A 53,603-nucleotide genomic window follows, 5' to 3' on the forward strand; every position below is an offset into this window, starting at 1 on the left:
GGTCAAGAGGGTGTCTAACTCGGTCGTCACAACCCGATGTTGGACACCCTCCCTGCGTCCGTGAACCCCGCAATCGGAACTACTCGTCTAGGGCTTACGGCGTGCGAAGAGAACCGCCCCTGGAACGCTTTCGTCGAGGTCGAGGAGCATGTGGGCCTCGACCGTGAAGCCAGCATCGTGTAGCCAGGTCGTCACTTGGTCAGGCTGACGGCGGTGGACGTAAACGTTCATCGGGTGACCACCGTAGCCCTGCGTCTTCAGCCTCGACTCATCACCGACGTGGAAGCCGAGCAGCAGTGGTCCGCCAGGGCGTAGCACCCGGTAGAAGTGGCTGAAGACCGTGGGTACGGCATCGTCGGGGACGTGTATCAACGACCAGAAGGCGAGCAGGCCGGCGAGCGAAGCGTCGGCGAGGTGAAGGTCCGTCATCGAGCCGACTTCGAACCGCAGGTTGGGGTTGTCGCGCCGAGCGATGTCGATCATCGCGGGTGAAAGATCGATGCCGAACGCATCCACGCCCAGCTCGTGCAGGTGAGTGGTGACGTGTCCAGGTCCGCAGCCCACGTCTGCCACCGGCCCGCCGCCGGTGGCGTGCACCAACTCGGCGAACAACGCCAGAGCTGCTCGAAGGTAGGGCTCCCCGGCCAGAGCCTCGCGCAGCTGGTCGGCATAGCTGACCGCGACCGTGTCGTAGGACGCGCGGGTGTCTGCTAACCACTGGTCCGTGTTCATGCCTCGACACAGTAGCCCCAGTGATCAGGATGTCGTGCAGAGTCGGCGTGACGGATGATCACCGCTGACGAACCTGAACAACTCCGTGAGGTTCTTTCGTCCCTGACGCCGGACAGGTAGCGCCTCGACCTCGACCACGTGGTGTTTCACCGTGCATGAGAGGGGGTGTGTCGCAGAAGTCTGCGCATGATGAGTGGAGGCCACCACTCTGGCGTGCCTGGTGCAGCCGACGCCACCCGCATCAGTTGACGTTCCTGTTCGTCCATCCGTTCATTGATCCTTTCCGCGACCAGTGTGATTTCGCTTGTGAACCATGGGATCTGCGGTCGTTCTCAGCCGTCGTTCGGGAGGCAACCGCCGCTCGAACTCTCGGTGAAAGAGCTGAACATCGCGGGGGCTGCCGAGAGCTCGGTGGCGCCAGACCGGAGATGTGTAGATCCCCAGGACTTCGACGAGGTCTGGCAGGAGAGCGGCCTCGCGCATCGCGTAACTGCGGCGAGCAAGGGGCTCGTCGGGAGCGATGAGGTCGAGAAGACGTTCGGTCCTGTTGACGGCATATCCGTGCTTGGCCAGCTCGCGCCAGAAGTCGACGCATTCCTGGTAGGCAGCCAGAACCCTTCGGGGTGTCCGCCGCCGAAAGAGCCGACGGAGCCTCCGCTGCGCATGGACCGATCTCAGGGGCCCGGTTGAGGCTGAACTGTCCGTCGATGGGGCCGGCGAAGTTGGCCATGTAGTGCCCGTGGTGGGTGCCCGTCCATCGGCGGTGTTTGACACAGAGGTGATGGTGTCCATTGATGACCCAAATTTCGACTTTCCAGTCGTCCCGTCCGGTGCGGGCCGCAACGCAGGGATGGCAGGCCCAGCTGCGGGCGAGACCTTCGTACCGCTCGTGGGGCCAGGGGCCTGGAGTGGCCAGCTCGGGCAATTTCCGCATCAGCAGAAGAGGGGCCTGCCCGCTGCGCGATGCTAGGAGTTTCACGTTGTCCAGGGGCGATTCCGCTGTGTAGAAGCGGCGGAGTATGCGTTCGGGCGGAAGCCTGTTGAGCAGGGCGAGCCGTGCAATGGAGGACCGCAGGGTCTCGTTCGGGAAGGGGGTGGTGGTGAGGGGGAGCGGCCAGACTGGTCCGTAGAGGTCCGCGGAGGGGGTCACGCCGATGTCCTGTAGGCGCTCTCACTGGCGTGGTCGACGTGAATGGTGTGCAGCTGGCGGTGGGTGATCCGCTCACTGCCGTCGAGGACTGCCGAGATGGCGGCGGCCCGGATCAGGTGAGAGAGGCTGCCGATCATGCCACCGGTGCGTTGGTGGAGGTAGGCGTGCAGCTTGGTCAGGGTTCCTGGAGTGTGGTGATGCAGGCGGAGGGTGTCCTCCATCGTCGCCACCAGCCCTTCCCATTCGGCTCCGGGCGGGAAAGGGCCGGTGTGCAGGAGTGTGCAACGGCCAGCGATAGATCTCCATCACCTCGCCCGGCCGGGCGGCCGTCAGCTGTCCGAACGTCCGCTTCGGCTGCTTGCCCAGCGAGCGGCGGGTGCGGGCCGACCCCAGCAGATGCCGTCCCGTCGAAACCGCCTCCAGTAGCCGGTAGAACGCGGCCCGCGACGGCATCGCCACCGCTCCGGCACCGTGCTCGGCCGCCAGGAGCCGTTCGACCTTGCGCCGCAGCACCTGCGCCGACACCGTCGCCTCGTCGGTCCGGCTGTTCACGACCTGCTCGATCGCGGCCACCACCCGCGGATCCGCCCGGCTCGTGCCGGTAGAGGGCTTGACCAGCCGCCGGTCCACCAGCCCCGCCACCCCCTCGCGCTCGAAACGGGTCCGCAGCCGCTGCAGGGTGCTCAAAGACACCTCCTCACCGGCCTCGCGCAGCTCGGCCAGCTTGGCCAACTCCCGCTGGCGCACCGAGCGCACCTCCGGGTCGTACTCCCGCCTCACAGCCGTGCCAGGAGTCGCGTCCGGGCGGCCCGTCATCAGCTCGGTCAGGTGCCGCTGCCACCACCGGGCCCGCTCCGCCGCCTCCTCAGGCAGCCCGTCCAGCACTCCCTCCTCGGGCAGCGGCGGGCGGGCCGGGCCGGCGCTGAGCACCGCGAAGCCCTCCGAAGCCAGCAGATGCCCGAGCAGCACGACGCTCGCCGCCTGGGTGTCATCGACCAGGCGAACCGATGTGCCGTGCAGGGCGGCGACGGTGTGCTCACGCCCGTCGTAGTGGACCCGGTCACCCCGCGACAGCAGCCGCGGACGCGTCGGCATCCCAGCCCACCTCCTTCACGGCCGCAGGCACCAGCCGCACCAGCGACGCCGCTGACAAGCGCTCCGTCCGCAGTTCCGTCGTCAGCTCGTGATGCCAGAGCAGGTGGTAGAGCACCGGCAGCACCGCGAGAGGATCACCGACCGCCCGAGCCCCCGCCAGCAGCCCCAGTGGCTCGCTGAACACCGCCAGCAGAGCGTCCGCCACCGGTTCCCGCCGAACTCTGGGATGCCGGTAGCCCGACAGCCACCGCAGGTTCGCCACCGACACCGGATCAAGCACTCCGACCCGTTCATAGCCCCAGCCGACCCGGGTGCAGGCAGCAGCCGTCGCTGCGAACTTCACCGCGTCCTCGGGCTCGATGCGCTCGTCCGGACGCACGTCCAGCACCACGGCCGTGCCGTCCCGCCGACGTACGAAGTAGTCCGGCGTGTGCTTGATCCGCCGGGCCCGGCCGCCGTACCGCCACGACAGCCGGAACGGTTGCGAGGCCACTGCCGCCACGTCCGGTTCGGCATCCAGTCGCATCAGGTGCCCGAGTTCCACCCAGGACTCGTAACCCACCAGCTCAGAGCAGGTCGCAGCCCAGTACCAGCCGGAGAAGTTCCGCTGCCCGCGGTGCGACGGGAACGCACGCACCTGCCCGGCCGCCTCGAACCGGGTCGGCCACATCACCTCAACCGGCCCGCCATGCACCTCGGGCGTCGGTGTACTCCAGCCAGAAGTCCTCCGCTTCCACCAGCCACCCCCACTCGGCGCTGACCAGGTGGAACGACCGTAGGGGGCGGAAGGAGCCAGCACCTCAGATTGATCGAGACGTCACACCAGATGCCCGAGATTGAGCGAGACGTGCGGGCGGATGCCTCACGAGGACCGGGACTGCCTCAACTTCGCAGAGACAGGTCACAGAGGCAGGACAACCCGGGTCGCCCAGCCTGTTTCACGTGGCATGGCGCACTTTTGCAAGCAGGTGCTTGCAATAGTTAGCGAGCGTGGTGCAAGGTGGAGGCATGGCATCGCTCAACGTCGGCAATCTCGGCGAGTACCTGCGTGAGCAGCGGCGCAACGCGCAGCTGTCACTGCGGCAACTCGCCGATGCCGCCGGGGTGTCCAATCCGTACCTGAGTCAGATCGAGCGCGGGCTGCGCAAGCCGAGCGCGGAGGTGTTGCAGCAGGTCGCCAAGGCGCTGCGGATCTCCGCCGAGACGCTGTACGTGCGGGCCGGCATCCTCGACGCCGAGCGGGACCGTGACGAGGTGGAGACGCGCGCCGTCATCCTCGCCGATCCCACGCTCAACGAGCGGCAGAAGCAGGTACTGCTCCAGATCTACGAATCCTTCCGCAAGGAGAACGGGTTCGGGATATCCCCCGAGGCGGGGGAGACGGCCGAGTCGGTCGACCTGGCCGAGGCCGTCGGCTCGGGCTTGGGCGCTCATCACGGCGACGGCCACCGTGACGGCCACCGCGACGGCGCGGCGGTCCTCGACGGCAGTGACGCGGGCGACGAGAGTGACTTCGGCGACACCGCCGTACGTCGCGGCCGTACGACCCGCACGAACAGCACGGCCGACGGCGGCCGCAAGTCCGCCGAGCGCCGTACCCGCACCACCCGCACCACCCGCACGACCCGTACGTCCGACGGCACCGACGCCGACCCGGAGAACCCGAACGACCCGCGGCAGTAAGACGGTTGACCACGCGCTGCCCGACGCACGCCACGACCCGGCACGCGTCGGCGATCAGCCGTACGGCCGTCCGGCCCGCCGCGGCATCCAAAACCCTCACCTCGAAGCAACCCGGGAGGACCATCACCATGGCCATCACCGACGACCTGCGTAAGACCTTCAGCGACCCGACCCCGCTCTACTTCGCCGCCGGCACCGCCGACCTGGCCCTCCAGCAGGCCAAGAAGGTGCCCGGCCTGGTGGAGCAGCTGCGCACCGAGGCGCCGGCCCGCTTCGAGGCCGTGCGCAACACGGACCCGAAGGCCGTCCAGGAGAAGGCCACCGCCCGCGCCAAGGAAGCAGGAGCCAAGGCCAAGGAGGCGCAGGAGACCATCCAGACCAAGGTCACCGAGTTCATCGGCAGCCTCGACGCCGACGTCAAGAAGCTCGGCAGCAATCTCGACGCCGACCTGAGGAAGCTCGGCGAGACCGCCCAGGACCTCGCGCTGCGCGGTGTGGGTGTCGCCGCGGAGTACGCCGTCAAGGCCCGTGAGACCTACGAGAAGGTCGCCGAGCACGGTGAGCAGGCCGTGCGGACCTGGCGTGGCGAGGCGGCCGAGGAGATCGAGGAGCTCGCGATCGCCGTCGAGCCGAAGGCTGAGCCGGTCGAGGTCAAGCAGGACAAGGCCGAGGCCAAGCCGGCCGAGCCGAAGCCCGCCGTCGAGGCCGTCGAGGCCGTCGAGGCCGCCAAGAAGGCCCCCGCCAAGAAGGCCCCGGCACGCAAGCCCACCGCCAAGAAGACGACGCCGCCCGCCAAGTAACACGGACGGGTGAGAAGCGGCCGTCGGACCCGGGCCGGGCACTTACGAAGTGCTCGGCCCGTTGTTCGGGTAGCGGTCCCCCCAGTGCGGGTACGGTGACCGCGTAGGTACGAGCCGATAGAGCCGATACGGGTGGTGGACGTTGTGCTGATGGAGGGCTTCCAGGGATTCCTGTGGCTGCTGAGCATGGCCCTGATCGTTTTCAGCGGATTCGCGCTGATCGACGCGGCCATCCGCCGTGAGGACGCCTATCGCGCCGCCGACAAGAAGACCAAGCCGTTCTGGCTGATCATCCTCGGGCTCGCCTTCGTGGTGAACCTGATCTTCAACATCCTGTCGTTCCTGCCGATCATCGGCCTCATCGCGACGATCGTCTACATGGTCGACGTCCGCCCCGCGCTCAAGGGCCTCCCGGGCGGAGGCCGCAGCAGAAGGGGCTCCAGCAGCGACGGCCCGTACGGCCCGTGGAACGGCGGCCGCTGATCAGGCGGAGGACCGCCGCCGCCGGGCACGCCCCGTAGGGGGTGCGGGGCTCCGTCGGCGGGCCCCGCTCACACGCCGCGGTCGAGCAGCAGCACCGCCACGTCGTCCGTCAGCTCGCCCCCGTTGAGGTCGCGCACCTCGTTCACAGCGGCCCGCAGCAACGCCTCACCGCGCAGCCCCTCACCCAGCTGCCGGCGCACCATCTCCACCATGCCGTCCTGCCCGAGCCGCTCGCGGCCGTCGCCGACGCGCCCCTCGATCAGCCCGTCGGTGTAGAGCATCAGGCTCCACTCGGCGCCCAGCTCCACCTGCATCCGAGGCCACCGGGCGCCGGGCAGCAGCCCGAGCGCCGGCCCGTTGTTGTCGTACGGCAGCAGCCGCGCCGCCCGACCCGGCCGGGCCAGCAGCGGCGAGGGGTGACCAGCGAGGCACAGCCCCGCCCGTCGGCCGTCCGGCGATATGTCCACCGTGCAGAGCGTCGCGAAGATCTCGTCGTCGGACCGCTCATGCTCCAGCACCTGCTGCAGCGTCCCGAGCAGCGCGTCCCCGCACAGCCCCGCCAGCGTCAGCGCCCGCCAGGCGATCCGCAGCTCCACGCCGAGCGCGGCTTCGTCGGGTCCATGGCCGCAGACGTCGCCGATCATGGCGTGCACGGTGCCGTCGGCGGTGCGCACGACGTCGTAGAAGTCACCGCCGAGCAGCGCGCGCGAGCGCCCCGGGCGGTAGCGTGCCGCGAACCGCAGCGAGGAGCCCTCCAGCAGAGGCGTCGGCAGCAGACCGCGCTCCAGACGGCGGTTCTCCTGGGCCCGCATCCGGCCCTCGGCCAGCCGTCGCTCGGCGGTGTCGGAACGTTTCCGTTCCACCGCGTACCGGATGGCCCGGCTCAGCAGCCGTCCGTCCAGCTCGTCCCGGAAGAGATAGTCCTGAGCACCGACGCGCACGGCCTCCGCGCCGCGCTCGGCGTCTCCGGAGGCGGTGAGGGCGAGGACGGCGTGCCGGGGCGCGAGCTCCAGGACATGGCGGAGCACGGCCAGCTCGTCGTCGGTGGCAGGCCCGGGCGCCTTGAGGGCGAGGTCCAGCAGGATGCAGTGGACGTCGTCGGTGAGCAGCCGCTCGGCCTCGGTGAGGTTGCGGGCGGTGCGCACGCGGATCGGCTTGCCGGCCGAGTCGAGGAGTTCGGGCACGATCGGCGAGCCGCCGGGATCGTCCTCGATCAGCAGCAGCGTCAGGTTGGTGTGAGCGGTGTTCTCTACCGTTTCTTCCTTACGCGGGGCCTCTTCCGTGGAGGTGCCGCCTGGGGATGCGGCCTGCGCCTGACCACTCTCCACGGCCGGGATCGCTCTCTGCCGCGGTATGGGTACGGGCATCGTCTTGAGTTCCTTCCCTCCCCCCGAGGGCACGGTGGGAACGAGGGACCTCGATCCACCGACGGGGACCATAGCGGTAGTCGGCGCCGCAACGGAATGGCGTGAGCCACGCCGCGTTGAGGCGCGCCCCTGTCATATGCCGCGTTCCCTACCGCAGTTGGACAGGGTGGAAGTGCCTCCGGGATGACGAACGTCACGTCGGCGCCCGGTTTTGGAGCGATGTGACGTGGGGTGGGTCACGTGGCAGGCGTCACGAGGCGCCCGTCACAAGACCCCCTGAATCCTCATGCATCCGGGCGAACCACCCCGAGGATCGGCATCGAGCCGGCCCCCGCGACGGTCACCGTCCGCCCCGGGCGCGGGGCGTGGATGATGGCGCCGTCGCCGATGTACATGGCCACATGGCTGGCGTCGGCGTTGTAGATGATGAGGTCGCCGGGGCGCATGTCCGCGATGTCGATGCGCTTCAGCTGCCTCCACTGCTCCTGGGAGGTCCGGGGGATGCCGCGCCCGGCGCTCACCCAGGCCTGTGACGTCAGCCCGGAGCAGTCGTACGTCTCCGGGCCCTCCGCGCCCCATTCGTACCGTTTGCCGAGTTGTTCGGAGGCGTACTCGACCGCCTTGCGGCCCTGCTTCGACGCCTTGCTGTCGAGGTCCTTCAGAACGCCGGAGTCCAGCCAGGCGGTCTGCGCCTTGCGGGCCGCGTCCTCCTCCAACTGGGCGAGGCGTTCCTTCTCCTCCTTCTCCAGCCGGGATTCGAGCTTCTCGGCCTGCGCGATCTGCTTCTCGATCTTCTTCTGGGCGACCGCCTTGGCCTTGCGGCCGGCCTCCAGCTTGTGCCACTGGGCGGAGGCGTCCTTGGCGTACAGCTCCAAGTCCTGCTGGGTGCGGGCCATTTCGGCCAGCAGTCCCTTGGTCGCGCGCTGCCCCTGCAGTACCCGCCCGGCATCGTCGAGGAAGTCGCGCGGGTCGTCGCTGAGCACCAGATGTGCCTCGTCGGGCAGCCCGCCGGAGCGGTACTGAGCCGCGGCGGCGGCGCCGGCGCGCTTCTTCAACTCGGCGAGCTTCTCCTTGCCTTCGACGATCCGCTTGGCCAGCGCGACGATCTGGGCGGACTGCTTCTCGGTCGCCTCCTCGGCGGCGTTGTACTCGTCGGTGGCGACGGACGCGGCGTGGTAGAGCTTTTCGAGCTTCTGGCGGACCGCCTCGAGTTCTTCGTTCGACACGGTCGCCGCGGAGGCGCTGGGGCTGGGATCGGGTGCCGCGAACGCCGTGCCCGGTGCCGCCAGTACGGTGACCGCGCAGACGACGGCCACGGCGGCGAGGGCGCTGCGCCTGCGCACCGCGAGGGTGTGCTTGCCCGGTCCCATACCTCTGCCCCCAAACCTGATTTACCGTCAGTAACATACGGACGCTTGGGGGATCGTGCCATGCCGTGGCGCAAAACGACAGGGGCAGTGACTCTCTCCCCCCGTGCCCTCCGTGGTACGACGATCTCCCCGCCTTTGTGACGAACGACTCACGGAGATCGTTCCATCGGGCCACGAAGTCAGCCCCGTGGAGCCAACGCCTCCCACCGGACCGTCACTTCCCCCTGCCGCCACCGCACCGGCCCGTCCACCACCGGCCAGTCGCCCGCGAGGTCCCGTACCGCGCGGATCCAGCGCTGCCGCGCCCCGTACGACGCGTAGGGCGCCGCGGCGGCCCAGGCGCGGTCGAAGTCCCGCAGAAAGGCGTGCACCGGCTCGCCGGGGACATTGCGATGGATGAGCGCCTTCGGCAGCCGCTCGGCGAGATCCGAAGGCCGCTCCAGCGACCCCAGCCGCGTCGCGAAGGTCACCGTCCTGGGCCCCTCCGCCCCGAGCGCGACCCACACGTGCCGACGCCCGATCTCGTCACAGGTCCCCTCCACGAGCAGCCCGCCCCGGTCCCCGGTCGCCCGGTCGGCGGGCGCGAGCCGCGCGCACAACCGCTCCCAGACCGCCGCGACCTCGCTTTCCTCGTACTGCCGCAGCACATTCGCCGCACGCACGAGCGTCGGCCGCTGCGGGATCGGGATCTCGAACCCCCCGTGCCGGAAAACGAGCCCCTCCCGCTCGTACGGCTTCGCCGCGGCGACCCGAGCGGGCTCGATCTCCACACCCACCACACGCACCCGCGGCGCCACCACCCGAAGCCGCACAAGCAGCTCCACCGCGGTCCAGGGGGCGGCCCCGTACCCGAGGTCGACGGCGACCGGATCACCCGCACGCCGCAGCTCGGCCCCGTACGTGTGGGCGATCCACCGGTCCATCCGGCGCAGCCGATTCGGATTGGTGGTCCCGCGCGTGACGGTGCCCACAGGCCGGGCGAAGGCGCGGGAACTCATGCACACGAGGGTAAGCGCCGGATACCCACCCGGCGGGCGCCACCCGCACCCGCCGACGGCGCGAAGGGGCCGTGCCGGGGGGTGCCCGCCCGCAGTGGCCGGCGTCAGGAAACCTCACTTCTCGCCGCCGACCGACCGCCGGCCCGAGGACGGACACCCCCCGGCACGGCCCCGACCCCCCACGGGCGCCGCAGGCATGGCGCACCCCCACGCACCCGCACAGGCGCCGCAGGCATGGCGCACCCCACGCACCCGCACAGGCGCCGCAGGCATGGCGCACCACCACGCACCCGCACAGGCGCCGCAGGCATGGCGCACCCCCACGCACCCGCACAGGCGCCGCAGGCATGGCGCACCCCCACGCACCCGCACAGGCGTCGCAGCAACGGTCCTCCATAAAGCCCCCGGCCGCCCCCCTCCGCGCCCACCACGCACACACCCCCCGAACAGTTGAGCGACCCCCGGTAACGCCTAGGCAAAAACCGCCCTGCCCGGAATGGGAACCCCTCCCTCCGGCGTTGCACCGCCTTGGAGGGCGCCCGCACCCTCCACCCGGCATGCCCGCAGCAAGGAGGAACGCCACGTGAGCCAGTACGTGAGCAGGCTCGGGCGCCGCGCCCAGGCCGCCCCCCACCGGCTGCGCCTGCACCGCCGCCCCCGCCGCGTAGCCATGCTCTCCGTGCACACGTCACCGCTCCACCAGCCCGGCACCGGCGACGCCGGCGGCATGAACGTCTACATCGTGGAACTCGCACAGCGCCTCGCCGCGATCAACATCGAGGTGGAGATCTTCACGCGCACCACGGCCACGGACCTCCCTCCCACCGTCCAGCTGGCCCCCGGCGTCCTCGTCCGCCACATCGACGCGGGCCCGTACGAGGGCCTCAACAAGGAGGACCTCCCCGCCCAGCTGTGCGCCTTCACCCACGGCGTGATGCAGGCCTGGGCCGGTCACCGACCCGGCTACTACGACCTGGTCCACTCCCACTACTGGCTCTCCGGCCACGTCGGCTGGCTCGCCGCCCAGCGCTGGGGTGCCCCCCTGGTGCACGCCATGCACACCATGGCGAAGGTCAAGAACGCCAACCTGGCCGACGGCGACACCCCCGAGCCCGCCGCCCGCGTCATCGGCGAGACCCAGATCGTGGCCGCCGCGGACCGCCTCATCGCCAACACCTCCGAAGAGGCCGACGAACTCGTACGGCACTACGCCGCCGACCCCGACACGGTCGCCGTGGTCCACCCCGGCGTGAACCTGGACCGCTTCACGCCCGCCGACGGCCGAGCAGCCGCCCGTGCCCGCCTCGGCCTCCCGCAGGACGCCCTGATCCCCCTGTTCGCGGGCCGTATCCAGCCCCTGAAGGCGCCCGACATCCTGCTGCGCGCGGTGGCCGTCCTGCTGGACGAGCACCCCCACCTCCGCTCCCGCGTCGTCGTCCCGGTCGTCGGCGGCCCCAGCGGCAGCGGCATGGCCAAGCCCGAGGGCCTGCAGAAGCTCGCCGCCCGACTGGGCATCGCGGATGTCGTACGGTTCCGCCCGCCCGTCGGCCAGGAGCAGCTCGCGGACTGGTTCCGAGCGGCATCCGTGCTGGTCATGCCGTCGTACAGCGAATCCTTCGGCCTGGTGGCCATAGAGGCACAGGCGGCCGGCACCCCCGTCCTGGCGGCAGCGGTGGGCGGCCTCCCGGTGGCCGTACGGGACGGCCGTACCGGCTTCCTGGTGCAGGGCCACAACCCGGCCGACTACGCGCGCGTGCTGCGCGCCTTCGCCGACGACCCGCACCTGTCCCCGCGGATGGGCGAGGCCGCCGCCCGGCACGCCCAGTCCTTCGGCTGGGACACCGCGGCCGCCGCCACGGCGGACGTCTACACGGCCGCGGCCCAGGCCCACCGCCGTCGCGTACGCTCCCACCATGGCTGACGAACAGAAGGCGGCGCGGATCGTCGAGGGAGCCCTGAAGGACGCCGAACTCGACTGGGAGAGCCCGGCCCCCGGCAACTACGTCGTCAAACTCCCCGGCACCCACAAACTGTCGACGACGGTCTCCCTCCTCGTCGGCCGCCACTCGCTGTCTCTGAACGCCTTCGTCATCCGCCATCCCGACGAGAACGAGGGCGGCGTCCACCGCTGGCTCCTGGAGCGCAACATCAAGCTGTACGGCGTGAGTTACGCCGTGGACCAGCTCGGCGACGTCTACGTCACCGCCAAGCTCCCGCTGGCCGCCGTGACCGCCGACGAGATCGACCGCCTCCTCGGCCAGGTGCTCCAGGCGGCGGACGGCGCCTTCAACACCCTCCTGGAACTCGGGTTCGCCTCCGCGATCCGCAAGGAGTACGAGTGGCGCGTGGCGCGCGGTGAGTCGACGCGCAACCTGGACGCGTTCGCCCATCTGACGAAGCGGTCCGCCGACTGAACGCCCGCGCGACCTGTACGACGCTCAGCGCGCGCTGCCGCGGTAGCGCCCCGGCGGCACGCCCACCAGCTTGCGGAAGTGCCGGGTGAGATGGGACTGGTCGTAGAAGCCGGTCGCGACGGCCACCTCGGCCGGTGAGCGGCCGTCCAGGAGCAGGCGGCGGGCGCGTTCGACGCGGCGGGACATCAGGTACTGGTGCGGGGCGATGCCGTACGCCGTGCTGAACGACCGTACGAGATGGGCGGGATGGGCGTGCAGCAGCTTCGTCGCCTCGTCGAGGGCGAGGCCCGCCACGACCCGCTCGTCGAGCAGTTCGCGCAGCCGGCGGGCGAGGACCGGGTCGCGACGCGGGACGTCCCTGCGCGTCCCGGGACGCAGGTGGCTGCGCAACCGGTCGCTGACGAGAGTCAGCCTGCTGTCCGCCTCCAGCTCGTCGCCGGGGTGGGCGAGGGCGGTGTGCAACTGGCCGACGCGCAGCCGCAGCGCGGGGTCCCGTAGGTCGGGGGAGTCCACCGCCGGGCCGATCAGATCCTCGCCCAGCCGGGTGCTGTCCAGGTACAGGACGCGTTTGCGGAAGCCGTGCGGGGTGGCGGGGGAGCCGTTGTGGGGGACGTGCGGCGGGAGGAGGGACACCGTGTCGTGCGGGGTGCCGTGCTCGTGCCGGTCGAGGTCGTAGCGTACGGCGCCGTCGTCGACGATGAGCAGCGTCCAGGCCTCGTGGACGTGCATCGGGTAGGCGTACTCGGTGAAGTGGGCGTGGAAGACCTCGGTGACGCCCGGGACTGAGGGGCGCCACGCGGAGACTTCCTGGCGGTTCCGGGCGGCGGCCATGCAAAGAACGTACAAGACCGTGCCGTACGGCGGCGGCCATGCAAAGAACGTACAAGACCGTGCCGTACGGCGGCCGCCAGTCTCGTCCCATGAGCGATGAGGCATCCGTGAGTGATGAGGCACCGGTCCGTTTCGACACGAAGATCGCTGTGCTGCTGCGCGAGGACCTGGAGCCCTGGCAGCGGCTGAACGTGACCGCCTTCCTGGTCAGCGGCCTGGGGACGCAGGTCCCCGAGGTCGTCGGGGAGCCGTACGAGGACGCGGACCAGGTGGCGTACCTGCCGATGTTCCGCCAGCCGGTCCTGGTCTTCGAGGGCACCAAGGAGGTGCTGAAGACGGCTCACGCGCGCGTGCTCTCCCGTGCCCTCCCGCGCGCGGTGTTCACCTCCGACCTGTTCACCACGGGCAACGACCGCGACAACCGGGCGGCGGTGCGGGCCGTGGGCACGGCGGAGCTGGACCTGGTGGGGCTGGCGGTGTACGGGCCGAGGAACGCGGTGGACAAGGTGGTGAAGGGGGCGCGGATGCATCCGTGAGACACAGGAGCCACCTCGGACGGGCCCCGGTCCGCGGCTCAGGCCGCGCTGACCTCCGGCTTCGTGTCGGTCGGTGTCACGGTGGAGGCCGGCTCCTCGGTCGGCATCCACCGCATCAGCGTCGCGAACCCGATCCCGGCCGCCGTACCGACGACGGCGCACATGCCCCACAGCCACTCGGTGCCGTAGCGGTCGATGACGAAGCCGGACATCAGGGGGGCCACCAGGGCCGCCACCGACCACGACAGGGTGTACATGCCCTGGTAGCGGCCGCGCCCCTGGGCGGGGGAGAGACGGACGACGAGGCCGGTCTGCGTGGGCGCGTTCAGCATCTCGCCCAGCGTCCACACGCACACCGTCAGCGCGACGGTGCCGACCGACCCGGCGAACGCGGTGAGCGCGAAGCCGTACCCGGCGAGCAGGGACGACACGACGAGGATCCGCCCGGTGTCGCGGCGTTCGATGAACCGGGTGAGCGGAATCTGCAGGGCGACGATCAGGACGCCGTTGACCGCGATCGCGACGCCGTAGTCGGCGGGGGAGAACCCGGCCTGACCCATGGCCACCGGCAGTCCCACCGCGCCCTGCTGGAAGACGAGGGCGACGAGGAAGGAGAGGCCCACGACGCCCATGAAGCGCCCGTCGCGCAGCACGGTGCCGAGTCCGACCTCAGCCTCGGCTGCCTTCTGAACGGCCGTGCGCTCGGGCCGGGACTCCGGCACCTTCACGAAGACGACGACCGCGCACACCATGGTCATCCCGGCCTCGATGAGGAATCCGGCGAGGTAGCTGGCCTCGGCGATGAAGCCGGCGGCCATGGAGGAGACGGCGAAGCCCAGGTTGATCGCCCAGTAGTTGAGCGAGAAGGCCCGCACCTGGTCCTCGGGCCGGACGATGTCGGCCATCATCGCCTGCACGGCGGGCCGGGAGGCGTTGGAGGCCGCACCGACGACGAAGGCGACGGCGGCGATGGCGACCGGGTGGTGCATGAACCCGAGGACCGCGACGGAGACGGCGGTGGCGACCTGCGCCAGCAGCAGCGTGGGCCGCCGCCCGAGCCGGTCGGTCATGACTCCGCCCCCGACGGAGGAGACGACCCCGCCCAGTCCGTGCAACGCGGCGACGAGACCGGCGTAGGAGGCGGAGTACCCGCGGTCGAGGGTGAGGTACAGGGCCATGAAGGTGGCGACGAAGGCGCCGAGCCGGTTCACGAGGGTGCTGGTCCACAGCCACCAGAACTCGCGGGGCAGCCCGGAGACGGTTTCTCGGGCGGCACGTCTCAGGGCGGCGACGGACACGCGGGCTCCCCCCACAGGATGTAAGAATCAATAACGGCCTGCGCAACTTACGACTCCGCCGCTTCGCCGGGCCACCGAATTAACAGATCCCGTCAACCGTCCGCTCCTCGAACGGGGGGCTCACCCGGCCAGAGCCTTCGATTACGCTCAGACGCATGGCCGACGCACCGTACAAGCTGATCCTCCTCCGCCACGGCGAGAGCGAATGGAACGCGAAGAACCTGTTCACCGGCTGGGTGGACGTCAACCTGAACGAGAAGGGCGAGAAGGAGGCAGTCCGCGGCGGCGAGCTCCTGAAGGACGCCGACCTTCTCCCCGACGTGGTCCACACGTCCCTCCAGAAGCGCGCGATCCGCACGGCCCAGCTGGCCCTGGAGGCCGCTGACCGCCACTGGATCCCCGTGCACCGCTCGTGGCGCCTGAACGAGCGCCACTACGGCGCCCTCCAGGGCAAGGACAAGGCCCAGACCCTCGCCGAGTTCGGCGAGGAGCAGTTCATGCTGTGGCGCCGCTCCTACGACACCCCGCCGCCGCCGCTCGAGGACGGCACGGAGTTCTCCCAGTCCGGCGACCCCCGCTACGCGACGATCCCGCCGGAGCTGCGCCCCCGCACGGAGTGCCTCAAGGACGTCGTCGTCCGCATGCTCCCCTACTGGTACGACGGCATCGTCCCGGACCTCCTGACCGGCCGCACGGTCCTCGTCGCCGCCCACGGCAACAGCCTGCGCGCCCTGGTCAAGCACCTGGACGGCATCTCCGACGCCGACATCGCGGGCCTGAACATCCCGACGGGCATCCCCCTGTACTACGAACTCGACGCCGACTTCAAGCCGGTCACCCCCGGCGGCAAGTACCTCGACCCGGAGGCCGCGGCGGCGGCCATCGAGGCGGTCAAGAACCAGGGCAAGAAGAAGTAACTCGACGACTGTAAGCCCCCGACCTGCGGTTTCTTTGCAGGACGGGGGCTTCTTGGTGGGGGTGGGCCGTCTGTGGGCCGTCGCGCTTAGATGCGGCGCAGCCTCACGCGGACCGACACCAGGAAGGCCGGCGGGAAGCGGTCGAGGAGCGCCGGTAACGGACTCAGCTTGCTTCTTCGGCAGCGGGCTCAGCTCTCCTCTTGTCACGCCTGCGGCAGCAATTGGGAAGCCCGACACCTGTCTTGCGAATCTTGTCTGCCTGTTTCATGGTCTTGTCGTTGAGCGGGCAGTGGGGTTTTGTCCTTACGTGCCACCTGGTCATGTGGCAGCACGGGCATTGAGACCATTTCATCACCGCTCCTCGTCTGCCTGTCTCATTTCGTGGAGACGCCAGGATGTTACTGCTCCGGTAATCAGTACAGCCAGTGCCGCGATCGCCATAAGGGTGGAGCTGATCCCCTTGAAAGCTGCGACGGCGCAAACGTCCGTTGGTACGGGTAGGAGTAGGGTCGACAGTGAAGCCGCGAGTGTGGCGATGCCCGCGTTGTAGCAGGCGAATGCCCGCCACCCCTGCCCTTGCCAGAGTGAGAAATCAGCCTGCTGATGGTCCGACAGATCCTCCTGGCGTCTTTGGAATTCTGTCTCAGTCCACCAATTCTTTAGCTCGCTCTCTGAGTAGAAAAATTTCTGGGAGCTAATTCCGAACAGGAGGCTAGCGACCAACAGGATTGCCGAGATCGTCAGGAGGAAAAGCGTGAACCCTGGCCAGCGAAAGTCCTTTTGACCCCTGAGCACCAGGCCGATGATGGTTACGGAGAACCCGGCTAGTAGTGGTGCTGCAACAAAAGTGGCCGAATTCAACGCTGCGCCGAAGCCCATCGGGGCTGGCTTTCGCCACGTCGGCGGCTCCCATGCCATAGGTCACCTATCCCGTTCCGGCCTTTCCGACGGCTCCACTCAGGCTGCATTTCTCACGTTACGAGGGGTCTCCGGTCCGTGCACCCGGAGGCCGCCCGGATGGAGGGCCCGGGCCTGTGAGGTGTCAAAGCCAGCACTTCATCACGCGAACACGGCAGCGATCGCCTTACGGGTGCGCTCCTGGCTGGACGGCATGAGGTGCGCGTACACGCGGAGCGTCAGGCCCGGGTCCGAGTGGCCAAGGTACTCGGCGAGGGCCTTGATGTTCTCACCAGCGTCCAGGAGCACCGAGGCGTAGAAGTGCCGGAGGGCGTGCATGCCGTTCTCGCGGGACTTCGCGTAGGACTTGCCTGGCTTCCGCTCAGGGATCACTCCGGCCGAGGCGAGCGCCCGCTTCCACACTTCCTCGTTGAGGGACGTCCGCCAGACATGACCGCCACGCGGGCCGGTGAAGATCAGCCGCTTGGTCACCGGAGGCCCGTCCGCCACTTTCCACGGCAAGGTGATCTCCACCGGCGGGAACCGCTTCAGGTGGTCCCGGAGGGCATCAGCGACCGGACCGGGCAGCGGCACGTCCCGCAGCTTGCCACCCTTGGGCGGGGCGAACACGGGCTTGCTGCGGCTCAGCTTGAGCTGCTGGACCACGTGGAGCGTGCCCGACGCGAAGTCGATCGCGTCGACGGCGATACCAAGGATCTCCCCTTGGCGTAGCCCGCAGCCGCCGCCCAGATCGACCATGGCTTGGTACCTCTCGGGCATGCCCGCCCGGACGGCGAAGACCCGCTCTGCCGTCCATGGGACGACTCGCCTGCTGTCCACGGTCGGGGGCCGAACCGAGCGGGCAGCACACGGGTTCCGGGGAAGGTGCCCGTCGTCCACGGCAGCGCTCAGAGCCGCCCGTACGTTGGAGTAGATCGTCCGAGCGTATGAGCCACGGACTCCGTTCTCCTGGAGCTGCCTGACCCAGTCACGGATGTGAGCGGGCTGGAAGGAGCCGAGAGGACGTGACCCCAGGTAAGGGAACGCGTGCAGCCGAAGCTGCGACTCCATTGACGCCTGGGTGTTCGGATCGGGTGCGTGAGTCACCCAGTTCTCGGCGTACTGCTGGAACGTGATCCGTGCCGCGCGCGGGTCGATGTACTGCCCGCGCGCCATGTCGGCCTCAGTCTGGGTCAACCACTGCTCGGCGAGCCGCTTCTGCAGGTCAGGGAAGCTCTTCGACTTCTCCGTGCCGTCCGGGCCGACGTACCGAGCGCGGTACCGCATGCCCGAGCCGTACCGCTCGGTCTTGACTTTGCTGGTCTTGCCGTCCGGGCCAACCTCGCTCTTGTACCAACGGTCCTGGATGTGCCCGGCCATCAGGCAGCCTCCCCAAGCTGAGCATCCACCCAGGCCCGCACGTCGATCGGGTCGAAGCGCAGGTGTCGGCCGACACGGAAGCCTCTGGGGCCGGTGCGCTTCCTGCGCCACTGGTAGACCGTCTCGACGCTGGGCAGGTCGAACATCTCGACCAGGTCTTCAGGCGTCAGATACCGGGAAGGCAGAGGGCGCGGTTCGGCAGCCACGTCCGCCAGGCTGAGGCTTCGGTTAGCCACGGGTTGGTTCTCCTTCCGTTCCGGGGGCGGGTTCGAGGGATGTGGCGAGCCAGGCTTCGGCGTCGGTCAGGCCGGTTCCGGCGAAGACCCAGTGCGCGAGGACGTACGTCGTCTCGGACTCGGGCCTGTTGGCTGCTGCGGCTTGCGTTCGGCGCCATTCAGCACGGGCGTCGCGGAGAGCGCCGAGGGTGGTGGAGTAGCGGCGGGACTTGGTGGAGAAGTGGCCGCGGAAGCCGAGCATGTGGGCCCAGGCGCGCAGGCGGAGGTGTTCGAGATCTTTGCGGGCGCCGAGGGTCCAGGCGGTTCGGATGAGGTGGCGGGCGTGGTCGCTGATGTCGAGCTGGGCGAGTTCGGCGGCGAACTTCAAGGGCCGGTCGAGAGCTCCCGTGGCGGTTTCGGCGCCCTTGGTGGCGTACTTGGCGATATACGCCGCGACCGCGCGCTCGGTCAGTTCCTGGCCGTCCTTGAAGTCGGCGGAGCGGATGGTGCGGACATCGAGTTGGCGGCCGAACGAGAAGGTGTGGGCCCGTCCGTCGATGACCGGGCCGTCCACGCGGACCTTGGCCGCAGCCGCCTGTATGGCGTCCGTGAGCAGCTCGGCCGTGGCCCAGGCCGGGGGCGGGGTGTCGTCGCCGGTGGGGCCGTCGAGGCGGATGACGGCGTGGAAGTGGACGGCCCCGCGTTTTTGGTACTCGGCGACCTTGGCGAAGGACACGCGGGCGTGTTCGCGGAAGCGGCGTTGTGAAAGGCCGGCGCGCTTGGCGACCTCCCGGCGGAGGTAGGTGGAGAAGCGCCGCCACAGGGGTCCGGCGTGGGCGTTCCAGAGAACGGCCGCTTCGTAGTCGTACGTCTCCGGATCGAGCGGGGCGCCGAGTGTCTCGTCATCCTGATCGTGCTGGGTACCGCAGCGGCAGGGGCGCCCGCAGGAAGGACGGTTGTGGACCGGGCCGAAGCTCGGGGCAGTGAAGGTGGCGAAGACGCGCGGGTGGGTGCCGACCTGTTCGGGGGTGCCCTTGCCGCCGCGCAGGCCCGAGGTGATCAGGTGGAAGGTGTCGCGGCGGTAGACCTCGGCGCAGGCCGCGCAGCGAGTGGTGCGGCGGTTGTTGCAGCGGACGAGGAGGTTCCCGGCCGGGAGGTCGGTGGAGTCGAGGTGCTGGAGGATGCGGCCGATCTCGCCGGTCGTGGTGTCGATGTCGTACTCGGTGCGGTGGCCGTCGAGGCGGATCGGGTGGGTGCAGCCGCCGAGTCCGGAGAGCTGGCGGAGGATACCGGGCAGGGCGCCGTGCTCGGCGAGCTTCGTGAGTTCCGGGAGCGGGGGCGGGGTGGTGCGGGTGAAGATGGCGGTCTCCTTCTGACTGGCTCGGTCAGGAGTTGTGGCCCTGGGGCGGCAGATGCTTGGTCGTGTGTGCCGCCCCAGGTGCTTGGCGCGGTTCAGCGCCGGTTGTGCTCGCGGATCAGGGAACGCAGGACCACGGCCGCGATGGCCACGGAGATGGCCGAGACGGCGACGGCGGCCAGGAGCGCGGTGAGGACGACACCGCCCACGACCACGGCCGGCACCACGGCGGGGCTGACGTGGACCGCCGGGAGCGTGCGCCGGACGGGCGCCGGATCGGCGGGGGTGTGGGTGTGGGCGGGCGGCGGTGTGGGGTTGTCGGGGTACTTGGGCAGGAACACGGTCACGATCTCCTCATCTACTCGTCTAGGCATGTGAGCCGTTTATGACGTCCACGCCGGTACGTGTGCCGGACTCGATGGCGGGGGCGAGGAGGGTCTGCGAGAGCCAGAAGCCGAACAGGGCGATCAGGATGACGACCCAGGTGCGGACGCCGAGGAACTTGACCGCGCCCCAGGCGAAGAGGCCGAGGACGACGACGAGCGGCAGGCTGACGGTCACGGTGGCCTGGTTCCTTTCGGCGGATCAGCGGACGGGGCAGCGGTGGGTGCGGGCGGCCAGCTCGGCGGCGGCGCGGATGTCGTAGTCGGCGGAGAAGCCGCAGCGCGGGGCGGTGCAGGCGGCGGTGTGCTTCTCGCGGCCCCGGCCGTCGTAGGACGTGGCGACCTGGACGGGGCCGATGCGGGTGACGTTGCGGAAGCGGCGGTTGGCGGACATCGGGCGTCCTTTCAGAGGTGGGCGGCGATGGCTTCGGCCATGGGCGCGGGGACGCCGAGGCGGGCGCGGAGGGTGGGGGTGTCGATGGGTGTTCCAGTGCGGGTGTGGTGCTCGGCGGCGACTTTGCGGGCGTGTTCGACGAGGGCGGCCGGGACGGCGACGGCGTGTCGCTCGGGCGGCGGTGGCTCGATGGCCGGCGGAGTCGTCGGCGGTTCCGGCGGTTCCTCCACGTCGAGTTCGGGGGTTGGTTCGGGGGCGGTCTCCTGGTCCACGGGGTCGTCTGTGTGCTCGGTGTTCTCGTCGGCCGTTGTCGGTGTGGTGTGGGCGAGGAGGGTTCCGCCGAGGAAGGCGACGGCGGGCCAGCCCGCGACGAGGATGCGCAGCCAGGCCGGTACGTCGTTCATGTCGAGGAGGCCGGCGGTGGCGACGTTGGCGCCGAGGGAGGCGGCGAGGGCGATGACGAACCAGCACCACCCGGCCGCTTTCGCCTCACCGGAGCGCAGTCGACGCCAGGCGGCTACGAGCAACAGGTCGACCGAGACGGGGTAGGCCCACGCTTTCCATCCGTCCTGTCCGGCCGCCAGGGCGATGTCGTGCAGGTGGGCGAAGGACAGCGCGGCGGCGATGAGCGCCTGGACGAGCACCGCGTCGATACGGGCCAGTTGGGCGCGCATGATGCGGCTCCTTTTCGGGTTCAGGCATGGCAGGGGTAGGGACGTGGCGCGAGACGGTCACGCCGACCGGATCGGGTGAGGCTCAGTCGGTCACCGGACGCGGCTGCACCGCCGGGGCCGGGGACTCGACGGGCCGTACGGGCACATACGGCTGGAACGGCTTGAGCGCGGGCAGGTCAGGGACCAGGTGGGCCGTCTCCCGGCAGATCCCGGCGGCGTCGCTGAGGGACAGGTACGGCGTGCGGATGCGGGACCAGCCGCCGGAGGTGTCACCGGCCACGGCCAGGCCGGGCAGCTCGGGAGCGATGGCGCAGGCGGCGAGGACCGCTTCGGGGGCGATGTCGCCGAGCGCCATCTTCGCGGAGGCTTCGTCGTTGACGCGGTGGCAGACCCGCCCGGTGAGCTGGGCCCGGAGCATGGTGGCGCCCTTGCCCAGCTCAGCGCCGAAGCGCTGCCCGCAGACCTCCAGGTAGATGCCGGCGGCGCGGCCGAGCTGGGCGAGGCGGATGAGCTGGGTGACCATCTCGTCCCGGCGTTCCTCGTCCTTCTTCGTGGCGACGAGGAAGAGTTCGGCCACCTCGTCGACGAACAGCACGATCGGCACCGGGCGTTCGCCCTCGGGCAGGCCCCAGATGTCGGAGGTGATCTCCTCCTCGGGGGTGTCCGGGGCGATGCCTTGCCGGGCCTTGATCAGGTCGTAGCGGTCCTCCATTTCCTTGACGAGTACGGGCAGCAGGTCGGCCGCCTGCTCGGGATCGGTGGCGAGGGCGGAGAGCCGGGAGGCGAACGGCGCCAGCTCCACGCCCCGCTTGCAGTCGATACCGACGAGCGCGACGGGTTGCCGGGCGAGCCCGGTGATCAGGTGCCGCAGGTACATGGACTTGCCCGACAGCGTGGCGCCGAGGGTGAGCTGATGGGGAATGGTGCGGTAGTCGCGGACGAACGGGGTCGCGTCCTCCCGCAGTGCCACGGGAACCTTGAGTAACTCGGCAGCCGCTTTCCGAGGCATTCGCACGTTCCGCAGCACGTCGAAGCCGACGAGCCGCAGTTCGACCACGCCCGGCTTGACCGTCGTCACGTACACGGCGTGCACGCCCCAGGCATGCCGCAACCTCTCGGCCGAGGCGGCGACGTCCGCCGGTTCCTGGCCGGGAGCGAGCCGGAGGCGAAGCCGCAGCCCGGTCGCGGTGGGCCGGATGATGCCCCGGCGAGGCGGTACCGGCCGGACCTCCCGCCGCGTGGTGGCCTTGACGGCGAGAACCCGCAGCCGGGACGGCGCCACGGTCAGCCCGCACGCCTCCATGACCGAGCCGTACGAGACGAGGAGCCGAGCGGTGGATATCGGCAGGCCGACCGTGGGCCAGTACACGCGGGGGTGCTTGGCTCGGGCGTAGGCGGCCCCGCCGCCGAGTGCGGCGACAGGACCACCCACCTCCAGAAGTGTCATCAGATCGGACATCAGGCGGTGACCCCCATGGCGGCCGGGAAGGCAGCCGGAGTCACAGCGGCAGCGCGAAACGCGATGCCGTGCCGCTGCTGCCCGTTGAACACCGACTCCCACGGCCGGGCGACCAGCCCCGGCAGCGCGACCGGCGCCCCCAGTGCCAGCCCGTCGGCCACACCGCCCTCAGGCACGGTGACCTTGATCAGCGACGACTCGCCGTCCTCGATGTAGACGACGCCGATCGTCATCAGCGCCTCACCGCTGACGGCGTCCTTGGCGATCTCGCCCGTCTGCCGGTCCCGGACCTTAGGCTCGGGAGCCTCCGTCAGCAGGATCGTCGCGGCCGAGGTCTCAACACGGATGGTACGCACGGGATCTTCCCCTATCTACTCGTCTATACATGATGCGGTCTGCGAACCCGATCTTCGGGCTCATGCGGACCACCCTGCCACACCACTTGCCCACTCGTCTATACGAGTATGCCTGTTGGGGTGTACGAGTCGGAGAAGCATCCCCGCGCACCACCGCAAACCACCTGATTACGTCGCCGGAAGCTGGTACGACAGCACGTACGCATCGGCCGCCATGACCGTGTCGCAGACCTCAACGGCCCGCCCCTCGGTGTCGAAGGCAGTGCGGATCAGGTGAATGACCGGGACACCGGAGGCCAGCCGCAGCATCTTCACCTCGGCCGGCGAGGGCATCCGGGCCCGGATCTCCTCCTCGAAGTGGTCGAGGCGATGGCCCAGCTCCTCCAGCCGGGCGTAGATGCCGCCGGGGCCGGGGTTGGGTTCGGCGATCGGTGTCCCGCGCGCGATGTCGAGGGGGAGATAGGACGTGGCGAACTCGACCGGGCGGCCGTCGAGGAGATACCGGCGCCGACGAGCCAGCACTCGCCGCACGGAACCGAGCCGGGTGGAGACGTCCTGACTGGCCTTTTCTTCCTTGACCTCAAGGCTGTCGACCTGGGGGTGACTGCCGGCGGCGTTCGCTTCGACGATGAAGGCGGACTTGCCCTGCTCGCGGTGCCGCCGGGCGAACCGGTCGGAGGCGAGCCGCCGCACGGGCGGCCGTGGTCGTACGAAGACGCCCTTGCCGTGCTCGGCGTGCACGAGCCCTTCGCCCTGGAGGACGGAGAAGGAGTTTCGGACCGTCATCCGGGATACCCCGTAGTGATCGACAAGTTCCGCTTCCGAGGGCAGCTTCTCGCCCTCCTTGAACCGCCCACGGTCGATGGCCTCGCGCAGCTGGTCGGCGATCTGCCGAAAGACCGCACGATCGCTCGTGGGGTCGAGATCGCCGAGGAGGCCGGAAGGAAGAGAGGGCACGTGTACTCCTTTAGATATCTAGACGAGTGGGCGTTTGTTGTTGCTACGGTGGAGAGCCTAGCCAGCCGAGAGGGCCGAGGAACGTGAGCACCGACCGTCCGCACTCCGTGAGCGTCGCCGGAGTCATCGTCGACGACCAAGGCCGTGCTCTCTTGATCAAGCGCCGCGACAACGGCCACTGGGAACCGCCGGGCGGGGTCCTCGAACGCGAGGAAACCATCCCGGAGGCCCTCCAGCGCGAAGTGCTCGAAGAGACAGGCATCAAGATCGCGCTTCCCGCGACTCTGACCGGTGTCTACAAGAACATGACGGGCCTGATCGTCTCGCTGGTCTTCCGCTGCGAGGCGGCCGACGGGACGCCCACCACCGGCGACGAGACCCGCGCACTGCGCTGGGCCACCCGCGAAGAAGTCACCGAGCTTGCCGACGAGGCATACGCGATCCGCGTCCTGGACGCATTGGACGCGGCATACCCGCCGGCCATCCGCGCCCACGACGGCGTGAAACTCGTCTAGCCCGAACCCGCTGCACATGGCGGCCTACCAGCACGAAGGAACTTGTATGCACGAGTATACGAGCACCGCCCGGGTCTGGGGACTCACTTGCCCAGGTTTTCCCGAAGAGGTCAGCCGGGCCCGCCGCTGGACCCGCGACATCCTGCGCGGATCACCCGTAGCCGACGACGCCGAACTGATCGTCAGCGAACTGAGCGCGAACGCGATCCTCCACACGGCCAGCGGCCTGGAGACGGGCAGCTTCCACCTGGCCCTCGCGGTGACCCGGAACGTGATCGCCTTGTCAGTGACGGACGGAGGAGGCACCGGTACGGCCCCGAAGGTCGAGCACCAGGACGCCGAGGCCGAACACGGCCGGGGCCTGGGCATGGTCACCGCACTCGCCCACCGAGTGGCCATCCACGGCAGCAAGGCCGGCTACACGGTCACCGCGGAACTCTTCACCGGTACCCGACCGGGAGACCGCCTGTGCTGAAGGACGAGGCCCGCCGCGGCTACTGGTGCGAGTGCTGGACCGAAAACCTCGACGGAGAAGGCGGGTTGGAGCTCCGGGGGTCGTTCGACGCCTACTCGGCGCCGCAGGCCGACAGATGGGTTGCCGTCGCGCTCCGCACGATCTCACCGGCATTCGACCCGGACGCATCCGCCCAGGCGTGGGAGTGGCTGTACGACGGCCGCATAGAGACCCGCCGCGCCCTGTTGCGCTGCGAGCCCTGCACGGTGTCCGTCACCCACACCACGACCCGCATCACCTGGACGATCCGACCGGTGGTCTTCCTACCGCTCGCAAACCGCGAAGGCGGGCAACTGCCGTCATGTGCATACGACTTCAAGCCGCGGTCGGATCAGCACACCGACTGAGTTACAACCTTCTTTACTGGTTCAAGCCCCGGCTGCGCTCCGCTCCGCCGGGCGCGCTTCCCGGCTCCGCTGCGCGCCGCGCTCCTGCCTTCGGCCCGCTCGCGCGCGCTGCGCCGACGCGCGCCCACATGTGGATAGGGCCGGTGGCCATGAGTCGATCACCTCGCATGGCGCCAAGGCCAAAACACGCCTCCGGCGGGGGATCGGCCGGCACCGGGATGGAGGGGGCTCCGTTGGTGGGTGCCAGCTCGTCGTGGTGTCTGTGGGGAGCTCCCGTCCCGACCGCCATCGACCCAGGCAGAGCCGAGCAGACGCGGCCCATGGCGTCCAGGTCGTTCGTACAGTGGCGCGCTCCACCTGGACGCCATGAACCACGCCCGCTCCACGATGTGTGGGTCGACGGCGGACGGGACGGGAGCTGGGAAGGGTTGTGGTTGAGCAGGGCTTGCAAGTGGCCACGATCATGCAGCTCCTAGCAAGACCGATCAATTGACGAATCACCCTTGTGGCCGTCAGTCGATGGAGTGACACTTATCACCAACCTAACCCGTGTGTGGTTCTGTATGCACAGTGGGTAGTCACCAACAAGCTCGAAGGCGACGGGGGGATGCCTGTTGGCGGGCGGCCGCATACCGGTACGTGAGATTCCGGATGATATGAACCTCACCCAGTACGGCGAGAAACCGCCAGTTGGGGATGGCTTTCGAGACAAGCTCCGGCCAGAGATCGGCGAGACCGAGATGTCGCTCATCATCGGCGAGATCGATGCCCACGCAGCCTCTCTGCTGGTCACCAGGATGTTCCAGGCTGGCGCAGACCGGAGGGTAACCACGGCCGGGCAGTTACGGGAACGTAACTTCCGAGTCGTACATTCACCTACGAGAGCGAACCCTCTTCACGTGAGCGTCTTCCCGCCGGACGTAGCCCCTGGGGAGCCAGCGGAGTGGGACGAAGCCATGGCCGAGGCGTTCAATGCATGCTTCACTGAGAACGATAAAGCGGGAGGTGATTGCGATGGATAAGGCCTTGATGCCCGTCTTGGGGAACCTGGCATGGATTCCTCACGCCGCCACCGAACGAGTCGAGATCCTGGACAGATTCAACGGCGTGCCGACGCTAGGTGTGCTGAAGCTACCGGAAAACGATCACCTATTCTGGCGTGCCGTGGGCTACGTCCCCGACAGGTTCTCCGTCTGGATCTACGCACCGATTGATTCGGATGACTCCGCCCACCTGGAAGAGTGTGACTTCGCCCATCTGTTGGATGGCCTGGTCTTCGAATCCCAGGTGCCACGCTACGTAACTGTTGGTGTCGCTGAGGACAATCGGCTCGTCTTTGAGCGTGAGTGGCTGCTGCCTGCGGGTCACTCCTCCGAGGACCTGCGCCTTGACCTGCTGCAATTCCTGCTCGAAGCACTGAGGATCGCCAAGGCACAGGGGCTTCCCCCCGGCAGGCGAGACGTCGTTGATCGCGCCACGCGCGCAGTACGAGAGATGGCTACCGCTTCCGGGTAACCAAACGTCAGGCACCGCTGATCACAAGCAGAGAACCGATGGGCCCCCACGTAGCCTGCCTACATGGGGGCCCATTGCGCGCCTCAAGGCCTCAGCGAGTGCAGGCGCTAAGTGATAGCCCCTCTCGGGGTGTCGCAGTAGGAAGGCTTCCTAGAGAGCTTCCCAGTTCGGCTTCGCTGCCTGATCCAACTTACGTACTGCAGGCAAACACTCCACCGCGAGGTGATCCACTTGTCGAGTGGCAAGATGCCCCTCCTGTGCCACTCTCGTGCCAGAACGGGCGGGGAGTCAGGGGGAACCGCAGGGCTGAGGGGCGCAACGGCAGGAGATCAGCCACGGCCAGGAAACCGCAGGTCACGTACGTGGTCGCTCAACCTCGCTCCTAAAGCGGGTGTCACCGATTCTCATTCAGAAGCGGCAACACGAAAAACCGGCCCGCACGAGATCAAGGGCCGGTCGTTCGCAGTGCTGACCAGAGTGGCATCTCAGCGAGCCGTGCGCCGGAGCCTTCTCAGCCGGGCCCAACGGTGCTGGTGAATGCGGCATCCCAGCAGCAGGCCGCGCGCGTTGTTCCGGCATCCCGTGCCATCACGAGTCGCAGCACCACAGTATGTCGGCACCTGAAATGCGAAGTACAGGATGCTCGCGCCAGCAAGGACTAGGGCCAACGCCACGCCCTCAGTCATCCAAACGGCTGGCGACAGCACAGACGTTGCGTAGCCCCAGTACGAGCGAAGCCCACCAAGGCTGTCCGGAAATGCTAGCCGCATATGAGAACGGGGCCTCCGCCTTCGCCCCCTCGCGCCGGCTCCTGTATCCGCTGTGCGGAAGATGTCTCGCATCCGCCAGGACGCTCCGACAACGATGGAGATCGCAGAGATCAGTTGCAGCAGCTTCCCAGGGCGATCTTCGAGGCCAGCAAGCCACTCCTCTTCGTACCGCTGAGCCATCGAAGCATCAGTAATGCGCCGCGCAGACCAACGCACCAACTTACGAGCCAGCCAGGGACAGACGTCAATCGCCTCGTTGACGACTGCTCCCAGCACGAGAGGAACGAGGATCTCGAGCGCGCTCACCAGGCGTTCCCCCAACGAAGCATCAGCCGTAGGGCAGGCCGTAGTCTGCCGCCACTCCGTGCGGAGGGTAGTTCGCCTCGCCTTTCCAACACGGTGGCCCGACTTGCTGCAGCCCCGTCACTGGTGAGGGAGTAGAAGCGCCGCCGCGGGCGACCTTCCTTGGGGTGCTCATCCTCCCAACGGCTCTCCAGCCACCCGGCCTGCTCCAGGCGGGCAAGGATGGGATACACACTGCCCGTCGGCCTTCCTGCGGCTCTGGCCACAGCGAAACCGTGCAGTTCGCCGGAGGTCAGAAACGCCTCCATGACGTCGAGCATCGCCGACGTGATCCGAAAGGGTTGCTCCATAAGCTAACTCTACATATGCAGCAGAGGAGTTGGTGGCACTCTTCGCAACTGCTCGTGGCGCACGTCCGGGCACGGCGGCACTGACGCGGCCTTGAGGTAGGTCACAGGTCATGTGCCAGATCCGTGCCAGATCCTGCGGGGAATCATGGGGAACACCGGGCAGCAAGGGGGCAACCGTCCGCGCCCCGGCACCGCTCCACCGCAGGTCAGCAAGACAAGCGCCCATAGATCACCTCAGCTTCCCAAGCTGATGGCTCAGCACCGTCGTAGCGGCCCGGCCGTCGTGGCTCGCTCTGGTCGACGGCATTGGCAGCGTGGCTAAGGCCGGTGGGTGTACAGCGAGGCACACGCGTGCGTGGTCGGTCGGCGCACCCGCCGTCGTGGCTGACTGTCGTCGGCTGAGGTTCAGACGGGGTGTATCGAGGGTGCCGGCCGTCAGTTGAGTGGGGCGAAGCTGGGCCGTCCCTGGGCCGTCCGAGGCCGCTCACCAGTGGCCAACAACGACCAACGACGACCACCAGGCCCACGAGCCTACAGCCCCTGACCAGCAAAAACCCAGCTCACCAAGATCCCCGACAAGACCCAGGGCAAGAAGAAGTAACGCGCAACGATCAAGGCCCCTGCCTGCGGTTTGTCCGCGGGTAGGGGCCTTGTGGCTGTGCCGGGGCCGGCTCTGGCCCGTCAGCCGGTCGACCGGGCCGTTTCCGGTGCTTCAGGAAGTCCGGCTCGCGCATCGGCGAACGCCCCCGCCCCGCGCTTGTGGCACGGGCCGAGGGCGTGATCGCGAAGAGCCGGGGACTAGCCGGGGAACGGCTTGCTCGCGTCCTCGTCGGCCTTGATGCAGGCGTCGAGCCTCTTCTGAAGGGCCGCCGCCTCGTTCAGCGCCTTCCGGGCCGCCGCGGTCTCGCCCAGCTGCTTCAGCTTCGCGGCCTTCGACTTGAGGCTGGCGATCTGCTGGCGCATCTGGCTCGGGTTGCACGTGATGGCGGCCTTGGCCGAAACCGTGCTCTGGCCGGCCGACGGCGCGGCCTGGGCGGGCGCCGACGTGATGAAGAGGCCCCCGACGATGGCCGCGGAGACGGCCAGGGCGGAAATGCGCTTGGTCATAGGTTGTTCCCCCATGTAGGGCTGTGCGTTGGTCGGGAAGGATCTTACGCACACTTGTTAACTCACCGGTAACCGGCCCCGGCCTCAACCCACTTGAGCGCCGGCGACTGGCAGACTGGCCGCCTGTCGTGGCACCTGGGGCCGGGGGTGGGATGAGCGGGCGTACGAGAGCGTGGCTGATCGGCGGCTGGCTCGTACTGGTCGTCGGTGGCTGGTCGTTCACGGAGTCGATCGACGACGGGATCGAGCCGACCTCGGGCCCGCGGCCGAAGTCCTCGCCGACCAAGTCGCCTTCCGGGTGCGAGGTGCCGACGCCCGCACCGTCGGAGCCGGCGGAGACCGACCTCGCCGACCGCCACGGCGAGGAACCCGCCGTCGCCACAGCGGTCATCTGCCGAATCGGGTGAGGTGAGGCGGTCGGCGGGCGTCGGCGCCGCGAGCATCCCCCACCCGTACCGCCGTTCCCGTCGCGGCGCCGTGCGTCACACCGCCAGCGGCACCGGGTGGATCTCGTCCGGCGCCACGCCGCCCCCGCGTTCGTGGGCGCGCTTGACGGCTTCGGGCGAAGGGCCCTCGCTCAGGCAGTACACCGTGCCCGACCGCGGGTCGGCCCATGCGTGTTCGAAGTGAACTCCGTCTTCATGCTCGACGGCGGCGGTGGCGTCGTGGGCCTCCTGCAACTGCTCCGCCGTGATGCCCTGCATTCCGTGGTGGACGTCCATGAACCGTGTCATGGGCCTCGCACCTCCTTCCTTCTCCCCCGCGCGTCCCCCACGCCCCACGCCCCCTACGTCTCCCCGCCGGGCCCGTCGGCCGTCGGCCCCACGGCCGCTGGACGCGCGTGCAGACGACACCCGCGCCGGGCGTACTCCCGCGCCGGGCGTACTCCGCCTGTCGGGCGTACTCCGCCTGTCGGGCGTACTCCTCAGACCCTCCTCACACCCTCCTCAGACCGTCAGCGGAACCGGATGGACCTCGTCGGCCTTGTGCCCGGCCCGCTCGTGAATGCGCTGGACCGCTTCGGCCGAGGGCGCCTCGGAGAGGCAGTAGACGACGCCGGACTCGGGGTCGGCCCAGGCCCGCTGGAAGTGCACGCGCTCGTCCTCCTCGATGGCGAGGTCGGCGTTGTGCGCCTCGCGCAACTGCTCGGCCGTGATGCCCTTCATCCCGTGGTGGACGTCCATGTACTGAGCCATGTGTCCGCACCTCCTTCCTGAACCCGGGGTGCGTTCACCTGCTCTCCTTCCATGCTGCGCCCGCAGGGCACGGTGAGCGAGGCGAGGCGGGCACAGCGGAGGGGCCCCGGTGCGGTCACCGCACCGGGGCCCATCACTGCCGTACCGCGTCGTACCAGGCGTCGTACGGGGGCCAGGGCGCCTTACGCCGTGGACCCTCCCGCCGCCCGCTTCCTCACCCGCACTGGCAGGGATTGCCCGACTGGCACCCGCACCCGCAGCCCGAGCCGCAGCCGCACGCGCCGAAGAGCGGGAGGCTCCTGATGTCGGCGGACTGCTCGGTCGGGCGTTCCTGCGTGGGGTCCGGTGTCGTGCCGGCGCTGTTGGGGGATTCGGCCATGGTCCCTCCTCAAGGCTGGAGCCTGTGCCCATTCCATGCCCGCGTCCCTGGGCGCATCAACGGCGCACAGAGGCTTACGCACGCCCAGCCCGGAAGGACTACGCCTGCTCGGTCCCCGAGGCCGGCTGGATCTCCGGCTGCAGGTCCGCCTGGAGCTCGTCCGCGTGCTCACCCGTCACCAGGTACACCACGCGCTTGGCCACGGCCACCGCATGGTCGGCGTACCGCTCGTAGTAGCGGCCGAGCAGGGTGACGTCGACGGCCGTCTCGATGCCGTGCTTCCAGCGCTCGTCCATCAGGTGCTGGAAGAGGGTGCGGTGGAGCAGGTCCATCGCGTCGTCGTCCTGCTCCAGCTGGAGCGCGAGGTCGACGTCCTTGGTGACGATCACCTCGGCCGCCTTCGCCATCAGGCGCTGCGCGAGCTGACCCATCTCCAGGATCGTGGCGTGCAGGTCCTGCGGGATCGCCCGCTCGGGGTACCGCAGCCGCGTGAGCTTGGCCACGTGCTGGGCCAGGTCGCCCGAGCGCTCCAGGTCGGCCGACATGCGCAGTGAGGTCACGACGATACGGAGGTCCGTCGCGACCGGCTGCTGGCGGGCGAGCAGCGCTATGGCCCGCGCCTCCAGGTCGTGCTGAAGATCGTCGACCTTCTGGTCGGCCTCGATCACGCTCTCGGCCAGCTTCAGGTCGGAGTCGAGGATCGCCGTCGTGGCGCGCCCGATCGCCGACCCGACCAGCCGGGCCATCTCCACCAGACTGTCGCCGATCGAGTCCAGTTCCTCGTGGTACGCGTCCCGCATCAGGGAGTCCCTCTCTTACGTCTGCCTCGGGTGTTCCAGGGGCCAGGAACCGTTGCCGGACCGTCCGGTCCGCTCCGCCGGTCCGCACCGCCCACCGATCCGTCAGTCCGCTCCGACCCGTCAGTCTTGTCGTCAAACCGGCCAAACCGTCAAACCGACAGTCCTACCGTCGTGACTTAGACAGTAAGACTGTCGTCAAAACGTCAGTCGGACTGTCGTGAAACCGTCAGTGTGATCTCCATGCCGAACCGGCAGGGCGAACCCGACGCTCCCACGATCCGGCCCCTACGCGTCTGTTTCCGCCACCCCAAATGAACCATCTCTGGCTCCAAGGTGAACTCTGAGCGACGAGTGTTCGAGCTCGCACTCCGACGGCTGTGGCCGACGCCTGCCCCATGCCTAACCTGGACTCATGGACGTGAACGCGGCGGTCGCCGCAGCTGCAGCGATCGCCGGGGTACTCACCGGCGTCATCGCCATGCTGGCGTTCCGCTGGAGCGAACGCGACCTCAAGCGCCCCACCCGGACCTCCCTGCACACCGACCCGGTCCTGCCCCCCGGCGTGGACACGGTCCTGTCGGTGCTGCGCTCCTCCGCCGTCGTCCTCGACGAAGGGGACGGCGTGGTCAAGGCCAGCTCGGCGGCGTACGCCCTCGGCCTGGTCCGCGGCGGCAAGCTCTCCGTCGAGCCCATGCTCCAGATGGCCCGGGACACCAGACGGGACGGTGAGATACGGCAGGTCGAGCTGGACCTGCCGAGACGAGGCACCGGCCGCGGCGAGGCCCTCGCCGTGTCCGCGCGCGTCGCGCCCCTCGGCTCCCGCCTGGTCCTGCTCCTCGTGGAGGACCTCACCGAGGCCAGGCGCATAGAGGCGGTACGGCGGGACTTCGTGGCCAATGTGAGCCACGAGCTGAAGACGCCGGTCGGCGCGCTCTCCCTGCTGTCGGAGGCCGTCATGGACGCCTCCGACGACCCGGAGGCCGTGCAGCGCTTCGCCGGCCGTATGCAGATCGAGGCGACCCGGCTCACCAACCTGGTGCAGGAACTGATCGACCTCTCCCGGGTGCAGAACGACGACCCGCTGGAGGACGCCGAGCCCGTCCGCGTCGACGAACTCGTCGCCGAGGCCATGGACCGCTGCCGGCACGCCGCCGGGACCAAGCAGATCACCATGGCCGCCGGGGGCACCTCCGAGCTCAGCATCTGGGGCCACCGCGGCCAGCTCGCCGCCGCGCTCGGCAACCTCGTCGAGAACGCCGTCAACTACTCGCCCGCCCGCACCCGCGTCGGCATCGCCGCCCGCCGGGTCGCCGCGCCGGGCGGGGACCTCATCGAGATCGCCGTCACCGACCAGGGCATCGGTATCTCGGACAAGGACAAGGAGCGCATCTTCGAGCGCTTCTACCGCGTCGACCCGGCCCGTTCCCGTGCCACCGGTGGCACGGGCCTCGGTCTCGCGATCGTCAAGCACGTGGCCGCCTCGCACGGCGGGGAGGTCACGGTGTGGAGCTCCGAGGGACAGGGCTCCACTTTCACTCTGCGGCTGCCGGAGGCCGGTGCGGCCCGCGACCGTGCACAGCAGCACCCCGACCTCGACGACGAGGCCGGACAGCCCACCGGCGCCCGCTCCCGCACATCCCCCGACTCACCCCCTGACACCACCGCGTACGAAACGCTTTCCGCCCCGGAGGTCCTTCCGTGACCCGTGTGCTCGTCGTCGAGGACGAGGAGTCCTTCTCCGACGCCCTGTCGTACATGCTCCGCAAGGAGGGCTTCGAGGTCGCCGTCGCGACCACCGGGCCCGACGGACTCGACGAGTTCGAGCGCAACGGCGCCGATCTCGTCCTCCTCGACCTGATGCTGCCGGGGCTGCCCGGTACGGAGGTGTGCCGTCAGCTGCGCGGCCGCTCCAACGTCCCGGTGATCATGGTGACCGCCAAGGACAGTGAGATCGACAAGGTCGTCGGCCTGGAAATAGGGGCCGACGACTACGTCACCAAGCCGTTCTCCTCGCGCGAGCTGGTCGCCCGTATCCGGGCCGTCCTGCGCCGCCGCGGCGAGCCGGAGGAGGTGACGCCGGCCGCCCTGGAGGCGGGCCCGGTCCGGATGGACGTCGACCGACACGTGGTCACGGTCTCCGGCTCCAAGGTCGACCTCCCGCTGAAGGAGTTCGACCTGCTGGAGATGCTCCTGCGCAACGCCGGCCGCGTGCTGACCCGGATGCAGCTCATCGACCGCGTCTGGGGCGCCGACTACGTCGGTGACACCAAGACCCTCGACGTCCACGTCAAGCGCCTGCGCGCCAAGATCGAGCCGGACCCGGGCGCGCCGCGGTACCTGGTGACGGTGCGCGGCCTCGGCTACAAGTTCGAGCCGTAGGCCCGAGCGCGTACACGGCCGCCGCAGAGGAAAGGCGGGACCTCCCGTTCGGGGGGTCCCGCCTTTCCTTCTACGGCCGTGCAGGTGCCGTACGGCAGCTCAGTGACCGGCAGCCGTGTGCGAGGCGCTGTCGGACGGGGACGCCGCGCCGGCGCCGCTGCCGGCGCTCGCGCCGGCCTCGTGCCCGGCTCCCGCGCCGGCGCTCGACGTGGCCGCCCCGCTCGGGGAGGCCGTGCCGCTCGGGTCGGTGCCGGCGGCCGGTGACCCGCTCGGCGAGGCCGACGCGCCCGGCGCCGCGGGAACCTCGGTCGGGCCCCACTCCTTGAAGTAGTGCTCGGCCGGGACGACGAACGCGCGCAGGCTCACGTCACCGGTCTTGCTGAAGGTGAAGGTGATCTTCTGGGCGTTGCCGTCCTGGACCGCCTCACGGCTGCTGGGCAGCACCGCGGCGGCGTTGTCCTTGCCGCCCAGGATCAGCGAGCCGCCGGCCGGGATGGTCAGGCTGCCGCCCTTGGCGGGCTTGAGCTCGGCGGTCTTGTCGGTGCCGTCCACCTTGATCGCGTCCAGCGTCTGCGGGGTGCTGCCGGAGTTGAACAGGGTCGCGGAGATCGCGGCCGGGCCGGTCGACTCCAGGTCCGGCTGGGTGATGACGACGGCGTTCTGGATCTCGATGTCGCCGACGGAGGTGGCCGCGTTGTCGGGCTTGATCTCCAGCGTCTGGGCGTTGTTGCCGGCACCGCACGCGGCGAGCGAGGCGATCGAGAACGCGATGGCGGCGGCGGCGAGGGCACCGCGTCGAAGGCTGCTGCTCACGGCGGCGGCAACTCCTTGACTCGAACGGGGCGGGCTGCATAAAGCCGCCCTAAGTGTCTGTCAGCGGCCTTAGGTTACCGAGCCGTTCCCGCGCGACCGCACCCGACCCTCCCCTGAGCGGCCGAAGTGCCGAGGAAGCACCTCTTCGTACGCCTTCCGGCATCCGCCCGTCACCCACAAGTGAGCCGCCGGTCACATTGCCCGCGCTCTCGTCCGTCATTCGCATTAGCGCCTCGCAAGTGGGCGCGCAAAACTTCCGTGAAGGAATACGCGACCCCGCCGGAATTGATCACCGAGTGTGCCGCCGGCCTGGCCGTGATCAATTCCGGAAACGTCCGGTACCCGACTCCGGACGCCGAACGGAGTAGCGGAAGTCGCACACTTGGAACCGGACATATGTGGATGTTCGGCCGCTCGAAGGTGCCTCCGGATGTGTGTAACGTACGCGTTTCACCTCGCCCGCAGAGCGCCTCCGACCTGCGAATACATTCTTCCGCTCGGCCCGCGCAGCACGTTCCTGTCGGACTTGTCAAGCCCCGAGATATGCCCTGACCTGCGAAAACGCCATTCAGTAGACGCCGTATCCGTGTTACCCTGGATAGCCACGGAAGGGGTACCTGTCACATGACGTTCAAGGTTGGCGACACCGTGGTCTATCCCCATCACGGGGCCGCGCTGATCGAGGCCATCGAAACTCGCCAGATCAAAGGCGTGGACAAGACCTACTTGGTGCTGAAGGTCGCCCAGGGTGACCTGACGGTACGTGTGCCAGCGGACAATGCGGAGTTCGTCGGCGTGCGTGATGTGGTCGGTCAGGACGGGCTGGACCGGGTCTTCGAGGTGCTGCGCGCGCCGTACGCCGAGGAGCCCACGAACTGGTCGCGTCGCTACAAGGCAAATCTGGAGAAGCTCGCCTCCGGCGACGTCATCAAGGTCGCGGAAGTCGTGCGTGACCTGTGGCGTCGTGAGCGTGAGCGTGGACTCTCCGCCGGTGAGAAGCGCATGCTCGCCAAGGCCCGCCAGATCCTGGTGAGCGAGCTCGCTCTCGCGGAGAACACCAACGAGGACAAGGCCGAGGCCCTGCTCGACGAGGTTCTCGCGTCCTGACGCGATCCATCCGCCTCGGTTCAGCACAGTGCTGAATTTCTTCAAAAAAGTGCCGCGGTGCCCGATGACGCAACAGCTGTCGCCGGGCGCTGCGGCATGTTCGCTCACAGGCGCTGTACATCCCCCCTCGGGGGTGTCCCCCGATACTTGGCGTGCCGGGCCGGGCGGCTGCTCGACCGCTGTCACGGAAGGGGTCCGGTCAAGACGGCCCACCCGGCACTTCCCCGAGCTCCACGAGCAGGGGGTACCTCCAGGGCCATACCCACGTAGGCCGAGCACACAAACCTGACAGGAACCGATGTCTGACGTTTCGCTTCCTTCGCCCTCGGAAGCCCTTGGTGCGGCCCGCTCCGGGGCCCGGACAGCCGTCGTGATCCCGGCCGCCGGCCGGGGCGTACGCCTCGGTCCGGGCGCCCCCAAAGCGCTCCGTGCGCTGAACGGCACACCCATGCTCATCCACGCCGTACGCGCGATGGCCGCCTCCCGCGCCGTCTCCCTCGTGGTCGTCGTGGCCCCGCCCGACGGCGCCGCCGAGGTCAAGTCGCTGCTCGACGCGCACGCCCTGCCCGAGCGCACCGACTTCCTGGTCGTCCCCGGTGGGGAGTCCCGCCAGGAGTCCGTGCGGCTCGGCCTGGACGCGCTCCCGCCCGACTACGACATCGTGCTGGTGCACGACGCTGCCCGCCCGCTGGTCCCCGTGGACACGGTGGACACGGTGATCGAGGCGGTGCGCGACGGAGCGACGGCCGTGGTCCCCGCCCTGCCGCTCGCGGACACCGTCAAGGAGGTCGAGCCGGCCGCCGCCGAGGGCGAGCCCGAACCGGTGGTGGCCACCCCGCCGCGCGCCCGCCTGCGGGCCGTGCAGACGCCGCAGGGCTTCGACCGCGCGACGCTGATCCGGGCGCACGAGACGGTGACCGGCGACGTCACGGACGACGCCGGCATGGTCGAGCAGCTCGGGCAGACGGTCGTGGTCGTCCCCGGCCACGAGGAGGCCTTCAAGGTCACGCGCCCGCTGGACCTGGTGCTGGCCGAGGCGGTTCTGGCGCGCCGGAGGCTGAACGATGGCTTCTGAGCTGCTTCCGGCGCTGCCCCAGGTGGGCATCGGCACCGACATCCACGCCTTCGAGGAGGGCCGTGAGCTGTGGTGCGCCGGCCTGAAGTGGGAGGGCGAGGGCCCCGGACTCGCCGGGCACTCCGACGCGGACGTCGTCGCGCACGCCGCCTGCAACGCGCTGTTCTCGGCGGCGGGCCTCGGTGACCTGGGACAGCACTTCGGCACCGGGCGGCCCGAGTGGTCCGGCGCCTCCGGGGTCGTACTCCTCACGGAGGCGGCGCGGATCGTGCGCGAGGCGGGCTTCCGCATCGGCAACATCGCGGTCCAGGTCGTCGGCCCCCGCCCCAAGATCGGCAAGCGGCGCGACGAGGCCCAGAAGATCTTGTCGGAGGCGGCGGGAGCCCCCGTGTCGGTGTCGGGCGCGACCACGGACGGCCTGGGCTTCCCCGGCCGGGGCGAGGGCCTGATGGCGGTGGCGACGGCGCTGGTCGTCCGCACCGGCTGAGGCGGGGGTGTCGGCCGGGGCGCGGGACGCGACAAACGGGGCACTGCTCCCCGCACCCCCACCGGCCCACTACCCTAGGTGCCGTGACTATTCGGCTGTACGACACCAGCGCCCGGCAGATCCGTGACTTCACCCCGCTCCAGCCGGGCTGCGTCTCGATCTACCTGTGTGGCGCCACCGTGCAGGCCGCACCGCACATCGGGCACATCCGCTCGGGGCTCAACTTCGACATCATGCGCCGCTGGTTCGCGTACCGCGGCTATGACGTGACGTTCATCCGGAACGTCACGGACATCGACGACAAGATCATCCACAAGTCCGTCGAGCAGAACCGCCCTTGGTGGTCCATCGGCTACAAGAACGAGCGCGCCTTCACCGACGGCTACACCGCCCTCGGTTGCCTCCCGCCCACGTACGAGCCCCGCGCCACCGGCCACATCACCGAGATGGTCGAGATGATGCGCGGCCTCATCGAGCGCGGTCACGCCTACGAGGCGGACGGCAGCGTCTACTTCGACGTCCGTTCCTGGCCCTCCTACCTGGAGCTGTCCCGGCAGGACCTCGACGAGATGCGCCAGCCCGCCGAGGAGGGCATCACCGGCAAGCGGGACCCGCGCGACTTCGCGATGTGGAAGGCCGCCAAGCCGGGCGAGCCCGACTGGGAGACCCCGTGGGGCCGCGGGCGCCCCGGCTGGCACCTGGAGTGCTCGGCGATGGCGCACAAGTACCTGGGCTCCGCCTTCGACATCCACGGCGGCGGTCTCGACCTGATCTTCCCGCACCACGAGAACGAGATCGCCCAGGCCAAGGCCTACGGCGACGAGTTCGCCCGGTACTGGGTGCACAACGCCTGGGTCACCATGAGCGGCGAGAAGATGTCGAAGTCGCTCGGCAACAGCGTGCTGGTGTCCGAGATGGTCAAGCAGTGGCGCCCGATCGTCCTGCGCTACTACCTGGGCACCCCGCACTACCGCTCCACCATCGAGTACAGCGAGGACGCCCTGCGCGAGGCCGAGTCGGCGTTCGCGCGCATCGAGGGCTTCGTGCAGCGCGTGGTGGAGAAGGCCGGCGTGGTCGAGCCGTCCCCCGAGGTGCCGCTCGCCTTCGCCGAGGCGATGGACGACGACCTGGGCGTCCCGCAGGCGCTCGCCGTCGTGCACACCACCGTCCGGCAGGGCAACTCCGCGCTGGCCGCCGACGACAAGGAAGCCGCGGTGGCCCGCCTCGCCGAGGTGCGCGCCATGCTCGGCGTCCTCGGCCTGGACCCGCTCGACCCGCAGTGGGCCGGCGAGACCGACCGCGGCGAGGATCTGCACGGCGTGGTCGACAGCCTGGTCCGCATGGTCCTCGACCAGCGCGAGGCGGCCCGCTCCCGCAAGGACTGGGGCACCGCGGACGCCATCCGCGACCAGCTGGGCCAGTCCGGCCTCGTCATCGAGGACAGCCCGCAGGGCCCGCGCTGGAGTCTCGGGCCGCGCTGACCGGGCTCCCGCCCGGGAAGATCGATTGTGCCGCCCGGCCCTCCGGGCGGCACACTGCATAGACGTACATTCGAACGCTCACGACAGACAGGTAGGTCATGGCCGCGAACAACCGCCGCATGTCCGGCAAGAAGGGCGCGCAGGTCGGCAGTGGCGGCCAGCGACGCAAGGGTCTTGAGGGCAGGGGCCCGACCCCGCCCGCCGAGATGCGCAAGGGGCACAAGAAGAACCGCATCGCCAGCGCCAAGGCGAAGCAGGCCGTACGCCGTCCCGCGCCGCGTGGCCGCGGCGGCAAGTCCTCGTCCGAGCTGGTCGTCGGCCGCAACCCGGTCGTCGAGGCACTGCGCGAGGGCGTGCCCGCGAGCACCCTGTACGTCCAGCAGTTCATCGACAACGACGAGCGCGTCCGCGAGGCCCTCCAGCTCGCCGCCGAGCGCGGCGGCATCAACCTCATGGAGGCCCCGCGCCCCGAGCTGGACCGCATGACCAACGGCCTCAACCACCAGGGCCTGGTCCTCCAGGTCCCGCCGTACGAGTACGCCCACCCCGAGGACCTGGCGAGCGCCGCCTACGACGACGGCGAGGACCCGCTCATCGTCGCTCTCGACGGTGTGACCGACCCGCGCAACCTCGGTGCCGTCGTCCGCTCGGTCTCCGCCTTCGGCGGCCACGGCGTCGTCGTGCCCGAGCGCCGCGCGGCCGGCATGACCGCCGGTGCCTGGAAGACGTCCGCCGGTACGGCGGCCCGCACCCCGGTCGCCCGCGCCACCAACCTCACTCGCGCCCTGGAGGCGTACAAGAAGGCGGGCATCGTGGTCGTCGGCCTCGCCGCCGACGGCGAGCACGAGATCGGCGAGCTGGAAGCCCTGCAGGGCCCGGTCGTCATCGTCGTGGGCAGCGAGGGCAAGGGCCTGTCCCGGCTCGTCGGCGAGACGTGCGACTTCCGCGTCCGCATCCCGATGCCCGGTGGCGCGGAGTCGCTCAACGCCGGTGTGGCGGCGGGGATCGTGCTCTACGAGGCGGCACGTCGGCGCGGCTGAACACGCGTCCGTCGCTTCACCCGTACGGGGTAATTCTGGTGGCAGTGGTGCGACCTGCGCATCTTTGACGGAGTCCGGACAGATCCGGCCGGTCAAGGCAGTGTCCTAACGTCACGTCACTCGGTTAGTTGAGTGTGGACACCAGAACACCCCGCACACCCACGGGGGACCGCTCGTCGGGATACGACGACGCTCCCGCGCTGAGCATGGTGAAGGTGCCGAGCGATCCGGCGCAGATCATCGTCAATCACGCGAGCTTCCGCGTGTTGCTGGGCGCGTCGACCGGGCGTACCGAATCCCCCCGCATCGCACGGCACTTGAGCGCCACCGAGGACACCACCCGCATCCCCGTCGTGGGCGCGGCCGGCAGAGCGGGCGCCGCGTCCGGCGCCCGCCGCCGGGTCTCCGTCTGGAACGGCACGTCCGCGCCGGACGACACCGGCGCCCACCGCCTGCTCCAGGCCGTGCGGGACGGTAGCGTCCGCCACGGCGACGAAGCAGCGCCCCTCGGCGGGGGCACCCAGGTCATCCCGCGCGTCGACGTCGGCGGCTACGACCGGGGCTACGAGGACGAGTTGACGCAGACCGTCGAGACGCCGACGGTCGGCGCGCAGCGCACGCACGAGTCCCTTGAGACACGGCTGCTGCCCCACATGCGCACGGTCGAGGGCGCCTACGACGAGGAACTCGTCTACGACGACGAGCAGTTCGAGGACGAGGCCCCCGGCCCGGACGAGCCCGGTACGCAGCTCAAGCGGTACGGCGAGGACCCCGCGCGGCACGCGTACTACCCCGGCCGCCGGATGAACCTCGGTGTCGTCCTGCTCCCGCTGCGCGTCTTCCTCGGCTTCATCTCCATCTACGCCGGCATGGGCAAGCTCTGCGACCCCGTCTACTTCGACGGCGGCAAGCGCGGCTCGATGGTGAAGTGGCTCAACAGCCTGCACCCGTGGGAGGTCGCCGAGCCGCTGCGCCAGTTCGCCCTGGAGCACCCCATCGGCTCCGGTCTCGTCATCGCCTTCTTCCAGGTCATCGTGGGCGTGCTCACGGTCCTGGGCTGCTGGCAGCGGGTCGCCGCGGTCGTCGGTGCGCTGCTGTCGGCCGCGCTCCTGGTCACCGTGAGCTGGAAGAGCGTCCCGGTGTACGACGCCCCGGACATCATCTATCTCGCCGCGTGGTCCCCGCTGATCATCGCGGGCGCCCCGGTGTACTCCATCGACGGCCGCCTCGCGGGCATGGCCTGGCGGCGTCTCGGCCCCCGCTCCGACATCTGGGAGCTGCGCCAGTACGTACTGCGCCGCGGTGCCCTGGTCACGGTGGTCGTCACCGGCCTCACCCTTCTGATCGGCTCCCTGCTGGGCGGTGCGGTCCGCGACGCCGACCGTGTGGTCGTCCCCGGCCCCGGTGAGGCGCCCCGCAACGAACTGCCCGGCTCCCCGCTCCCGCAGGAGCCCGACCAGCGGCACAGGAGGACGCCGTCGGCGTCCGACTCGCCCACCCAGGGCGCCACGTCGGGTGCGGCCACCCCGTCGGGTGCCGCGACCACGCCGGGCGCCACCAGCGACACGGGCAACGCGGGCGCGGGTACGCCCAGCCAGACGCAGGGCACGGGGGGACAGGCCCCGCCCCAGCAGTCCACGCCGGTCGACCAGGCGCCCAGCACCAGCACCGGCCCGACCTCCGGTGGACCGTCCTCCGGCGGCGGCTCGACCGGCGGTTCCGGCAGCGGCGGCTCCGGCTCCGGCGACGAGGGCCTGGTGGGCGGTCTGCTGGGGTGACCGGTCCGGTGGGCGGGTCCCTCGGCACCCCGCCCGCCGGCTGACACCGCACAGCGCCGAGTACGACGACGAGGGGCCCTGGACGGATCGACGTCCAGGGCCCCTCGTCGTGCCCGCCGGGCTCACGGGCCCGTACACGGGAAGCGGCAGGGGCGGTCTCAGCGGCCCAGTGCCGCCAGTTCCTTCGCGGCCTCCGTGAGGTCCTTCGCGGTGTCGATGGCGCGCCAGTACGCCCCCTGCGGGATCGGGAAACCGGCCAGCCGGCGCTCTCGGGCCAGATGGGGGAACGTGGTGCGCTCGTGGTCGCCGCGCTCGGGGAGCAGGGCGGCGAAGGCGGGGGAGAAGACGTAGACGCCCGCGTTGATCTCGAAGGTCGACGGCGGGGCCTCGATGAAGTCGGTGATGTGCCCGAAGCCGTCGGTCTTCACCGCGCCCCACGGGATGCGGGGGCGCGCGAGGGCGAGCGTCGCGACGGCGTCGCGCTCGGTGTGGAAGTCCGCCATGTCGCGCAGCGAGAAGCGCGTCCAGATGTCGCCGTTGGTGGCGTACCAGGACTGATCCGGGTGCGGCAGGTGCGCGGCGGCGTACTTCAGGCCGCCGCCACGGCCGAGCGGCTCCGTCTCCACGACGGTCGTGACGCGCACGGGCAGGTCGGCCGTCTTCAGCCAGTCCTGCAGGACGTCGGCGAGGTGGCCGCAGCTGACCACCACGTCCGTCACGCCCTCCTCGGCGAGCCAGGTGAGCTGATGGCCGATGATCGGCGTCCCCGTGCCGGGGATCTCGACCATCGGCTTGGGCCGGTCGTCGGTGTAGGGACGCAGCCGGGATCCCTGGCCCCCGGCCAGGACGACGGCTTGAACGGGGCGGGACGCGGCGTTCGGATCAGTCATGAACGAACTGTACGCGGCGCCCCGCTCACGGCATTCGCCGGCAACCCTTGCCTTGCGGCCGTCACCGTCCGGTGAACAAGGTGATCAACTGTGCGCGGCCGCCACACCCGACGCGAAGGCGGTGTCGCAGACGGGGCGGGAGTACGACTGGGCGCGCGTCGGACCGTACACACGCACCGCGGCACGGCCGAGGGCGCGGGCGATCGAGGCACAGTGCCGCGCCAGGGACGGACGCTCGTCCACGGCCTGCTGGAGGTGGGTCAGGGCGACGCCCGGGTTCTTCTCCTGCAGCTCGGTCAGCAGCTGGTCGCGCAGCACGTCCTGCGGGGCGCGTGGAGTGGCGTTCCTGGACCCCGCGGTCGAGACGTCGGTCGCGGTGAGCACCGAGTCCGAGGGGTTCCCCGACCAGTTGACCCGGGTGACCGCGAGGGTCCCGGAGAGCACCAGGACGACGGGCAGGACGAGGGCGAGCGTGCGGCCGAGCTGGCGGGCGGGGCCCCGGTGGCCGCGTCGTGTCTGTTGGGTGGTGGAGTGCTTCACGCGAGTGAGGGTAGCGTTCAGTGCTGATATGGCGACATTTGGTCACCGTTTCGGGGGATGAACTGACGCCTGGGCTCGGCGGCGTGTTGACGTACAGCGCTCGAAATGGACCGATCTGCCGGGGTATTTGTCGACACGGAAGAGGGCCCCGCAGGAGTTTGCGGGGCCCTCCTCGTCAACCTGGGTGAATTATCCGGGGTTGTACTTCCTGTGCTCGCCCTCGGGCGCTCCCTCAGTCGGAGAGCCGCTCACCCGTGGAGGTCGAGAACACGTGGGTCTCGCCCGAGCGCGGGACGACGTGCAGCGTGCTGCCCTTCTCCGGGACGTCACGGCCGCTGACACGGACGACGAGGTCCTTGGAGTCGTCGCCGCCGACCTTGGCGGTGCCGTAGACGTAGGCGTCGGCGCCCAGCTCCTCCACGACGTTCACGGTGACCGCGAGACCCAGGTCGGCGTCCGAGCCGGCCACGTCGAAGTGCTCCGGGCGGACACCCACGGTGACGGTCTTGTCGGTGGCGGCGGAAAGCGCTTCGCGGTCCACCGGCACGACCGACTTGCCGAACTTCACACCGCCGTCGGTGATCGGGACCTCGACCAGGTTCATGGCCGGGGAGCCGATGAAGCCGGCGACGAAGAGGTTGGCGGGGCGGTCGTACATGTTGCGCGGGGTGTCGACCTGCTGGAGCAGACCGTCCTTGAGGACCGCCACACGGTCACCCATCGTCATGGCCTCGACCTGGTCGTGGGTGACGTAGACGGTGGTGATCCCGAGCCGGCGCTGCAGCGACGCGATCTGCGTACGGGTCGACACACGGAGCTTGGCGTCCAGGTTGGACAGCGGCTCGTCCATGAGGAAGACCTGCGGCTCACGCACGATGGCGCGGCCCATGGCGACACGCTGGCGCTGGCCACCGGAGAGGGCCTTCGGCTTGCGGTCCAGGTACTCGGTGAGGTCGAGGATCTTCGCGGCCTCCTCGACCTTCTTGCGGATCTCCGCCTTGTTGACGCCGGCGATCTTGAGCGCGAAGCCCATGTTGTCGGCGACGGTCATGTGCGGGTACAGCGCGTAGTTCTGGAACACCATGGCGATGTCCCGGTCCTTCGGCGGCAGGTGCGTGACATCACGGTCACCGATGCGGATGGCGCCGCCGTTGACGTCCTCGAGCCCGGCGAGCATGCGGAGCGAGGTGGACTTGCCGCAACCGGACGGGCCGACCAGTACGAGGAACTCTCCGTCCTCGATGTGGATGTCGAGCGCGTCCACGGCGGGCTTCTCGGTGCCCGGGTAGATCCGGGTCGCCTTGTCGAACGAGACAGTGGCCATGGTGAATGGGCCCCCTTCTACCGGCAGGAACGTGCCGGACGATCCGTTGTAGGAAGGTGGTTGGTTTAGTCCACACATGCGGACTGGCTCTGGACGCTACCTGGCGTTCGCCTGGTCTGTCAGTACCTGGAGGCATGTGAACTTCGCGGAAATTTTCGACGGGGCCGACTCGGAACCTGGGTACACTGCACGGGCGCGTGCCCGATCCGGCGCGCGCATGCCTCCTTAGCTCAGCTGGTCCAGAGCGGCTGTCTTGTAAACAGCAGGTCGTCGGTTCGAATCCGACAGGGGGCTCTCCAGGGCGGGGCGGTGTCGACGACACCGCCCCGCACGTTTTTTCCCACTCCCTCCCGCACCCCATGTCCCCCAAGGGACACGGGACATGGACCGGCGTGCAACCGCTCCGCTACTGCTAGTGTTCGTTCCGTCACGGTAGGCAATCAGCCTCAATGTATTTGTCATGAAAACCGAGGGTTCCATGCGCAAGCTCCACCAGGTCATGATCGTCGCGGCGGCGGCCGGCAGCCTTTCCGCCATCGGTGCGGGCACCGGTGTCGCGTACGAGAAGGCGCCGACCAAGACCGACCTCTACCGCCCCTACCAGGAGTGCAGCCCGCAGACGGTGGCCGAGGGCAGCCTCCCGATCGCCGTGCTGGGTCTCTCCGAGACGTTCGACACCACCTGCGGTCAGTTCAACAACGCCTTCACGGGCTGAGGTCGGCGGCATAGTCGTGCGCGACGCCTTCCGCGGGCCCCTTCGGGGTCACCCCCGAAGGGGCCCGTCCATGTCCTGAACTCCGGTGCGGCGATGAGCGGTTGTGGCCACCTCGGACAGCGCCACACAGCAGGTCAGTCCTTCACTTCGTAAAGCGAAACGGTCCCGGACCCCCCGGACATCGGTGGGGCACGGGGCCCGTATCTCCGACTTCCCAGGCCCTGGCGTGGCGGTTCGCGGCGTCCGGTGCCCGGGCACCCCTCACAGAAGGAGACGCAACACATGTTCAACGGAAAGAAGATCGCGGCCGTCACAGCACTTCTCGGTGGCCTCGCCATGACTTGTATCGGTGTCACCCAGGCTCACGCCATGGCGAACCCGGGCGGGTGCGCCCCCGACGCCCAGGGCAACATCGTCTGCACCCAGCGGATCGTGGGCCAGGTGCCCGAGGGTGAGGACATCGCCCTGCGCCGCTCGGTGACCTGCCAGCCCACGCAGCCCCTGACCCTGCCCGCTCCCGGCCTGCTGTCCAGCGGACAGACGCGGATCGGCCCCCACATCACCTGCACCGACGTGACGCCCGCGGCCCCGGCGCCGGCCGCCGACACGAGCAGCGACAACGTCAGTGCTCTCTCACGTCTGCTGGGCAGCCCCAGGGTGTAGCTCCCGACGCGCCCTGCCCCCCTCTCAAGCAGCGGATGGCCGGACCGGCTCGACCGGTCCGGCCTCCGCTGTTTCTGCGTTCTCGGCGCTCGGCTTCACCGGCGTCGGCAAACGGGTGACGGCCTCCGGCTGCCCGTTACCCACCCTCGGGCAATCGTCGTTCCCCTCAAGGGAGAAGGGCGGCCCCGGCATGGCCGCGGCACCGGCTTCCGCATTCCCTTCGAGGCCCATGACGGGACGGACGAAAGGGTTCCTTGGCATGGGCCGACACGACACGGAGAAGGGTAAAGGTCCCAAATTGCTACGGATTGCGTGTATATGCTCACATTAAGTAGTCAGCCAGGGCTTCGTGCCCGGGAAGAAAGGGTCAAACTATGCGCAGGTTTCAGCGTGTTGCCGTCGTAGCCGCTGCGGTCGCGGGGCTGTCCGCCTTCGGTATCGGCGCCGGCACCGCCTTCGCCCACGAGGACGACGACCTCAACGCCCAGAACGTCACCGCGGTCGCCACCTCGACGGCCAACGCCGTGGGTACGTGGGGCGTTCCGGCCGACGACAAGTCGAAGGCTGCTCCGCACGCCGCGCCGGAGGCCGCTCCGCAGGCCGCTCCGGAGGCTGCCCCCAAGGCCGCTGCTCCTGAGTACGGCTACGGCGAGTACTCCGCTCCTTACGTCGCCAAGTAACAAAGCGCCGAGGACTCGATGCGCGAGTTTCAGGGCACTGCGATTGTCGTCGTGACGGTCGCGGAGCGGGTGACTTTGCACTCCGCACCACGGCCGGCCCCCTAGGGCGTCTTCACGGCAGGCGCATCAACGTTCCTCGGACCCTTAGCAACGGCAGCCCGGACGCGCGGCAGACCCATCAGGGTGCGCGTCCGGGCTGCGTCAGTGTTCTCCGAGGCTCGGGCGGGCGCCGGTCGACGGCGCGGGCGCCCGGGCCTAGATTGCAAAGGACGCAGCACATGATCGGTCGACAGAAGATCGCAACCGTCTCCAGCCTCATCGGGGCTCTCGCCCTGGTCTACGGCGGTGCGGCGCAGGCGCACGCCGATGACGACAAGGGCGCGTGCACGATCTCCGCCCAGGGTGACATCGTCTGCATCAAGAAGAGCGAGACCATCCGCAAGGACAAGCGCGGCGGTTATGTCGTCAAGCAGAAGCACGACTGCCAGACGACCGAGCGGCCGCGCTTCACGTTTCCGGAGGGGCACCTGCTGAACGACGGTTCCACGGACTCCGGGCCGGTCGTGGACTGCTCGAACAAGACCAAGCTGCCCAAGGGTTACAAGCTGCCCAAGTTCAAGTTCTGAGGGCGAACGGGAAAATGCCGGACCCGGATCGGGGATCGATTCAGGTCCGGCATTTCCGGGTCTTTTGTCGGCGGTGGACCCGCGGGCAAAAGACCGGTGCCCGGCCTCAGGCCGGGCACCGGGTGGAAGCTGTGGCTTCGGTGTTACTTGCCGACGGCGTTGTTGCAGCCCATGGTCGAGCCCAGCGACGTCTCCTGCGCGCCCGGGCTGCCCTCGCCGTTCAGCAGGTTGCCGCCCAGGCCGTTCGCGATGCCGACCTGACCCAGGATCGAGGCGTTGGCGTCGTGCGACCTGCAGGTGGTGCTCTGCTGGACGCTGAACGAGGTGCCGCCCTTGCCCCGGCCGTGCGAGCCGTAGCCGCCCTGGTCGGCGTGCGCGACGCCGGCGCTCAGGAGTCCGACGCTGCCGAGAGCGGCGACCACCACGGCGGCCTTGCGAAGCTTGTGCATGTCATCTCCGGTGGAGTGGAGTGGTGCGATCTGTAACAGATCGACTTCGTACGTTTACGGAGGCTAATAAGAAGTATTGCGAAGCAATATGCGGCACGCCGAATTACGAATCGGTCTCACCGTCTTGGCCGATGGCCTGGAAAGGTGCGGCTCGGCTGGGTCAGGGCACAAAAAGAAGTCCCGGCGCCGGACTTACGGCTCGGCGCCGGGACTTCTTTTTGTGCCGTCAGTCGGCTGTGCGACCGTCAGGCGTTCAGAACGCGCTGTTGTTGCAGCCCATGGACGAGCCGAGGTGGGTGTCCTGGCCACCGGCGTTGCCCTCGCCGTTGAGGCCGTTGCCCAGCAGGCCGTTGAGGATGCCGACCTGGCCCAGCACGTCGAGGTTCAGGTCGTGCGACTTGCAGTTGGAGCTCTGCAGGACGCTGACCTTGTCCCCGCCCTTGCCGCCGTGGCCGTCGAGGCCCTGGGCCGTGGCGGTACCGGCGCTCAGAAGTCCGACGCTGCCGAGAGCGGCGACCAGGACGGCAGCCTTGCGAAGCTTGTGCATGTCATCTCCGGTGGAGTGAGGTGTGGTTGCGACCCGTAAGGGATCGACTTCGTACAGTCACCAGAGATTAATACGAAATATCCGATATGTCTTAGCGACGCGCCGGTTTTGTGCACGCGTGTTGTGCACGCGTGTTGTGCACGTGCGTTGTGTACGTGTGTGACGCGCTTGTGTTTTGTCAGCTGGTCGCGCGGGCGCTGGCGGCGGCGTTCGCCTGGCTGTTGGCCTGGTCGCAGTCCACACCGCGGGCGTCGGCGGCACCGAGAGCGGCGACCGGGACGTTGGCGTTGAGCAGGGACTGCGGGCTGCACTCCTGGTAGGGGCGGAAGAGGTTGGCCTGGTTCAGCGGGTCCGACTGCGGCGCCTGCTGAGGGCTGATCTGGGGGCTGATCTGCGGGCTCAGCTGGGGGTTGAGCTGCGGGCTGACCTCGGCGCCGCGCTGGGGGGCCGGTGCCGCCTGGCGCATGCCCGGCCCGTTGGAGCTCTGCACGGAGGCCTGCGAGCGGGTCCATGAGTGCGCCTGGGCGTCCTGCTGTCCGACGGGGGCCGGGTGGCCGCCGTTGTAGGCGGCGGGAGCGTCGGCGACGCTGGGGCCGGCGCCGATGGCTGACAGACCGCTGGCTGCTGCGACGACGAGCGCGACGTGGTGGAGCTTGCGCATGGAAACTCGGCCCTTCGTTGACCTGGCATGGAACGTGTGGAAGTGCTGTGAGCCATTGCTCTGACCCGTGGGGAACGAGACGACAGCGGCGTCGGTCACGTGAGTCGCGGTGTGGTCACCCGTTTGCCAGAGGGCGTTAATCATCAACCATGAGAAGTGCGCCTCTGTCGTATCCACTTGACGGGATGACAAGTCCGCAGAGCCTTTTATCCGACCGATGGCAATGGGGTGATGGGCTTTCGTATCCCGTGACCTGCCCCCTGAAATGTCGTTGCCAGCGGGGAGAGGGCAGCGATCAGGAGTCAGAGAGGGGCTACGGGATTCGCTGTCGCTCCAGCGTGAAGTCCACATGACAGCTCAGGCATTACCCCTGTAAGGGCACAGTACGAATATCAGACTGAGCGCACGCAAGACTGCACTGAATACACCGGATTCCCTGTACAGGTAATGAAGGGCCGAGGGTTCCATGCGCAAGCTTCACAAGGCCGCGCTCGTCGTCGCAGCGGCCGGCGGTCTGACCGCCATCGGTGCCGGCGTGAGCGAGGCCACCGAATATCCCGTCGGGTACAGCGGCGCTCCGGCGCCGGGTCCGCAGTATCCGGCGCCTCAGTACGCGGCCCCGGCGCCCCCTCCGCAGTACGCGGCGCCCCAGTACGCCGCCCCGGCACCCGCCCCCCACTACGCGCCGCCCCAGTACGCGGCCCCCGCCCCCCAGTACGCGCCGCCCCAGTACGCGGCTCCCGCGCCCGCTCCGCACCACCCGGCGCCCCAGCAGGCCACGGCGGAGGCCCGTTCGACGGGTGTCGCGCAGGTCAGCGCTCCGCGCCCGCACCCGCAGCCGGCGCCCCACTACATGGCTCCCGCCCCGGCCCCGGCCCCTGCGCCCGCTCCGGCGCCCGCGCCGCAGGCCGGTTACGCCTCCGCCTCGGCCTCGTCGGGCGGCATGGCCGAGGCCTCCAACGCGCCGCGTGCGCAGGCCGCTCCCCAGTCGCCGGTGCCGCAGGTCGTGCCGCAGGTCACCCCGCAGACGGCGCCGCAGGTGATGCCGCAGGTCGCCCCCCAGGTCAACGCTCCCCAGGTCTTCAACCCGGAGCCCCCGCCGCGGGTCGCCCCGCAGGTGAACCCGCAGGTCAACCCGCAGGTGAACCCCCTCATCAACCCGCTGCTCACGCCGGCCGGACCGCCGCAGGTGCCGGGGCTCGGCCTCGGCCAGGTCCAGGCGCCGCCCGTGGGCCAGTTGGGTCTGCCGCGGCTGGGCTGACGGCCCGTAATTGTCCACCGTTCCCCTCGATCTGCTGCACAACAGATCTGCTCGACCAACGGAGAAGGAAATGCGCAAGCTTCAGAAGGTGGCCCTCGTGGGCGCCGTCCTCGGCAGTGTCGGTTCGTTCGGCGTCGGCACCGCCGTCGCGCACGGTGAGGCGGGTGCCCACGACCTCGACATCACCCAGGGCATCGAGTGCCGCTCGCACGACATGAACATCGATGTCCTCGGCAGCGTCGGCCTCGTCAACGGCCTTGCGGGCAACCTGCTGAACGGTGAGGGCTCCCCGGGTGCTCAGCCCAGCCACCTCGGTTCGGACATGGGCTGCAACAGCCAGGCGCTGCGGTAACGCGGCACAGCGTTCGGTCCGACGCCCGCTCCACCACGGGGCGGGCGTCGGACTGTTGACCCATGTACGGTGAGTGAACCTTCGTAACCCTGCGTGTAGGGTGATCTCGTTACCAGGAAGGGTGGGCGACCTGTCGCATGAGATTGTCCTGCGCCGACGAGATGCTGTTGCTCAACGGATGCCCGGGAGTGATCGGCCTGGCGGCGGTGTTCTGCGGTGAGCAGCCCGACGTGGACCGGGTCAGGGCGCGTGTCGCCGAGCGGTGGACCGGTCTGGAGCGGATGAGCCGGGTGCTCGACGGAGGTCCGGGCGACGGCGGTACGGGGCGGCGAGGTCGGGCGCGCTGGGCGGTGCCGGGGCCGTTCGACCCCGCCTTGCATGTCGGCGTGGCCGACAGCAAGTTGGACGACCTGTGGGCGGTGAGCGTGGACCGGCCGCTCGACGGTGCGGTGCCGCCCTGGCGGCTGTCGGTGGTCCCGGACGCGACGCACGGCGGCGGGTTCGCCCTGGCGCTCGTGGCCCAGCACGTACTGCTCGACGGACGCTCCTTGGCGACGTTGATGCGCTCGCTGATGGACAGTCCCGCGGCGGTGCGGCAACCGGGGCGGTCGGCGTCGCTCACCCGTACCGGGCTGCGCGCGGCGGGCAGGGAGCTGAGACTGATGGCGGCCGCCGGGCAGGCCCTCCCGATGCCCTCGCCGCAGGGGACGTGCTCCTCGGTCGCGGTGTGCGAACTGCCCGCGGAAACGGTCCGATCCGCCCGCCGGCAGCCCGCCGACGGCCGTGGCGCGACACTGAACGAACTGCTGGTGGGCGCGGTCGCCGGAGCGCTGCGGGCCGAGTACGGGCCGGTGCGGCGTTGGCGACAGCGGGAGGAACCCGTGTACACGGCCGTCCCGTGCGACCTGCGTACCCGGGCCAATCCGAGGGAACTGGGCAACACGCTCACGGTCGTCCGGGTGCCGTTGCCCGTCGACGTGGACGGCCCCGTGGCGCGGCTGCGCGCCTGCCAGGCCGCCATGGCCACCGTCCCCGAGCGGGCCGCCGCCCACGCCGGCGTGCTGTTTCCCACTGCAGAAGCGGTTCGGCGGACGGGGCCCTGGGTGACCAGGCTGCTGACCGGTCGCGGTCGCCGCTCGTGCTTCGCGGCGACCGCGACCACAGCCATGAAGTGGCCGGGCGGGACGAGCACCTTCGAGGGGCGCCGGCTGGTGCGCACGGTGGGGCTGCCGCCCCTGCAGCACCCCGGTACCGCCAGCTTCGCGCTGGCACAGGCGGGGGACACGTTCACGCTCACCGTGGTGTGCAACCTGCGACCGGACGACGCGGGTCGGCTCGCCGAAGCGGTCGTCACCGAGTTCGAGACATGGGCTTCGGCGACGACGCCGTCGCGGTGAGCCGGCCCTGACGGCACCAGGAGATGGAGGCAGTTGCATGGATGTGGAACACGGCGACGTATGGGAAGCGCTGCGCCCGCTCTGCGCGCGGGTGATGTCGGTGCCGCCGGAAGCGGTCGTGCCGCATGCCCGGCTGGTCGCCGACCTCGGAGCCGACAGCCTGGACATCACCGAACTGGAAGCGGCGTCCGAGGAGTTGTTCGGGGTGTCCCTCAGGGGCACCGACAAGAGCCGGGTGTCCACCGTGGGTGACGTCGCCGACCTCATCGTGGCGCTGCGCGCCCCCGAGCCCCGCAGCACCCTCGCCCGATGAGCCGCCGACCCGCCGTCGCCGTCACGGGACTGGGCGTCCGCTGCGCGGCCGGAGCGACTCCGCAGGCGCTGTGGGACAGCCTCCTGCAGTGCCGTACGGCGACCTCGCTGCACGCCTTCGACGACGAGGGCACCGTCGTGTACCCGGCGTCCGCCATGACCGGCTTCGACCCGGCCGGCTACCTGTCGCCCAAGGAGGTGCGGCGGGCCGACCGTTCGGTGCAGATGGCGGTGTGCGCGGCCGTGGACGCCGTGGAGGACGCCGGGGGGCTGCATGTCGCGTCCGACCGGCGGGCGGTGGTCACCGGCACCGGGTACGGCGGTGTGATCAGCCAGGAGAACGGCATCGGGCACCCCGACGTGCTGTACGCGCCCCGGCTGATGCACAACGCGGGGGCGTACTGGGTCAGCGCCAGGCTCGGGATCACGGGTCCCAGTCTGACGGTCTCCACCGCGTGCGCCTCCGGTACGCACGCGGTGGGGGAGGCGCTGCAGATGATCCGGGCCGGGTGTGCGGACGTGGTGGTGGCGGGCGGTCATGACTGTCCGCTGACCCCCACGACGGCGCTGGCCTTCGGGCGGGCCGGTGCTATGGTCACCGAGTGCGCGGAACCGGCCGCCGCCTCAAGGCCGTTCGACATCGACCGGCGCGGGTTCGTCCTCGCCGAAGGAGCGGCGTTCCTGGTGCTGGAGCGGCTGGACCTGGCCCGGGCGCGGGGTGCCCGGATCCACGCCACGCTGACCGGGTACGGGCGCACCTCCGACGCACACCACCTCACCGCTCCGCATCCGAACGGTGCGGGCGCGCGGGCGTGCATGGAGCAGGCACTCACCGACGCCGGGACGACGGCCGACGCCGTCACCCATGTCAACGCGCACGGCACCGGCACCGAACTGAACGACCTCGCCGAAGCGCGGGCCCTCGCCGCCCTGTTCGGGCCCGCGAAGGTCCCGGTCACCGCTTCCAAGTCGGTGACCGGGCACGGGCTGGGGGTGGCGGGAGCGCTGGAGGCCGTGATCACGGTCCTGTCCGTACGGGAAGGGCTCGCGCCGCCGACGGCTTCGCTCACGCGGCTGGACCCCCGGTGCGACATCGACGTGGTCACCGCCGAACCGCGCAAGATCCCGAGCGGGCCGGTGATCAGCAACAGTTTCGCCTTCGGCGGCCACAACGCGTGTGTCGTGTTCGATTCACCCCACGGCTGAGCACCGAAGGAGGCTGCGGAGCATGAGGCTGACGGCGGTCGAGGAAGGGCACCTGCGCAACGGGATGCCGGGGACCATCGGCATCGCCGCGATGTTTCCCGGAGGGCCGCTCGACCTGGGGCAGGTGCGGGCCCGGGTGCGCGAGCGGTGGGGCGCACTGGAGCGGATGAGCCTGGTCGTCCAGCCACCGAGAGGGCCCCGGGTGCTGTGGGGCCACCGGTGGAGGGCGGCCCCGTCGTTCGATCCCGCCGCGCACATCACCGCCACGGACCAGGACC

General features: G+C 69.6%; 62 protein-coding genes and 1 tRNA gene (1 of these 63 running past the window's edge). 31 read left to right on the forward strand and 32 right to left on the reverse strand.

The window, feature by feature from the left end:
• Positions 1-87: 87 nt before the first annotated feature.
• From ACWCPI_RS13300 to ACWCPI_RS13310, 3 genes are all read right to left on the reverse strand, one after another.
• Positions 88-732 carry a class I SAM-dependent DNA methyltransferase gene (locus ACWCPI_RS13300; protein ID WP_451038227.1) on the reverse strand — a complete coding sequence of 215 codons (645 nt, stop codon included), beginning with the start codon at positions 730-732 and terminating at the stop codon, positions 88-90.
• Between the two features lie 1,222 nt (positions 733-1,954).
• Positions 1,955-2,977: a hypothetical protein gene (locus tag ACWCPI_RS13305; RefSeq protein WP_451038228.1), complete on the reverse strand. Its 1,023-nt coding sequence runs from the start codon at positions 2,975-2,977 to the stop codon at positions 1,955-1,957.
• A complete protein-coding gene (locus ACWCPI_RS13310; protein ID WP_451038229.1) occupies positions 2,943-3,647 on the reverse strand; it encodes a TnsA-like heteromeric transposase endonuclease subunit in 705 nt (234 codons plus the stop codon). Before ACWCPI_RS13310 ends, ACWCPI_RS13305 begins: the two co-directional genes overlap by 35 nt.
• 338 nt (positions 3,648-3,985) lie before the next feature.
• On the opposite strand from ACWCPI_RS13310, the gene ACWCPI_RS13315 reads away from it, so the two are divergent.
• The 3 genes from ACWCPI_RS13315 (at position 3,986) to ACWCPI_RS13325 (ending at position 5,943) form a co-directional block, all read left to right on the forward strand.
• Positions 3,986-4,660 carry a helix-turn-helix domain-containing protein gene (locus ACWCPI_RS13315; protein WP_451038230.1) on the forward strand — a complete coding sequence of 225 codons (675 nt, stop codon included), beginning with the start codon at positions 3,986-3,988 and terminating at the stop codon, positions 4,658-4,660.
• 128 nt (positions 4,661-4,788) lie between these two features.
• The gene (locus ACWCPI_RS13320; protein ID WP_451038231.1) at positions 4,789-5,460 is read left to right on the forward strand and encodes a hypothetical protein; all 672 of its coding nucleotides are present in this window, start codon (positions 4,789-4,791) and stop codon (positions 5,458-5,460) included.
• A 150-nt stretch (positions 5,461-5,610) separates the two neighbouring features.
• Positions 5,611-5,943 carry a DUF2516 family protein gene (locus ACWCPI_RS13325; RefSeq protein WP_451038517.1) on the forward strand — a complete coding sequence of 111 codons (333 nt, stop codon included), beginning with the start codon at positions 5,611-5,613 and terminating at the stop codon, positions 5,941-5,943.
• Between the two features lie 68 nt (positions 5,944-6,011).
• Here ACWCPI_RS13325 and ACWCPI_RS13330 read toward each other — a convergent pair whose 3' ends face one another.
• From ACWCPI_RS13330 to ACWCPI_RS13340, 3 genes are all read right to left on the reverse strand, one after another.
• Positions 6,012-7,310 carry a PP2C family protein-serine/threonine phosphatase gene (locus ACWCPI_RS13330; protein ID WP_451038232.1) on the reverse strand — a complete coding sequence of 433 codons (1,299 nt, stop codon included), beginning with the start codon at positions 7,308-7,310 and terminating at the stop codon, positions 6,012-6,014.
• 284 nt (positions 7,311-7,594) lie between these two features.
• Entirely contained in the window at positions 7,595-8,680 is a 1,086-nt protein-coding gene (locus ACWCPI_RS13335; protein ID WP_451038233.1) for an NlpC/P60 family protein, read from the reverse strand.
• A gap of 179 nt (positions 8,681-8,859) precedes the next feature.
• Entirely contained in the window at positions 8,860-9,678 is an 819-nt protein-coding gene (locus tag ACWCPI_RS13340; protein ID WP_451038234.1) for a class I SAM-dependent methyltransferase, read from the reverse strand.
• A 583-nt stretch (positions 9,679-10,261) separates the two neighbouring features.
• On the opposite strand from ACWCPI_RS13340, the gene mshA reads away from it, so the two are divergent.
• Together mshA and ACWCPI_RS13350 are read left to right on the forward strand one after the other, a co-directional pair.
• Entirely contained in the window at positions 10,262-11,599 is a 1,338-nt protein-coding gene (gene mshA, locus ACWCPI_RS13345) for a D-inositol-3-phosphate glycosyltransferase (RefSeq protein WP_451038235.1), read from the forward strand.
• Positions 11,592-12,092: a YbjN domain-containing protein gene (locus tag ACWCPI_RS13350; protein WP_451038236.1), complete on the forward strand. Its 501-nt coding sequence runs from the start codon at positions 11,592-11,594 to the stop codon at positions 12,090-12,092. Before mshA ends, ACWCPI_RS13350 begins: the two co-directional genes overlap by 8 nt.
• 24 nt (positions 12,093-12,116) lie before the next feature.
• Here the strand turns inward: ACWCPI_RS13350 and ACWCPI_RS13355 are convergent, their stop codons facing one another.
• Positions 12,117-12,923 (reverse strand): AraC family transcriptional regulator, encoded by an 807-nt coding sequence (locus ACWCPI_RS13355; protein WP_451038237.1) that lies wholly within the window; start codon positions 12,921-12,923, stop codon positions 12,117-12,119.
• 89 nt (positions 12,924-13,012) lie between these two features.
• On the opposite strand from ACWCPI_RS13355, the gene ACWCPI_RS13360 reads away from it, so the two are divergent.
• On the forward strand, positions 13,013-13,459 hold the full coding sequence (locus ACWCPI_RS13360) for a DUF2000 family protein (protein WP_451038238.1): 447 nt from the start codon (positions 13,013-13,015) through the stop codon (positions 13,457-13,459).
• Positions 13,460-13,497: 38 nt separating this feature from the next.
• Here ACWCPI_RS13360 and ACWCPI_RS13365 read toward each other — a convergent pair whose 3' ends face one another.
• A complete protein-coding gene (locus ACWCPI_RS13365) occupies positions 13,498-14,757 on the reverse strand; it encodes an MDR family MFS transporter (protein ID WP_451038239.1) in 1,260 nt (419 codons plus the stop codon).
• A gap of 155 nt (positions 14,758-14,912) precedes the next feature.
• On the opposite strand from ACWCPI_RS13365, the gene ACWCPI_RS13370 reads away from it, so the two are divergent.
• Positions 14,913-15,674, forward strand: coding sequence for a phosphoglyceromutase (locus ACWCPI_RS13370; protein WP_451038240.1), 762 nt, complete (start codon positions 14,913-14,915; stop codon positions 15,672-15,674).
• A 351-nt stretch (positions 15,675-16,025) separates the two neighbouring features.
• Here ACWCPI_RS13370 and ACWCPI_RS13375 read toward each other — a convergent pair whose 3' ends face one another.
• The 11 genes from ACWCPI_RS13375 to ACWCPI_RS13425 all read right to left on the reverse strand — a co-directional run bounded on the left by ACWCPI_RS13375 (position 16,026) and on the right by ACWCPI_RS13425 (position 23,746).
• Positions 16,026-16,553 (reverse strand): hypothetical protein, encoded by a 528-nt coding sequence (locus ACWCPI_RS13375; RefSeq protein WP_451038241.1) that lies wholly within the window; start codon positions 16,551-16,553, stop codon positions 16,026-16,028.
• Positions 16,554-16,733: 180 nt separating this feature from the next.
• Positions 16,734-17,951, reverse strand: a complete 1,218-nt coding sequence (locus ACWCPI_RS13380) for a tyrosine-type recombinase/integrase (protein ID WP_451038242.1) — start codon at positions 17,949-17,951, stop codon at positions 16,734-16,736.
• Complete coding sequence (locus ACWCPI_RS13385; protein ID WP_451038243.1) at positions 17,951-18,187, reverse strand: helix-turn-helix transcriptional regulator; 237 nt, start codon at positions 18,185-18,187, stop codon at positions 17,951-17,953. The genes ACWCPI_RS13380 and ACWCPI_RS13385 overlap by 1 nt, the downstream gene beginning before the upstream one ends.
• Positions 18,180-19,463, reverse strand: a complete 1,284-nt coding sequence (locus tag ACWCPI_RS13390) for a replication initiator (protein WP_451038518.1) — start codon at positions 19,461-19,463, stop codon at positions 18,180-18,182. Before ACWCPI_RS13390 ends, ACWCPI_RS13385 begins: the two co-directional genes overlap by 8 nt.
• A 155-nt stretch (positions 19,464-19,618) precedes the next feature.
• Positions 19,619-19,864, reverse strand: a complete 246-nt coding sequence (locus ACWCPI_RS13395; RefSeq protein ID WP_451038519.1) for a SpdD protein — start codon at positions 19,862-19,864, stop codon at positions 19,619-19,621.
• Positions 19,865-19,889: 25 nt separating this feature from the next.
• Complete coding sequence (locus ACWCPI_RS13400) at positions 19,890-20,084, reverse strand: hypothetical protein (RefSeq protein WP_451038244.1); 195 nt, start codon at positions 20,082-20,084, stop codon at positions 19,890-19,892.
• A gap of 24 nt (positions 20,085-20,108) precedes the next feature.
• Entirely contained in the window at positions 20,109-20,300 is a 192-nt protein-coding gene (locus tag ACWCPI_RS13405) for a mobile element transfer protein (RefSeq protein ID WP_451038245.1), read from the reverse strand.
• Positions 20,301-20,311: 11 nt separating this feature from the next.
• Complete coding sequence (locus tag ACWCPI_RS13410; protein WP_451038246.1) at positions 20,312-20,974, reverse strand: DUF2637 domain-containing protein; 663 nt, start codon at positions 20,972-20,974, stop codon at positions 20,312-20,314.
• 82 nt (positions 20,975-21,056) lie between these two features.
• Complete coding sequence (locus tag ACWCPI_RS13415) at positions 21,057-22,433, reverse strand: FtsK/SpoIIIE domain-containing protein (protein ID WP_451038247.1); 1,377 nt, start codon at positions 22,431-22,433, stop codon at positions 21,057-21,059.
• A complete protein-coding gene (locus ACWCPI_RS13420) occupies positions 22,433-22,789 on the reverse strand; it encodes an SCO3933 family regulatory protein (protein ID WP_451038248.1) in 357 nt (118 codons plus the stop codon). Before ACWCPI_RS13420 ends, ACWCPI_RS13415 begins: the two co-directional genes overlap by 1 nt.
• A gap of 168 nt (positions 22,790-22,957) precedes the next feature.
• Positions 22,958-23,746, reverse strand: coding sequence for a GntR family transcriptional regulator (locus ACWCPI_RS13425; protein ID WP_451038249.1), 789 nt, complete (start codon positions 23,744-23,746; stop codon positions 22,958-22,960).
• A 107-nt stretch (positions 23,747-23,853) separates the two neighbouring features.
• Here ACWCPI_RS13425 and ACWCPI_RS13430 point away from each other — a divergent pair, with 107 nt between their 5' ends.
• The 4 genes from ACWCPI_RS13430 (at position 23,854) to ACWCPI_RS13445 (ending at position 26,637) form a co-directional block, all read left to right on the forward strand.
• On the forward strand, positions 23,854-24,261 hold the full coding sequence (locus ACWCPI_RS13430) for an NUDIX hydrolase (protein WP_451038520.1): 408 nt from the start codon (positions 23,854-23,856) through the stop codon (positions 24,259-24,261).
• Positions 24,262-24,307: 46 nt separating this feature from the next.
• Positions 24,308-24,736: an ATP-binding protein gene (locus ACWCPI_RS13435; RefSeq protein WP_451038250.1), complete on the forward strand. Its 429-nt coding sequence runs from the start codon at positions 24,308-24,310 to the stop codon at positions 24,734-24,736.
• The gene (locus ACWCPI_RS13440; RefSeq protein WP_451038251.1) at positions 24,730-25,122 is read left to right on the forward strand and encodes a hypothetical protein; all 393 of its coding nucleotides are present in this window, start codon (positions 24,730-24,732) and stop codon (positions 25,120-25,122) included. The genes ACWCPI_RS13435 and ACWCPI_RS13440 overlap by 7 nt, the downstream gene beginning before the upstream one ends.
• 1,014 nt (positions 25,123-26,136) lie before the next feature.
• On the forward strand, positions 26,137-26,637 hold the full coding sequence (locus ACWCPI_RS13445) for a hypothetical protein (RefSeq protein WP_451038252.1): 501 nt from the start codon (positions 26,137-26,139) through the stop codon (positions 26,635-26,637).
• A 1,072-nt stretch (positions 26,638-27,709) separates the two neighbouring features.
• Here the strand turns inward: ACWCPI_RS13445 and ACWCPI_RS13450 are convergent.
• Positions 27,710-28,060: a PadR family transcriptional regulator gene (locus ACWCPI_RS13450; protein WP_451038253.1), complete on the reverse strand. Its 351-nt coding sequence runs from the start codon at positions 28,058-28,060 to the stop codon at positions 27,710-27,712.
• Positions 28,061-28,858: 798 nt separating this feature from the next.
• Positions 28,859-29,167 carry a hypothetical protein gene (locus ACWCPI_RS13455; RefSeq protein ID WP_451038254.1) on the reverse strand — a complete coding sequence of 103 codons (309 nt, stop codon included), beginning with the start codon at positions 29,165-29,167 and terminating at the stop codon, positions 28,859-28,861.
• A 152-nt stretch (positions 29,168-29,319) separates the two neighbouring features.
• Between ACWCPI_RS13455 and ACWCPI_RS13460 the strand changes: the two genes are divergently transcribed.
• Positions 29,320-29,574 (forward strand): hypothetical protein, encoded by a 255-nt coding sequence (locus tag ACWCPI_RS13460; RefSeq protein ID WP_451038255.1) that lies wholly within the window; start codon positions 29,320-29,322, stop codon positions 29,572-29,574.
• Between the two features lie 75 nt (positions 29,575-29,649).
• On the opposite strand, the gene ACWCPI_RS13465 is transcribed toward ACWCPI_RS13460, so the two are convergent.
• From ACWCPI_RS13465 to phoU, 4 genes are all read right to left on the reverse strand, one after another.
• The gene (locus ACWCPI_RS13465; protein WP_451038256.1) at positions 29,650-29,901 is read right to left on the reverse strand and encodes an SCO4226 family nickel-binding protein; all 252 of its coding nucleotides are present in this window, start codon (positions 29,899-29,901) and stop codon (positions 29,650-29,652) included.
• Between the two features lie 213 nt (positions 29,902-30,114).
• The gene (locus ACWCPI_RS13470) at positions 30,115-30,363 is read right to left on the reverse strand and encodes an SCO4226 family nickel-binding protein (protein ID WP_451038257.1); all 249 of its coding nucleotides are present in this window, start codon (positions 30,361-30,363) and stop codon (positions 30,115-30,117) included.
• 214 nt (positions 30,364-30,577) lie between these two features.
• A complete protein-coding gene (locus ACWCPI_RS13475) occupies positions 30,578-30,742 on the reverse strand; it encodes a hypothetical protein (RefSeq protein WP_451038258.1) in 165 nt (54 codons plus the stop codon).
• 98 nt (positions 30,743-30,840) lie between these two features.
• Positions 30,841-31,542, reverse strand: a complete 702-nt coding sequence (phoU, locus tag ACWCPI_RS13480) for a phosphate signaling complex protein PhoU (protein ID WP_451038259.1) — start codon at positions 31,540-31,542, stop codon at positions 30,841-30,843.
• 412 nt (positions 31,543-31,954) lie between these two features.
• Here phoU and ACWCPI_RS13485 point away from each other — a divergent pair, with 412 nt between their 5' ends.
• Together ACWCPI_RS13485 and ACWCPI_RS13490 are read left to right on the forward strand one after the other, a co-directional pair.
• A complete protein-coding gene (locus ACWCPI_RS13485) occupies positions 31,955-33,244 on the forward strand; it encodes a sensor histidine kinase (protein WP_388807383.1) in 1,290 nt (429 codons plus the stop codon).
• The gene (locus ACWCPI_RS13490) at positions 33,241-33,921 is read left to right on the forward strand and encodes a response regulator transcription factor (protein ID WP_015659563.1); all 681 of its coding nucleotides are present in this window, start codon (positions 33,241-33,243) and stop codon (positions 33,919-33,921) included. The genes ACWCPI_RS13485 and ACWCPI_RS13490 overlap by 4 nt, the downstream gene beginning before the upstream one ends.
• Before the next feature lie 99 nt (positions 33,922-34,020).
• On the opposite strand, the gene ACWCPI_RS13495 is transcribed toward ACWCPI_RS13490, so the two are convergent.
• A complete protein-coding gene (locus tag ACWCPI_RS13495) occupies positions 34,021-34,734 on the reverse strand; it encodes a DUF461 domain-containing protein (protein WP_451038260.1) in 714 nt (237 codons plus the stop codon).
• Between the two features lie 624 nt (positions 34,735-35,358).
• Between ACWCPI_RS13495 and ACWCPI_RS13500 the strand changes: the two genes are divergently transcribed.
• The 6 genes from ACWCPI_RS13500 (at position 35,359) to ACWCPI_RS13525 (ending at position 41,702) form a co-directional block, all read left to right on the forward strand.
• Positions 35,359-35,841 carry a CarD family transcriptional regulator gene (locus ACWCPI_RS13500; protein WP_003953493.1) on the forward strand — a complete coding sequence of 161 codons (483 nt, stop codon included), beginning with the start codon at positions 35,359-35,361 and terminating at the stop codon, positions 35,839-35,841.
• Between the two features lie 298 nt (positions 35,842-36,139).
• The gene (ispD, locus tag ACWCPI_RS13505) at positions 36,140-36,916 is read left to right on the forward strand and encodes a 2-C-methyl-D-erythritol 4-phosphate cytidylyltransferase (protein ID WP_451038261.1); all 777 of its coding nucleotides are present in this window, start codon (positions 36,140-36,142) and stop codon (positions 36,914-36,916) included.
• Positions 36,906-37,403, forward strand: coding sequence for a 2-C-methyl-D-erythritol 2,4-cyclodiphosphate synthase (gene ispF, locus ACWCPI_RS13510; RefSeq protein WP_451038262.1), 498 nt, complete (start codon positions 36,906-36,908; stop codon positions 37,401-37,403). Before ispD ends, ispF begins: the two co-directional genes overlap by 11 nt.
• An 83-nt stretch (positions 37,404-37,486) precedes the next feature.
• Entirely contained in the window at positions 37,487-38,884 is a 1,398-nt protein-coding gene (cysS, locus tag ACWCPI_RS13515; protein ID WP_451038263.1) for a cysteine--tRNA ligase, read from the forward strand.
• A gap of 98 nt (positions 38,885-38,982) precedes the next feature.
• The gene (rlmB, locus tag ACWCPI_RS13520) at positions 38,983-39,924 is read left to right on the forward strand and encodes a 23S rRNA (guanosine(2251)-2'-O)-methyltransferase RlmB (protein ID WP_451038264.1); all 942 of its coding nucleotides are present in this window, start codon (positions 38,983-38,985) and stop codon (positions 39,922-39,924) included.
• A gap of 134 nt (positions 39,925-40,058) precedes the next feature.
• Positions 40,059-41,702, forward strand: a complete 1,644-nt coding sequence (locus ACWCPI_RS13525) for a DoxX family membrane protein (protein ID WP_451038521.1) — start codon at positions 40,059-40,061, stop codon at positions 41,700-41,702.
• A gap of 158 nt (positions 41,703-41,860) precedes the next feature.
• Here the strand turns inward: ACWCPI_RS13525 and ACWCPI_RS13530 are convergent, their stop codons facing one another.
• From ACWCPI_RS13530 to ACWCPI_RS13540, 3 genes are all read right to left on the reverse strand, one after another.
• Complete coding sequence (locus ACWCPI_RS13530; protein WP_388807389.1) at positions 41,861-42,592, reverse strand: nucleotidyltransferase family protein; 732 nt, start codon at positions 42,590-42,592, stop codon at positions 41,861-41,863.
• 84 nt (positions 42,593-42,676) lie between these two features.
• Complete coding sequence (locus tag ACWCPI_RS13535; RefSeq protein ID WP_451038265.1) at positions 42,677-43,132, reverse strand: hypothetical protein; 456 nt, start codon at positions 43,130-43,132, stop codon at positions 42,677-42,679.
• A gap of 232 nt (positions 43,133-43,364) precedes the next feature.
• A complete protein-coding gene (locus ACWCPI_RS13540; protein WP_451038266.1) occupies positions 43,365-44,456 on the reverse strand; it encodes an ABC transporter ATP-binding protein in 1,092 nt (363 codons plus the stop codon).
• 219 nt (positions 44,457-44,675) lie between these two features.
• On the opposite strand from ACWCPI_RS13540, the gene ACWCPI_RS13545 reads away from it, so the two are divergent.
• The 5 genes from ACWCPI_RS13545 to ACWCPI_RS13565 all read left to right on the forward strand — a co-directional run bounded on the left by ACWCPI_RS13545 (position 44,676) and on the right by ACWCPI_RS13565 (position 47,140).
• Positions 44,676-44,750: transfer RNA gene (locus tag ACWCPI_RS13545), tRNA-Thr, on the forward strand.
• A 184-nt stretch (positions 44,751-44,934) separates the two neighbouring features.
• A complete protein-coding gene (locus ACWCPI_RS13550) occupies positions 44,935-45,171 on the forward strand; it encodes a hypothetical protein (RefSeq protein WP_451038522.1) in 237 nt (78 codons plus the stop codon).
• Positions 45,172-45,453: 282 nt separating this feature from the next.
• Positions 45,454-45,834: a hypothetical protein gene (locus ACWCPI_RS13555; RefSeq protein WP_388807392.1), complete on the forward strand. Its 381-nt coding sequence runs from the start codon at positions 45,454-45,456 to the stop codon at positions 45,832-45,834.
• Positions 45,835-46,208: 374 nt separating this feature from the next.
• Complete coding sequence (locus ACWCPI_RS13560; RefSeq protein WP_388807393.1) at positions 46,209-46,514, forward strand: hypothetical protein; 306 nt, start codon at positions 46,209-46,211, stop codon at positions 46,512-46,514.
• A gap of 278 nt (positions 46,515-46,792) precedes the next feature.
• Positions 46,793-47,140: a hypothetical protein gene (locus ACWCPI_RS13565; protein WP_451038267.1), complete on the forward strand. Its 348-nt coding sequence runs from the start codon at positions 46,793-46,795 to the stop codon at positions 47,138-47,140.
• A gap of 143 nt (positions 47,141-47,283) precedes the next feature.
• Here ACWCPI_RS13565 and ACWCPI_RS13570 read toward each other — a convergent pair whose 3' ends face one another.
• From ACWCPI_RS13570 to ACWCPI_RS13580, 3 genes are all read right to left on the reverse strand, one after another.
• Positions 47,284-47,589, reverse strand: coding sequence for a hypothetical protein (locus ACWCPI_RS13570; protein ID WP_451038268.1), 306 nt, complete (start codon positions 47,587-47,589; stop codon positions 47,284-47,286).
• A 253-nt stretch (positions 47,590-47,842) separates the two neighbouring features.
• Positions 47,843-48,136 (reverse strand): hypothetical protein, encoded by a 294-nt coding sequence (locus ACWCPI_RS13575; protein ID WP_388807396.1) that lies wholly within the window; start codon positions 48,134-48,136, stop codon positions 47,843-47,845.
• A gap of 178 nt (positions 48,137-48,314) precedes the next feature.
• A complete protein-coding gene (locus ACWCPI_RS13580) occupies positions 48,315-48,797 on the reverse strand; it encodes a hypothetical protein (RefSeq protein ID WP_451038269.1) in 483 nt (160 codons plus the stop codon).
• Between the two features lie 466 nt (positions 48,798-49,263).
• Between ACWCPI_RS13580 and ACWCPI_RS13585 the strand changes: the two genes are divergently transcribed.
• The 6 genes from ACWCPI_RS13585 to ACWCPI_RS13610 all read left to right on the forward strand — a co-directional run.
• A complete protein-coding gene (locus ACWCPI_RS13585) occupies positions 49,264-50,058 on the forward strand; it encodes a hypothetical protein (RefSeq protein WP_451038270.1) in 795 nt (264 codons plus the stop codon).
• Between the two features lie 70 nt (positions 50,059-50,128).
• Complete coding sequence (locus ACWCPI_RS13590) at positions 50,129-50,410, forward strand: hypothetical protein (protein ID WP_019758024.1); 282 nt, start codon at positions 50,129-50,131, stop codon at positions 50,408-50,410.
• Positions 50,411-50,547: 137 nt separating this feature from the next.
• Positions 50,548-51,807, forward strand: a complete 1,260-nt coding sequence (locus ACWCPI_RS13595) for a WS/DGAT domain-containing protein (protein ID WP_451038271.1) — start codon at positions 50,548-50,550, stop codon at positions 51,805-51,807.
• A gap of 37 nt (positions 51,808-51,844) precedes the next feature.
• Positions 51,845-52,120: an acyl carrier protein gene (locus ACWCPI_RS13600; RefSeq protein ID WP_451038272.1), complete on the forward strand. Its 276-nt coding sequence runs from the start codon at positions 51,845-51,847 to the stop codon at positions 52,118-52,120.
• On the forward strand, positions 52,117-53,325 hold the full coding sequence (locus ACWCPI_RS13605) for a beta-ketoacyl-[acyl-carrier-protein] synthase family protein (RefSeq protein WP_451038273.1): 1,209 nt from the start codon (positions 52,117-52,119) through the stop codon (positions 53,323-53,325). The genes ACWCPI_RS13600 and ACWCPI_RS13605 overlap by 4 nt, the downstream gene beginning before the upstream one ends.
• 22 nt (positions 53,326-53,347) lie before the next feature.
• Positions 53,348-53,603 carry the start of a wax ester/triacylglycerol synthase domain-containing protein gene (locus tag ACWCPI_RS13610; protein ID WP_451038274.1) on the forward strand. 980 nt of this gene lie beyond the right edge of the window, so the window shows 256 of its 1,236 coding nt (coding positions 1-256); the start codon lies at positions 53,348-53,350; its stop codon lies off the right edge, out of view.

Source organism: Streptomyces sp. NPDC001920 (genome assembly GCF_053594495.1).

Coding starts and splice junctions, on each gene's coding strand:
- ACWCPI_RS13300 (WP_451038227.1), bottom strand. CDS start 732: ATGAACACGGACCAGTGGTTAGCAGACACCCGCGCGTCCTACGACACG.
- ACWCPI_RS13305 (WP_451038228.1), bottom strand. CDS start 2,977: ATGCCGACGCGTCCGCGGCTGCTGTCGCGGGGTGACCGGGTCCACTAC.
- ACWCPI_RS13310 (WP_451038229.1), bottom strand. CDS start 3,647: ATGTGGCCGACCCGGTTCGAGGCGGCCGGGCAGGTGCGTGCGTTCCCG.
- ACWCPI_RS13315 (WP_451038230.1), top strand. CDS start 3,986: ATGGCATCGCTCAACGTCGGCAATCTCGGCGAGTACCTGCGTGAGCAG.
- ACWCPI_RS13320 (WP_451038231.1), top strand. CDS start 4,789: ATGGCCATCACCGACGACCTGCGTAAGACCTTCAGCGACCCGACCCCG.
- ACWCPI_RS13325 (WP_451038517.1), top strand. CDS start 5,611: ATGGAGGGCTTCCAGGGATTCCTGTGGCTGCTGAGCATGGCCCTGATC.
- ACWCPI_RS13330 (WP_451038232.1), bottom strand. CDS start 7,310: ATGCCCGTACCCATACCGCGGCAGAGAGCGATCCCGGCCGTGGAGAGT.
- ACWCPI_RS13335 (WP_451038233.1), bottom strand. CDS start 8,680: ATGGGACCGGGCAAGCACACCCTCGCGGTGCGCAGGCGCAGCGCCCTC.
- ACWCPI_RS13340 (WP_451038234.1), bottom strand. CDS start 9,678: ATGAGTTCCCGCGCCTTCGCCCGGCCTGTGGGCACCGTCACGCGCGGG.
- ACWCPI_RS13350 (WP_451038236.1), top strand. CDS start 11,592: ATGGCTGACGAACAGAAGGCGGCGCGGATCGTCGAGGGAGCCCTGAAG.
- ACWCPI_RS13355 (WP_451038237.1), bottom strand. CDS start 12,923: ATGGCCGCCGCCCGGAACCGCCAGGAAGTCTCCGCGTGGCGCCCCTCA.
- ACWCPI_RS13360 (WP_451038238.1), top strand. CDS start 13,013: ATGAGCGATGAGGCATCCGTGAGTGATGAGGCACCGGTCCGTTTCGAC.
- ACWCPI_RS13370 (WP_451038240.1), top strand. CDS start 14,913: ATGGCCGACGCACCGTACAAGCTGATCCTCCTCCGCCACGGCGAGAGC.
- ACWCPI_RS13375 (WP_451038241.1), bottom strand. CDS start 16,553: ATGGGCTTCGGCGCAGCGTTGAATTCGGCCACTTTTGTTGCAGCACCA.
- ACWCPI_RS13380 (WP_451038242.1), bottom strand. CDS start 17,951: ATGGCCGGGCACATCCAGGACCGTTGGTACAAGAGCGAGGTTGGCCCG.
- ACWCPI_RS13405 (WP_451038245.1), bottom strand. CDS start 20,300: ATGTCCGCCAACCGCCGCTTCCGCAACGTCACCCGCATCGGCCCCGTC.
- ACWCPI_RS13410 (WP_451038246.1), bottom strand. CDS start 20,974: ATGCGCGCCCAACTGGCCCGTATCGACGCGGTGCTCGTCCAGGCGCTC.
- ACWCPI_RS13415 (WP_451038247.1), bottom strand. CDS start 22,433: ATGTCCGATCTGATGACACTTCTGGAGGTGGGTGGTCCTGTCGCCGCA.
- ACWCPI_RS13435 (WP_451038250.1), top strand. CDS start 24,308: ATGCACGAGTATACGAGCACCGCCCGGGTCTGGGGACTCACTTGCCCA.
- ACWCPI_RS13445 (WP_451038252.1), top strand. CDS start 26,137: ATGGATAAGGCCTTGATGCCCGTCTTGGGGAACCTGGCATGGATTCCT.
- ACWCPI_RS13450 (WP_451038253.1), bottom strand. CDS start 28,060: ATGGAGCAACCCTTTCGGATCACGTCGGCGATGCTCGACGTCATGGAG.
- ACWCPI_RS13455 (WP_451038254.1), bottom strand. CDS start 29,167: ATGACCAAGCGCATTTCCGCCCTGGCCGTCTCCGCGGCCATCGTCGGG.
- ACWCPI_RS13460 (WP_451038255.1), top strand. CDS start 29,320: ATGAGCGGGCGTACGAGAGCGTGGCTGATCGGCGGCTGGCTCGTACTG.
- ACWCPI_RS13465 (WP_451038256.1), bottom strand. CDS start 29,901: ATGACACGGTTCATGGACGTCCACCACGGAATGCAGGGCATCACGGCG.
- ACWCPI_RS13470 (WP_451038257.1), bottom strand. CDS start 30,363: ATGGCTCAGTACATGGACGTCCACCACGGGATGAAGGGCATCACGGCC.
- ACWCPI_RS13475 (WP_451038258.1), bottom strand. CDS start 30,742: ATGGCCGAATCCCCCAACAGCGCCGGCACGACACCGGACCCCACGCAG.
- phoU (WP_451038259.1), bottom strand. CDS start 31,542: ATGCGGGACGCGTACCACGAGGAACTGGACTCGATCGGCGACAGTCTG.
- ACWCPI_RS13485 (WP_388807383.1), top strand. CDS start 31,955: ATGGACGTGAACGCGGCGGTCGCCGCAGCTGCAGCGATCGCCGGGGTA.
- ACWCPI_RS13500 (WP_003953493.1), top strand. CDS start 35,359: ATGACGTTCAAGGTTGGCGACACCGTGGTCTATCCCCATCACGGGGCC.
- ispD (WP_451038261.1), top strand. CDS start 36,140: ATGTCTGACGTTTCGCTTCCTTCGCCCTCGGAAGCCCTTGGTGCGGCC.
- ispF (WP_451038262.1), top strand. CDS start 36,906: ATGGCTTCTGAGCTGCTTCCGGCGCTGCCCCAGGTGGGCATCGGCACC.
- rlmB (WP_451038264.1), top strand. CDS start 38,983: ATGGCCGCGAACAACCGCCGCATGTCCGGCAAGAAGGGCGCGCAGGTC.
- ACWCPI_RS13530 (WP_388807389.1), bottom strand. CDS start 42,592: ATGACTGATCCGAACGCCGCGTCCCGCCCCGTTCAAGCCGTCGTCCTG.
- ACWCPI_RS13540 (WP_451038266.1), bottom strand. CDS start 44,456: ATGGCCACTGTCTCGTTCGACAAGGCGACCCGGATCTACCCGGGCACC.
- ACWCPI_RS13550 (WP_451038522.1), top strand. CDS start 44,935: ATGCGCAAGCTCCACCAGGTCATGATCGTCGCGGCGGCGGCCGGCAGC.
- ACWCPI_RS13555 (WP_388807392.1), top strand. CDS start 45,454: ATGTTCAACGGAAAGAAGATCGCGGCCGTCACAGCACTTCTCGGTGGC.
- ACWCPI_RS13560 (WP_388807393.1), top strand. CDS start 46,209: ATGCGCAGGTTTCAGCGTGTTGCCGTCGTAGCCGCTGCGGTCGCGGGG.
- ACWCPI_RS13565 (WP_451038267.1), top strand. CDS start 46,793: ATGATCGGTCGACAGAAGATCGCAACCGTCTCCAGCCTCATCGGGGCT.
- ACWCPI_RS13570 (WP_451038268.1), bottom strand. CDS start 47,589: ATGCACAAGCTTCGCAAGGCCGCCGTGGTGGTCGCCGCTCTCGGCAGC.
- ACWCPI_RS13575 (WP_388807396.1), bottom strand. CDS start 48,136: ATGCACAAGCTTCGCAAGGCTGCCGTCCTGGTCGCCGCTCTCGGCAGC.
- ACWCPI_RS13580 (WP_451038269.1), bottom strand. CDS start 48,797: ATGCGCAAGCTCCACCACGTCGCGCTCGTCGTCGCAGCAGCCAGCGGT.
- ACWCPI_RS13585 (WP_451038270.1), top strand. CDS start 49,264: ATGCGCAAGCTTCACAAGGCCGCGCTCGTCGTCGCAGCGGCCGGCGGT.
- ACWCPI_RS13590 (WP_019758024.1), top strand. CDS start 50,129: ATGCGCAAGCTTCAGAAGGTGGCCCTCGTGGGCGCCGTCCTCGGCAGT.
- ACWCPI_RS13595 (WP_451038271.1), top strand. CDS start 50,548: ATGAGATTGTCCTGCGCCGACGAGATGCTGTTGCTCAACGGATGCCCG.
- ACWCPI_RS13600 (WP_451038272.1), top strand. CDS start 51,845: ATGGATGTGGAACACGGCGACGTATGGGAAGCGCTGCGCCCGCTCTGC.
- ACWCPI_RS13605 (WP_451038273.1), top strand. CDS start 52,117: ATGAGCCGCCGACCCGCCGTCGCCGTCACGGGACTGGGCGTCCGCTGC.